General features: G+C 39.3%; 68 protein-coding genes, 1 rRNA gene and 1 pseudogene (1 of these 70 cut by a window edge). 20 read left to right on the top strand and 50 right to left on the bottom strand.

Going from position 1 to position 53227, the window contains the following annotated elements:
• The first annotated feature begins 69 nt into the window (after positions 1-69).
• A 5S ribosomal RNA gene (gene rrf / locus BBP83_RS12420) occupies positions 70-184 on the top strand.
• 313 nt (positions 185-497) lie between these two features.
• Here the strand turns inward: rrf and BBP83_RS12415 are convergent.
• The 3 genes from BBP83_RS12415 to BBP83_RS12405 all read right to left on the bottom strand — a co-directional run bounded on the left by BBP83_RS12415 (position 498) and on the right by BBP83_RS12405 (position 2935).
• A complete protein-coding gene (locus BBP83_RS12415; protein ID WP_068889013.1) occupies positions 498-1874 on the bottom strand; it encodes a dihydrolipoyl dehydrogenase in 1377 nt (458 codons plus the stop codon).
• Positions 1875-2184: 310 nt separating this feature from the next.
• On the bottom strand, positions 2185-2607 hold the full coding sequence (locus BBP83_RS12410; protein ID WP_068889012.1) for a protein tyrosine phosphatase family protein: 423 nt from the start codon (positions 2605-2607) through the stop codon (positions 2185-2187).
• A complete protein-coding gene (locus BBP83_RS12405; protein WP_068889011.1) occupies positions 2600-2935 on the bottom strand; it encodes a protein tyrosine phosphatase family protein in 336 nt (111 codons plus the stop codon). Before BBP83_RS12405 ends, BBP83_RS12410 begins: the two co-directional genes overlap by 8 nt.
• 123 nt (positions 2936-3058) lie before the next feature.
• On the opposite strand from BBP83_RS12405, the gene BBP83_RS12400 reads away from it, so the two are divergent.
• The 3 genes from BBP83_RS12400 (at position 3059) to BBP83_RS12390 (ending at position 4826) form a co-directional block, all read left to right on the top strand.
• Positions 3059-3955, top strand: a complete 897-nt coding sequence (locus tag BBP83_RS12400; RefSeq protein WP_068889010.1) for an alpha/beta hydrolase — start codon at positions 3059-3061, stop codon at positions 3953-3955.
• Entirely contained in the window at positions 3956-4387 is a 432-nt protein-coding gene (gene trxC / locus BBP83_RS12395; protein WP_068889009.1) for a thioredoxin TrxC, read from the top strand. It begins immediately after the preceding gene.
• A gap of 73 nt (positions 4388-4460) precedes the next feature.
• Complete coding sequence (locus BBP83_RS12390) at positions 4461-4826, top strand: acyl-CoA thioesterase (RefSeq protein WP_415502456.1); 366 nt, start codon at positions 4461-4463, stop codon at positions 4824-4826.
• Positions 4827-5162: 336 nt separating this feature from the next.
• Here the strand turns inward: BBP83_RS12390 and BBP83_RS12385 are convergent, their stop codons facing one another.
• Both BBP83_RS12385 and BBP83_RS12380 read right to left on the bottom strand, forming a co-directional pair.
• Entirely contained in the window at positions 5163-5669 is a 507-nt protein-coding gene (locus BBP83_RS12385; protein ID WP_068889006.1) for a DUF4442 domain-containing protein, read from the bottom strand.
• A gap of 29 nt (positions 5670-5698) precedes the next feature.
• Positions 5699-6187, bottom strand: coding sequence for a YajQ family cyclic di-GMP-binding protein (locus BBP83_RS12380; RefSeq protein ID WP_068889004.1), 489 nt, complete (start codon positions 6185-6187; stop codon positions 5699-5701).
• Positions 6188-6277: 90 nt separating this feature from the next.
• Between BBP83_RS12380 and BBP83_RS12375 the strand changes: the two genes are divergently transcribed.
• Positions 6278-6592, top strand: coding sequence for a rhodanese-like domain-containing protein (locus BBP83_RS12375; RefSeq protein ID WP_068889002.1), 315 nt, complete (start codon positions 6278-6280; stop codon positions 6590-6592).
• Positions 6593-6714: 122 nt separating this feature from the next.
• Here the strand turns inward: BBP83_RS12375 and mnmC are convergent, their stop codons facing one another.
• From mnmC to BBP83_RS12355, 4 genes are read right to left on the bottom strand one after another with little or no spacing between them, the layout of a single operon-like run.
• The gene (gene mnmC, locus BBP83_RS12370; protein ID WP_068889000.1) at positions 6715-8613 is read right to left on the bottom strand and encodes a bifunctional tRNA (5-methylaminomethyl-2-thiouridine)(34)-methyltransferase MnmC2/FAD-dependent 5-carboxymethylaminomethyl-2-thiouridine(34) oxidoreductase MnmC1; all 1899 of its coding nucleotides are present in this window, start codon (positions 8611-8613) and stop codon (positions 6715-6717) included.
• A 36-nt stretch (positions 8614-8649) separates the two neighbouring features.
• Positions 8650-9153, bottom strand: coding sequence for an SH3 domain-containing protein (locus BBP83_RS12365; protein WP_068888998.1), 504 nt, complete (start codon positions 9151-9153; stop codon positions 8650-8652).
• Positions 9154-9158: 5 nt separating this feature from the next.
• A complete protein-coding gene (locus BBP83_RS12360) occupies positions 9159-9461 on the bottom strand; it encodes a YciI family protein (RefSeq protein WP_068888996.1) in 303 nt (100 codons plus the stop codon).
• Positions 9462-9489: 28 nt separating this feature from the next.
• Positions 9490-10101: an inner membrane-spanning protein YciB gene (locus tag BBP83_RS12355; protein ID WP_068888994.1), complete on the bottom strand. Its 612-nt coding sequence runs from the start codon at positions 10099-10101 to the stop codon at positions 9490-9492.
• Between the two features lie 46 nt (positions 10102-10147).
• Here BBP83_RS12355 and BBP83_RS12350 point away from each other — a divergent pair, with 46 nt between their 5' ends.
• Complete coding sequence (locus BBP83_RS12350; protein WP_068888992.1) at positions 10148-10999, top strand: PHP domain-containing protein; 852 nt, start codon at positions 10148-10150, stop codon at positions 10997-10999.
• Positions 11000-11119: 120 nt separating this feature from the next.
• Here the strand turns inward: BBP83_RS12350 and BBP83_RS12345 are convergent, their stop codons facing one another.
• Both BBP83_RS12345 and radC read right to left on the bottom strand, forming a co-directional pair.
• The gene (locus tag BBP83_RS12345) at positions 11120-12031 is read right to left on the bottom strand and encodes a bestrophin family protein (protein ID WP_068888990.1); all 912 of its coding nucleotides are present in this window, start codon (positions 12029-12031) and stop codon (positions 11120-11122) included.
• 67 nt (positions 12032-12098) lie between these two features.
• Positions 12099-12800: a RadC family protein gene (gene radC / locus BBP83_RS12340; protein WP_068888988.1), complete on the bottom strand. Its 702-nt coding sequence runs from the start codon at positions 12798-12800 to the stop codon at positions 12099-12101.
• A 111-nt stretch (positions 12801-12911) separates the two neighbouring features.
• Between radC and coaBC the strand changes: the two genes are divergently transcribed.
• Complete coding sequence (coaBC, locus tag BBP83_RS12335; protein ID WP_068888987.1) at positions 12912-14186, top strand: bifunctional phosphopantothenoylcysteine decarboxylase/phosphopantothenate--cysteine ligase CoaBC; 1275 nt, start codon at positions 12912-12914, stop codon at positions 14184-14186.
• A gap of 165 nt (positions 14187-14351) precedes the next feature.
• On the top strand, positions 14352-14729 hold the full coding sequence (locus tag BBP83_RS12330) for a cytochrome b562 (RefSeq protein WP_068888984.1): 378 nt from the start codon (positions 14352-14354) through the stop codon (positions 14727-14729).
• A 144-nt stretch (positions 14730-14873) separates the two neighbouring features.
• Here the strand turns inward: BBP83_RS12330 and dusA are convergent, their stop codons facing one another.
• A complete protein-coding gene (gene dusA / locus BBP83_RS12325) occupies positions 14874-15911 on the bottom strand; it encodes a tRNA dihydrouridine(20/20a) synthase DusA (protein ID WP_068889034.1) in 1038 nt (345 codons plus the stop codon).
• A 101-nt stretch (positions 15912-16012) separates the two neighbouring features.
• Here dusA and BBP83_RS12320 point away from each other — a divergent pair, with 101 nt between their 5' ends.
• A complete protein-coding gene (locus BBP83_RS12320; RefSeq protein WP_068888983.1) occupies positions 16013-17164 on the top strand; it encodes a tyrosine-type recombinase/integrase in 1152 nt (383 codons plus the stop codon).
• Between the two features lie 96 nt (positions 17165-17260).
• Here BBP83_RS12320 and BBP83_RS12315 read toward each other — a convergent pair whose 3' ends face one another.
• The 8 genes and pseudogenes from BBP83_RS12315 to BBP83_RS12280 all read right to left on the bottom strand — a co-directional run bounded on the left by BBP83_RS12315 (position 17261) and on the right by BBP83_RS12280 (position 22263).
• Positions 17261-17479: a DUF551 domain-containing protein gene (locus BBP83_RS12315; RefSeq protein WP_068888981.1), complete on the bottom strand. Its 219-nt coding sequence runs from the start codon at positions 17477-17479 to the stop codon at positions 17261-17263.
• Positions 17480-17502: 23 nt separating this feature from the next.
• The gene (locus BBP83_RS12310; protein ID WP_068888979.1) at positions 17503-17781 is read right to left on the bottom strand and encodes a pyocin activator PrtN family protein; all 279 of its coding nucleotides are present in this window, start codon (positions 17779-17781) and stop codon (positions 17503-17505) included.
• Positions 17778-18131, bottom strand: a complete 354-nt coding sequence (locus tag BBP83_RS12305) for a hypothetical protein (RefSeq protein ID WP_068888977.1) — start codon at positions 18129-18131, stop codon at positions 17778-17780. Before BBP83_RS12305 ends, BBP83_RS12310 begins: the two co-directional genes overlap by 4 nt.
• 26 nt (positions 18132-18157) lie before the next feature.
• A pseudogene (ssb, locus tag BBP83_RS12300) lies at positions 18158-18496 on the bottom strand (single-stranded DNA-binding protein); the annotation flags it as partial.
• On the bottom strand, positions 18493-19023 hold the full coding sequence (locus BBP83_RS12295) for a hypothetical protein (RefSeq protein WP_245669748.1): 531 nt from the start codon (positions 19021-19023) through the stop codon (positions 18493-18495). The gene BBP83_RS12295 and the pseudogene ssb, both read right to left, overlap by 4 nt.
• The gene (locus BBP83_RS12290; protein WP_068888972.1) at positions 19020-21779 is read right to left on the bottom strand and encodes a toprim domain-containing protein; all 2760 of its coding nucleotides are present in this window, start codon (positions 21777-21779) and stop codon (positions 19020-19022) included. The genes BBP83_RS12295 and BBP83_RS12290 overlap by 4 nt, the downstream gene beginning before the upstream one ends.
• Positions 21779-22018, bottom strand: coding sequence for a hypothetical protein (locus BBP83_RS12285; RefSeq protein ID WP_068888970.1), 240 nt, complete (start codon positions 22016-22018; stop codon positions 21779-21781). Before BBP83_RS12285 ends, BBP83_RS12290 begins: the two co-directional genes overlap by 1 nt.
• A 56-nt stretch (positions 22019-22074) precedes the next feature.
• Positions 22075-22263: a hypothetical protein gene (locus tag BBP83_RS12280; protein ID WP_068888968.1), complete on the bottom strand. Its 189-nt coding sequence runs from the start codon at positions 22261-22263 to the stop codon at positions 22075-22077.
• A gap of 102 nt (positions 22264-22365) precedes the next feature.
• Here BBP83_RS12280 and BBP83_RS12275 point away from each other — a divergent pair, with 102 nt between their 5' ends.
• Positions 22366-22704, top strand: coding sequence for a helix-turn-helix domain-containing protein (locus BBP83_RS12275; protein ID WP_068888967.1), 339 nt, complete (start codon positions 22366-22368; stop codon positions 22702-22704).
• Positions 22705-22732: 28 nt separating this feature from the next.
• On the opposite strand, the gene BBP83_RS12270 is transcribed toward BBP83_RS12275, so the two are convergent.
• The 3 genes from BBP83_RS12270 to BBP83_RS15060 form a co-directional block, all read right to left on the bottom strand.
• Positions 22733-22933 carry a hypothetical protein gene (locus BBP83_RS12270; protein ID WP_068888965.1) on the bottom strand — a complete coding sequence of 67 codons (201 nt, stop codon included), beginning with the start codon at positions 22931-22933 and terminating at the stop codon, positions 22733-22735.
• Positions 22934-23084: 151 nt separating this feature from the next.
• Positions 23085-23951, bottom strand: coding sequence for a Rha family transcriptional regulator (locus tag BBP83_RS12265; RefSeq protein WP_068888963.1), 867 nt, complete (start codon positions 23949-23951; stop codon positions 23085-23087).
• A 108-nt stretch (positions 23952-24059) separates the two neighbouring features.
• Positions 24060-24257 carry a hypothetical protein gene (locus tag BBP83_RS15060; RefSeq protein WP_078055444.1) on the bottom strand — a complete coding sequence of 66 codons (198 nt, stop codon included), beginning with the start codon at positions 24255-24257 and terminating at the stop codon, positions 24060-24062.
• A gap of 315 nt (positions 24258-24572) precedes the next feature.
• Between BBP83_RS15060 and BBP83_RS12260 the strand changes: the two genes are divergently transcribed.
• The 3 genes from BBP83_RS12260 to BBP83_RS12250 are packed head-to-tail and all read left to right on the top strand — an operon-like array spanning position 24573 to position 25764.
• Positions 24573-24803 carry a hypothetical protein gene (locus BBP83_RS12260; RefSeq protein WP_068888961.1) on the top strand — a complete coding sequence of 77 codons (231 nt, stop codon included), beginning with the start codon at positions 24573-24575 and terminating at the stop codon, positions 24801-24803.
• Between the two features lie 42 nt (positions 24804-24845).
• Positions 24846-25496, top strand: a complete 651-nt coding sequence (locus BBP83_RS12255) for a hypothetical protein (RefSeq protein ID WP_068888959.1) — start codon at positions 24846-24848, stop codon at positions 25494-25496.
• A gap of 43 nt (positions 25497-25539) precedes the next feature.
• Entirely contained in the window at positions 25540-25764 is a 225-nt protein-coding gene (locus tag BBP83_RS12250) for a hypothetical protein (protein ID WP_068888957.1), read from the top strand.
• 196 nt (positions 25765-25960) lie between these two features.
• Here BBP83_RS12250 and BBP83_RS12245 read toward each other — a convergent pair whose 3' ends face one another.
• The 26 genes from BBP83_RS12245 to BBP83_RS12130 form a co-directional block, all read right to left on the bottom strand.
• Positions 25961-26149, bottom strand: coding sequence for a hypothetical protein (locus BBP83_RS12245; RefSeq protein ID WP_068888955.1), 189 nt, complete (start codon positions 26147-26149; stop codon positions 25961-25963).
• Between the two features lie 56 nt (positions 26150-26205).
• On the bottom strand, positions 26206-26406 hold the full coding sequence (locus BBP83_RS12240; RefSeq protein ID WP_068888953.1) for a TraR/DksA C4-type zinc finger protein: 201 nt from the start codon (positions 26404-26406) through the stop codon (positions 26206-26208).
• An 11-nt stretch (positions 26407-26417) separates the two neighbouring features.
• A complete protein-coding gene (locus tag BBP83_RS15055; RefSeq protein ID WP_078055443.1) occupies positions 26418-26687 on the bottom strand; it encodes an Ogr/Delta-like zinc finger protein in 270 nt (89 codons plus the stop codon).
• A gap of 133 nt (positions 26688-26820) precedes the next feature.
• On the bottom strand, positions 26821-28149 hold the full coding sequence (locus tag BBP83_RS12235) for a contractile injection system protein, VgrG/Pvc8 family (RefSeq protein ID WP_068888951.1): 1329 nt from the start codon (positions 28147-28149) through the stop codon (positions 26821-26823).
• Positions 28149-28589, bottom strand: coding sequence for a phage tail protein (locus tag BBP83_RS12230; protein ID WP_068888949.1), 441 nt, complete (start codon positions 28587-28589; stop codon positions 28149-28151). The genes BBP83_RS12235 and BBP83_RS12230 overlap by 1 nt, the downstream gene beginning before the upstream one ends.
• A 6-nt stretch (positions 28590-28595) precedes the next feature.
• A complete protein-coding gene (locus BBP83_RS12225) occupies positions 28596-31040 on the bottom strand; it encodes a phage tail tape measure protein (protein ID WP_068888947.1) in 2445 nt (814 codons plus the stop codon).
• 13 nt (positions 31041-31053) lie between these two features.
• Entirely contained in the window at positions 31054-31188 is a 135-nt protein-coding gene (locus BBP83_RS15050; protein WP_078055442.1) for a GpE family phage tail protein, read from the bottom strand.
• A gap of 5 nt (positions 31189-31193) precedes the next feature.
• Positions 31194-31535, bottom strand: a complete 342-nt coding sequence (locus tag BBP83_RS12220; RefSeq protein ID WP_068888945.1) for a phage tail assembly protein — start codon at positions 31533-31535, stop codon at positions 31194-31196.
• A 66-nt stretch (positions 31536-31601) separates the two neighbouring features.
• Positions 31602-32117, bottom strand: a complete 516-nt coding sequence (locus BBP83_RS12215; protein WP_068888943.1) for a phage major tail tube protein — start codon at positions 32115-32117, stop codon at positions 31602-31604.
• A gap of 11 nt (positions 32118-32128) precedes the next feature.
• A complete protein-coding gene (locus tag BBP83_RS12210) occupies positions 32129-33301 on the bottom strand; it encodes a phage tail sheath protein (RefSeq protein ID WP_068888941.1) in 1173 nt (390 codons plus the stop codon).
• Positions 33302-33395: 94 nt separating this feature from the next.
• Complete coding sequence (locus BBP83_RS12205) at positions 33396-33860, bottom strand: hypothetical protein (RefSeq protein ID WP_068888939.1); 465 nt, start codon at positions 33858-33860, stop codon at positions 33396-33398.
• The gene (locus tag BBP83_RS12200; RefSeq protein ID WP_068888937.1) at positions 33860-35830 is read right to left on the bottom strand and encodes a phage tail protein; all 1971 of its coding nucleotides are present in this window, start codon (positions 35828-35830) and stop codon (positions 33860-33862) included. The genes BBP83_RS12205 and BBP83_RS12200 overlap by 1 nt, the downstream gene beginning before the upstream one ends.
• Before the next feature lie 2 nt (positions 35831-35832).
• Positions 35833-36363: a phage tail protein I gene (locus BBP83_RS12195; protein WP_068888935.1), complete on the bottom strand. Its 531-nt coding sequence runs from the start codon at positions 36361-36363 to the stop codon at positions 35833-35835.
• Complete coding sequence (locus BBP83_RS12190) at positions 36360-37277, bottom strand: baseplate assembly protein (protein ID WP_068888933.1); 918 nt, start codon at positions 37275-37277, stop codon at positions 36360-36362. Before BBP83_RS12190 ends, BBP83_RS12195 begins: the two co-directional genes overlap by 4 nt.
• Positions 37274-37621, bottom strand: coding sequence for a GPW/gp25 family protein (locus tag BBP83_RS12185; RefSeq protein WP_068888931.1), 348 nt, complete (start codon positions 37619-37621; stop codon positions 37274-37276). Before BBP83_RS12185 ends, BBP83_RS12190 begins: the two co-directional genes overlap by 4 nt.
• The gene (locus BBP83_RS12180; RefSeq protein WP_068889030.1) at positions 37618-38154 is read right to left on the bottom strand and encodes a phage baseplate assembly protein V; all 537 of its coding nucleotides are present in this window, start codon (positions 38152-38154) and stop codon (positions 37618-37620) included. Before BBP83_RS12180 ends, BBP83_RS12185 begins: the two co-directional genes overlap by 4 nt.
• Before the next feature lie 77 nt (positions 38155-38231).
• Positions 38232-38681, bottom strand: a complete 450-nt coding sequence (locus tag BBP83_RS12175; protein ID WP_068888930.1) for a phage virion morphogenesis protein — start codon at positions 38679-38681, stop codon at positions 38232-38234.
• The gene (locus tag BBP83_RS12170; protein ID WP_068888928.1) at positions 38678-39205 is read right to left on the bottom strand and encodes a phage tail protein; all 528 of its coding nucleotides are present in this window, start codon (positions 39203-39205) and stop codon (positions 38678-38680) included. The genes BBP83_RS12175 and BBP83_RS12170 overlap by 4 nt, the downstream gene beginning before the upstream one ends.
• A complete protein-coding gene (locus BBP83_RS12165; protein ID WP_068888926.1) occupies positions 39202-40059 on the bottom strand; it encodes an N-acetylmuramidase domain-containing protein in 858 nt (285 codons plus the stop codon). The genes BBP83_RS12170 and BBP83_RS12165 overlap by 4 nt, the downstream gene beginning before the upstream one ends.
• Positions 40056-40352 carry a hypothetical protein gene (locus BBP83_RS12160; protein WP_068888924.1) on the bottom strand — a complete coding sequence of 99 codons (297 nt, stop codon included), beginning with the start codon at positions 40350-40352 and terminating at the stop codon, positions 40056-40058. Before BBP83_RS12160 ends, BBP83_RS12165 begins: the two co-directional genes overlap by 4 nt.
• The gene (locus BBP83_RS12155) at positions 40349-40741 is read right to left on the bottom strand and encodes a putative holin (protein ID WP_068888921.1); all 393 of its coding nucleotides are present in this window, start codon (positions 40739-40741) and stop codon (positions 40349-40351) included. Before BBP83_RS12155 ends, BBP83_RS12160 begins: the two co-directional genes overlap by 4 nt.
• A 7-nt stretch (positions 40742-40748) precedes the next feature.
• A complete protein-coding gene (locus BBP83_RS12150) occupies positions 40749-40958 on the bottom strand; it encodes a tail protein X (RefSeq protein WP_068888919.1) in 210 nt (69 codons plus the stop codon).
• Entirely contained in the window at positions 40959-41423 is a 465-nt protein-coding gene (locus tag BBP83_RS12145; protein ID WP_068888917.1) for a head completion/stabilization protein, read from the bottom strand.
• 103 nt (positions 41424-41526) lie between these two features.
• Positions 41527-42288: a phage terminase small subunit gene (gene gpM, locus BBP83_RS12140; protein WP_068888915.1), complete on the bottom strand. Its 762-nt coding sequence runs from the start codon at positions 42286-42288 to the stop codon at positions 41527-41529.
• 10 nt (positions 42289-42298) lie between these two features.
• Complete coding sequence (locus tag BBP83_RS12135) at positions 42299-43309, bottom strand: phage major capsid protein, P2 family (RefSeq protein WP_068888913.1); 1011 nt, start codon at positions 43307-43309, stop codon at positions 42299-42301.
• A 4-nt stretch (positions 43310-43313) separates the two neighbouring features.
• Entirely contained in the window at positions 43314-44138 is an 825-nt protein-coding gene (locus tag BBP83_RS12130) for a GPO family capsid scaffolding protein (protein WP_068888911.1), read from the bottom strand.
• A 159-nt stretch (positions 44139-44297) separates the two neighbouring features.
• Here BBP83_RS12130 and BBP83_RS12125 point away from each other — a divergent pair, with 159 nt between their 5' ends.
• From BBP83_RS12125 to BBP83_RS12095, 6 genes are all read left to right on the top strand, one after another.
• Positions 44298-46085, top strand: coding sequence for a terminase large subunit domain-containing protein (locus BBP83_RS12125; protein WP_068889028.1), 1788 nt, complete (start codon positions 44298-44300; stop codon positions 46083-46085).
• Positions 46085-47077, top strand: a complete 993-nt coding sequence (locus tag BBP83_RS12120) for a phage portal protein (RefSeq protein ID WP_068888909.1) — start codon at positions 46085-46087, stop codon at positions 47075-47077. Before BBP83_RS12125 ends, BBP83_RS12120 begins: the two co-directional genes overlap by 1 nt.
• 2 nt (positions 47078-47079) lie before the next feature.
• Complete coding sequence (locus BBP83_RS12115) at positions 47080-47586, top strand: hypothetical protein (RefSeq protein ID WP_068888907.1); 507 nt, start codon at positions 47080-47082, stop codon at positions 47584-47586.
• A gap of 728 nt (positions 47587-48314) precedes the next feature.
• Positions 48315-48542, top strand: a complete 228-nt coding sequence (locus BBP83_RS12110) for a hypothetical protein (RefSeq protein ID WP_068888905.1) — start codon at positions 48315-48317, stop codon at positions 48540-48542.
• 452 nt (positions 48543-48994) lie between these two features.
• The gene (locus BBP83_RS12105; RefSeq protein WP_068888903.1) at positions 48995-50380 is read left to right on the top strand and encodes a methylenetetrahydrofolate reductase C-terminal domain-containing protein; all 1386 of its coding nucleotides are present in this window, start codon (positions 48995-48997) and stop codon (positions 50378-50380) included.
• Positions 50381-50766: 386 nt separating this feature from the next.
• Positions 50767-51411: a hypothetical protein gene (locus BBP83_RS12095; protein ID WP_068888899.1), complete on the top strand. Its 645-nt coding sequence runs from the start codon at positions 50767-50769 to the stop codon at positions 51409-51411.
• Positions 51412-51449: 38 nt separating this feature from the next.
• Here the strand turns inward: BBP83_RS12095 and BBP83_RS12090 are convergent, their stop codons facing one another.
• Positions 51450-52634 carry an MFS transporter gene (locus tag BBP83_RS12090; protein ID WP_068888898.1) on the bottom strand — a complete coding sequence of 395 codons (1185 nt, stop codon included), beginning with the start codon at positions 52632-52634 and terminating at the stop codon, positions 51450-51452.
• Between the two features lie 240 nt (positions 52635-52874).
• Between BBP83_RS12090 and soxR the strand changes: the two genes are divergently transcribed.
• Positions 52875-53227: the 5' portion of a redox-sensitive transcriptional activator SoxR gene (gene soxR / locus BBP83_RS12085; protein WP_068888896.1), read on the top strand. It continues 160 nt past the right edge of the window; only the first 353 of its 513 coding nucleotides appear in the window; its start codon is at positions 52875-52877; its stop codon lies beyond the right edge, outside the window.

The following is a 53227-nucleotide window of genomic DNA, read 5'->3' as shown; positions in this document are numbered from 1 at the left end:
ACCAAAGCTAGGCACAACGAAGCGTAAGCAACGTAATTAAGACCATAGCGAGTAGTCATAAACAGTTGTGCTGGCGACAATAGCAAGAGTGAACCACCTGATCCCTTCCCGAACTCAGAAGTGAAACCTCTTTGCGCTGATGGTAGTGTGGGGTTACCCATGTGAGAGTAAGTCATCGCCAGCTCATTAATTCTAAAAACCCCCCTCAGTCACAAGACTGAGGGGGGTTTTTATGCAGGAAATAAATAAAAATAAAGGACTAATCAACTTCATTAAATGAAATGAGGACACATCTTAGTTAAAAATGTTCAGTTTGTATGAATAAGTGACTGAAAAATTGGGAATTGACTTCTCTTTCTGACCCTTATAGCGCGTAGCGGAGAGATATGCGCTATAAAGAAAACCCTCAGGATTGGAATAGAAATGATCAAGCCTGTTGAGAACAGCTTAATCATAAAAAAATAATTATCAAAGAATATTTAAAAGATAGAAAATACTTAAGAGTCAAGCTGACGACGCGCATGTTTTAATGCTGTTCTTAGCCCTTCTTCTAATGTTGGATGATAGAACGGTTTATCTAACAGGTCATCAACTGTAGGTGATTCATTGACCATCCATGCAAGCAAATGAGCGAGATGCTCTGCTTCATAGCAAAAGAGTTCAGCGCCTAGTATTTTTCTTGACGTTTTATCGATATAAACCTCAACAGCCCCTTGGTTTTTTGCATTTACAATTGCACGTCCTTGCTTTGAATAATCGACAAAACCTGTTACAAATTCTATTTTTTTATCTAAGAGTTGTTTCACATTCTTGCCAACAGAAGCCATTTCTGGTGAACTAAAAATAATCCCTAAAGGTGTTAATATTTTTACATTTTTAGGTTTTTTATGCTCTAAACAACTTTGAACGACAATACGTCCTTCATGTGTTGCTTCATGTTGAATCGGGGCGTTGGTGTGAGCATCTCCCACGATATAAATTGAATGATTTGAAAGTTGCTTTGTTGTTGGGTCTACTGGTAAATTTTTTAGATCTTGATATTGAGCATCAATATTTTCTAGCTTCAGTGTATTTAATAAAGATTTACGGCCAGTTGCTAGCAAAACATAATCTACATTAAGTAGGTGTTGCTGGTCATTTTCCTGATATTTTAATTCAACACCATTGAGCATTTTTTTGTATTCGGTTGGCAATGTTTCAAAATGAAGATTCAGTTCTTTGCTTAATTCATCTTGTGCCAGTTTTTGCATATTAGCACTTACTAGAGTACCCACTTTGCGACTACGGGCAAAAATATCGGTTTTTACGCCTAAACGATGCATAGCCTGAGCGAGTTCAATCGCAATGACGCCACTTCCAATGACCGCCAGTGCTTGAGGCAATTGTTCAAGCTCAAAGATTTGATCTGAGGTAATTAAGCGTGTGCCTAGTTCCGCTTTCATTTTTTCATCAATGGTTGGTGTTGAACCCACAGCTAAAATGAAGTGTTTGGCCTGATATTGTTTTTCATTGACTTGAATGGTATTGGCATTGATAAATTCTGCGCGACCCGAAATTTTGTGCTCAGCTTTCCATGCATCGACATCCTTTAAGGTGGCACGTGTAAAGCGGTCACGAAGTTGTTGGACATGTTGCATGACCTTAGATGTATCAATATTGACTTGTGCACTTAAACCTAAACCATCTAGATGGTGCATCTCATGAACACGATTCGCAGTTGAGATGAGTACCTTACTTGGCATGCAACCCACCCGTGCGCAGGTTGTATCCCAAGGACCATCATTAATAATGAGGAGGTTTTGGGTGTGTTTTACCGCTTCTTTATATGCAGAAATTCCTGCTGTTCCAGCGCCAATAATAATAATGTCGTACATAAGTATCCCCGCTCATTTTGAATCAAGCTAACATTAGCCAATATCTTTTAGGTAGATATTTACATAAAGTCACAACAAAATTGAGTCACTATTAATCAAGCTTAATCTGGAATTTAAAGAATAAAACTTTATCTATTAAATGATTATGTAACACCGTACTTGAAAATCAAAACAGCACTGAGACACTGTTTTATTGATTAAGGGAAGAAAGAGCTAAATGGATGTTCCAATACTGACACCAACAGTCGGACGGACATTCATTGAGCTACATCCTGTGAATACGAGCGTGCAGAGTAGAAGAAATAAAACTTTATTCATGTAATAAGCCCTGAGCTTTTGCTTGATTAAAAAGAGCAGAAGAGCGCGAACCACTTCTGCATATCATAAGGATGGGTTTGGGTAACTCATTATAATACTTAGCAAATTCAATAATGTCTGTAGGATAAGTTTTACCACTGGTTATTGGCTGATAAATAACGCTAACTTGAGATTTTTCAGCAATAGTACGTAGTTCATTGACCGTCACCACATTGCCAAGTTCCTGATCTGGACGATTGACAATAATGGATTTAAAACCTTGCTGCTTTAACAGCAAGGCAAACTTTTCCGCGGTCATTTGTCCAGCCACACTCAAATGATGATTGAGTGCTGTACTGTTAGTTTGCGCCATCATTGATGACGTACTGAACACGGCTAGACTGAGTAGACAGCTTTGTAAGAAAAGCTTAGTCATCCAGCAAATCCATTTGTTTTGCCAGCTGATATAAGTTGTTTGAACGATTGCCTGAACGACAGAACATTAAAATAGGTTTTGGCAATTCATTAAAATGATTGGCAAAAGCGCGTACATCTAATTCAGTAATTTGGCCTGCAACCACAGGTTGATAAACATAATCTACGTCAGCAACACGAGCCGCATCTTCAATTTGTGCGCTAGTAGGCTGTTCTGGGCCACCTTCCATATCTGGACGGTTATTAATAATCGATTTAAAGCCTTTTTCGGCTACTTGAACAACTTGTTCTGGACTAATTTGACCGGCAAAGCCCACATTTTCGCTCATTCTGTCACTCCATAATTGAGACAATAAGATTATTCTTTATGATAGCATTAAGCATTAATATGCGTTTGATGTATTGAATTTTTTATAAATGATTACAACCATAAAATAATACATGGAGTGCATATGCACGCTTATACGGTTGAGCCTCTATATGTAAAAAGTGGGCAGGATGTGATTGCTGCCGATTTTTATCGACCCAAAACAGAACATAAACCTGGCGTGATTATAATGGCTCATGGCCTAGCGTGTTTACGTCAGTTTAAATTGATTCAATTTGCAAAACGTTATGCACAGGCCGGCTATGCTGTGGTCTTATTCGACTATCGTTATTGGGGCGGAAGTACGGGACGACCAAGAGAGTTGGTTTCCCTACAAGCTCAGTTGGACGATTGGCATACCATGCTTATGCATGTTGCCCAGCGAAAGTCGATTGATAACCGTAAAATTGTATTGTGGGGGATTTCCTTAAGTGCAGGCTATGTATTGGAAATGGCTTCGGAAAATAAAAATATTCAAGCCGTGATGGCACATAATCCCTTTGTTGATGGTGCTGAAAGTGCAAAACAGTATCCCTTGCAGATGCTGTCTAAAGCCTTAAAAGTTTCGAGCCAAGATTATATGGGGGCGAAGGTTGGTATGTTGCCTCGAACATTGCCTATTGTGGCTGAAAATGAGTTATGTTTTGTTCCAACAGCCGATGCCTACCAAGGTTATCAATCGATTATTCATCCCGATTATTATTGGAGCGGTGAGATTCCAGCCAGAGTCTTTTTTAACTTCATTCGTTACCGTCCAATTCAAAATTTAAGACGTATCGCTGTTCCTGTTTTATATATTGCATCTAAAAATGACAGTTTAATTCCTTTAGAAATCAGCCGTGAAGCAGCGACCAATATTGCGCCTTATGTTGAATATCATGAATGGGAAATGCAACATTTTGATATTTATCATGGAAAATGGTTTGAAAAAGCAGTGTCGGTTCAATTAGAATTTTTAAATCAACACATTGGAGTTGGCTAAATGATTGTCGTTTGTCCAAGCTGTAACGCTAAAAATCGCGTACCTGAAGAAAAACTGGCAGAAAGTCCGACTTGTGGACAATGTCATCAAGCGTTAATTCCGCTTGCACCTATTGAGCTGAATGAACAAAATTTTAGTAGCTTTATCACCCACAGTGATTTACCTGTTTTGATTGATTTATGGGCAGAGTGGTGTGGGCCATGTAAAATGATGGCGCCACATTTTGCACAAGTCGCTAAACAGTATCCGAATGTGGTCTTTGCTAAAATTAATACCGAAGAAAACCCGCGTCTAAGTAGCGCGTTTAATGTTCGAAGTATCCCAACGCTAGTCTTCATGAATAAAACCACTGAAGTGGCTAGAGTAAGTGGTGCGCTACGATCTAGTGAGTTGCAACAATGGCTAGATCAACAATTGACTAGCCAAAAGTAAATAAGGGCTCGGAGTTAAAGTGTCAGATTCTCATGTAAAACCGGAGGGAACCCTTTCCCTCCAAACCATTGCCATGCCGGCAGATACCAACTGGAGTGGTGATGTCTTTGGTGGCTGGATTGTGTCACAAATGGACTTAGCAGGAGCTATTCACGCAGAACGCTTCAGTAAAGGGCGTTGTGCCACTATTTCCATTAACCAAATGACATTTTTGGTTCCTGTAAAAGTGGGCGATGTGATTAGTTGCTATACCAAAATTTTAAAAGTGGGTAATACCTCGATTCAAATGCAAATTGAAGTATGGGACAGTCATGACAGTTCCCGTGATCCAATTCGTGTTACTGAAGGCGTATTTACCTTTGTTGCCGTCGATGTGAAAGGTGCTAAACGCTACATTCCAGATGAAGTAAAAGAGAAATTTGCTGCAACAAGTGTTTAATCAATTGATGTGTGAATTAAGGGGCTAGTTTTAAACTGGCCTTTTGTTTTTATATAGAAATTTAAAATTTTAAAACATGATATTGCGAGTTTGATTTTAGCTGGAATAGTTGGCTGAATATCTCAATGTTTTACTATGTGCTACGCTTTTGTTGTTATCGGTAGGGTTTTAGTTATAGGTAGATAAAAGCGGGGATGGAGAGCAACAATCAGGATGTGATAATTATTTTTTCATCATCGGGCTTAAGCTTAATGTATTTACAAGGCCATACGATTTGGTGTGGAAGCTGTATTTAAAAAATAAAACTTACCTAACGGTAAGTTTTATTTACATTGATCACGTGCGAGTTTTTAACTGAGCTTTAGATAGCCAAGCCCACAGCATTTCACATTGAATCGGTGCTTCACCTGATTCATCTGTAACGGTGACAGCAACCAATGTTTCACCTTTTTCGGTATTTTGCATCATTTGCTGTTGCTCTGGCGTTAAAGTGGCAATCGCTTTGATTGCCCCTTTGGTTGGGCGTTTAAAGTCTAGTTTTAAGCTTTTAATGAGAACAATAGAGCTGTCGGGTACATTCATGGCGGTAACAAAGCCAGTTGCCGTTTCCGCAATGAGGGCCATGGCACAGGCATGGACTTGTCCAATATGGTTTTGCATAGCTTTATGATTCGCTAGCCGAACGGTCACGCTAGAAGCGCTCACAGCCTCATAACGAATCTTTGCAGTACCAACCATAGGGACAATGCGTCCAAAGGCCTTAGACCACAAGGTAGTGCGAATACCGTGTGGAAATTTCGTGGTGCTTTGAACCAATTTAGATAAGCGATTGCGCTGTGCCATGTATTCCTCTGCTTGGCAGGATGCCTGCCTTAATCTTTAAAGTTGTTAAATTGTAAAGGCACGCCAAATTGCTGTTCTTTTAAGAACGCCATAATTTGTTGCAATGTATCGCGTTTTTTATCCGTAACTCGGATTTTATCGCCTTGAATAGAAGATTGCACCTTGATGCCACTTTCTTTAATGGCCTTATTAATTTTTTTCGCAGTATCTGAGTCAAGTCCATCTTTGAGTTTAATGACTTGAATTATATTTTTACCCGAAGCAGTCATTTTTTGTGGATCAAGAGCTTGAATATCAACTTTACGTTTAAAGAAATGACCTTCTAGCATGCTATAAACTTGTTCGCACTGGAAATCACTTTCAGCTGAAATTTTAATTTCTTTGTTTTTTTCACTCAGTTCAATCGAAACGTCTTGACCGCGGAAGTCAAAGCGTGTCGCAATTTCTTTTTGCGTGTTTTGAACTGCATGATTTACTTCAAAAATCTCTAATTCTGAAACAATATCTAAAGATGGCATAGTTTAACCTTTACAAAGGGAAAGAATATCTGAGATGCTAGGGATGTTTTCTTCATTTGCCAAGTGTTGTTTATATCAAAGGAGTGCACAATGATCCGTAAGCAAGAAATTACAACATTTGAGTTCCCAGAAAATGCGATTATCTGGGATGTACGCGATTCAAATGCTTATTCTGAAGCACACGTTAAAGGTGCTGTTAATCAGCCAATCGGTGATCTTTCAGAAAGCAGCCTAACTCAGGTGTCAACGGATCAACCCATTTACATTTTATGTGGTGGCGGAAGTAAAGCACCGCGTGCTGCTGAAAAATTAGAGGGTCTCGACAGCTCACGCGAATATGTCATTCTGATGGGCGGTACACGTGCTGCTCGTGATGCAGGTTTACCTTTAGAGCAAGGTAAATAAGCTAAAGTAGGAAAAGCGCCGTAAGGCGCTTTTTTATTAATGATATTTATTTAAGCATTAAGATTAAGCACCTAAAATAATTCTGCAATAAAAATCAAAAAAGTTTGGATTGGTGCAACCATCTACAGTGTCGGCTTAAAATAAGGTTTTTTCGGTTTCACTTTCTTTTTAAATCTTTGTGTACTCAATTTTTTGAATAATGATGCAGAAATTGGACATGCTTCATTCAAAATTTGTGATGCCAGTACTTCACTGCACAGCGGTGCATATAAAAAACCTTTCGAGCCTAAGCCTGCAAGGGTATAAATTTCCTGATCATCCTGTAGTTTTCCTAGCACAGGGAAGTAGTCTGGACTTTGTGCGCGTAATGATGCACGCCCTTGCCATGTTTCAGGTGGTGCTAAGGATTGCGCATACTCTGGAAAGACATTGTGGATTAGTTGGTAGTTATGCACATGGTCTTCTAAAAGCACCTCATCATCTACCCGATTCGGGTGAAAAGATGCACCCAGGATTAAATGCTCTGCATCGAGTTGCATGCAATAACCACCATAGCTATAGGCTTTTTGGGGACTTAAGCTATTTTCTGCATTTTTGACCCAACTCACTTGCCCACGAATTGGTTTTAAGGATGGATATTGCGGTGTAAATTGACCACTGTTATGGGATGCACAAATAATGACGTGATGATATTTTCCCTGCAATTGATCTGTACTAAACAGTTGAACGCAGTCTGTACTTTGAATGCGAGTGATGTCGGCTTGTTGATACCGAATCAGCGGATGTTGCAAAATTTGATCACACAGCTGATGTGGCGATACAGCACCAGCATAGCTGAGGTTCAGATTAGAAAACTGGGTTTTTAGCCCAATTGCCGATGCAGATTCTGCATACAGAACATGGTCTGGATATTGATCGGCTAAAGAAAGTTTTTCTTCTGCGTCTTTCAATGCCATTTGATGAATTTGAATCGCTCGAAATGCTTCAAACTTGGCATAATATTGGTTTGCATACTGCCACGTTGCGGTCATTAAATGTTCAGGATTTTGCTGAATGGAACAAAGTTGTGGGTTTAAGACAGCCATAGGATTGCCCGATGCCCCTGCAAGAGGTGCTACTTTGTCATAGAGCGTGATTTGATGGCCACGTTGAGCCAATGCCCATGCACAATTTAAACCTGCGATTCCTACGCCAATAATTGCAATTTGACGTTGTTGAAAGATGGACTGCGGTTTGATATCTGTTTTTTGTTGTAGCGGACGATCTGCAATCAAGGGTTCAGTTGGCTTTTCTTCCAACCAAATCCCTTTGAGCATTTCACGTTTATGCATAAAACCGCGTGGACGAAAAATAGTGATGCCATGTTGTCTTAAACCACGTTTGAGTACACCTGCAACACTAAAGGAGGTGAACGTCGTGCCGACCGCTGAGAGTTGTACAAGGTTCTTTAAAACATTTTCTTCCCAAATTTCTGGGTTACACGCAGGTGAAAAACCATCTAAGAACCACGCATTTACCTTATGACTTTTTTCCATCATAGGAAATACGTCATGCGCGTCGCCTAACCATAAATCTAAAGAAAAGCGCTCATCAGGAAATGACAAGCGGTGACAACCTGCGATTGGAAGCGGATAATTCTCAATGAGTTTCTGGGCCAAAGGTTGCAATTCTGGCCATACATTTAGTGCGCGAATTAAATCGGTTTTAGACAGTGGGAATTTTTCCACAGAAATCACATGCAAACGACTGTGATTGTCAGGGCGCACCTGTTGCCAAAGTTGCCAAAGGGCTAAGGTGTTGAGACCCGTACCAAAACCTGTTTCGCCCACACTGAAATATTCAAAATTTTGAAGTTGAGCCAGCCGTTCAGGCAAATCATTACCGTTTAAAAAAACATGGCGAGTTTCGAGCAAGCCATTGTCTTTAGAAAAATAACTATCACCAAATTGTTTAGAGATAGGAATCTCTATGCCATCAATAACTTGCCAATCAAGTTCAGCAGTTCGAATTACATCAACCACAGCTCAGCCTTTTACATAAAATTGAAGCAGTTCGTTTTACCATTGACGACGGCGTTTGGTATAGAGGTAACTGGCAATAAGAAAGCCCATAAATACCCCTACAGCAATGGTAGCCGCGCCATAGAGAAACATTTGTGCACTGCGTTCGCTTTGTAAGACCTGAACTTGTACACCGAGACTGTCATTTTTGAGTTGCAACTCTTGATTGTGTGCCAAAGCATCTAAATTGGCTTTTTCCAGTTGTTGCAAACGTGAATGTTGGTCTTTGACTAAAGCTTTAACTTTGGCTTCTTGCAGCGCTTTATTTTTGACCAATTGTTCAGCGGTCAGCGTTTTGTCTTCTGCAAGAAGGGCATTAGGATTCGCCGACACAGTTTCAGGTAAGATTCTTGGTTTGTTGGCTGGAAGGGTTTGTGGTGGAGGTATTGCAGTCGTTGCTTGCGCAGCAGGGGCTACAGCGGGAGCTGGAACAGTTTCAACTGCCCAAGCGGAAGAACAAAGTAATGATAGGCCCAGAAAGCTGGAAACAACGGCGCGCATGTCACTTATCCTTTTGGAAACGCTTTGTTGAAAGGTTTTACATCAATATGGCTGTAAACACCTTCTTTAAGGAATGGTTCATCTTGTAACCATGCATCTAAAGCTTCACGGCTGTCAAAATCGACAATAATGGTACTGCCATAAAAACCCGCTTGAGGATTACTTGGGTCTTTTGGCATTGCACCCGCAACCACCAAACGACCTTCATCATCTAATTTTTGTAAACGTGCTACATGTTGAGGACGTATGGCAAGGCGTTTTTCTACTGTACCTTCATTATCTGTACAGGTTACAACGAATAATGGCATGTTATTTCTCGAGTTTTTACCAAAAATTTTATTCAGACGTCTTAAAGTATTTGCGCAATACAATAAACTGAATAATGATAAAGGAAAACATCACAATCATGTCACCAAATGCAGTGAATTCACCCCAATATTTTCCGCCTGCATAAAGATATGCAAAGAAAATATGTAAGCAGGACATGACGACAAACATGGCAGCCCAAGCATAGTTGAGTTTGATCCAGCCACGATCGGTTAAATCTAGTACAGGCCCAAATAAACGTTTAATGAGCGGTTTTCGTTCTTTACCGAACCAAGGCGAGAGCAGAAAAGCACCCGCAAAGACTAAATTAAGTAAAACTGCTTTTAAACGGATATAAAAATCATCGCTGAGCATTAAGGTAATGCCACCAAAAATGACGGTCATAAACAACACAATCCATTGCTGTTTGTCTAAACGAAACTTTTGGATAAAAAATAATGCACCGTAAACCACCAGCATAGAGATAATCAGGCCCGTGGTGGCGACCAGAATATTATTGTTATCGATACCGCCTGCGGAGCCGATCAATTGTAATAGTGGGTGCTCAGTATCTTTTGGGTCTACAGTTTTATATAAATAAAAGAAAATAATGAGGGGCACAAAGTCTAAAAGTGCTTTCATGTTAGAGTATCTGGTATCTGATCAAATAAATGACATAGTATAAGTGATGCACGGCGTAGATTTACATACACACAGTAATATTTCTGATGGAACTTTGTCTCCAGAACAGCTAGTGCGTGCGGCCAATGAAGTTGGCATTCATACCCTTGCGCTAACTGATCACGATACAATGGATGGCTTAATTCAAGCTGAAGAGATTGCCAAAGAATTAGGCATACAGCTGATTTCAGGTGTAGAAATTTCCAGTCAATGGTCGCGACCCGCAACCAATAAGACTTATGGGGTGCATATTGTTGCGTTAAACATGCAAAACCCTGCACCACTTTTGGTGCTTTTAGAGCAACAAAAACAAATCCGAGCAATTCGCGCTAAACAAATTTGCGATTTATTGATCCCGCTTATTGGTGAAGATATTTATGCAGATGTTATTGCGAAAGTTGACAATATCCCTGACCGCGTGACCCGTACCCATATTGCTAGAAGCTTGATGGAAAAAGGCTATGTCAGTCGTGTGCAACAGGCCTTTGATAAATATATTAAAGAAGGCAAAAAAGCCTATGTTAAGTTTGATGGTTTAGGACTAGAAGACACCATTCGTGTGATTCATGAAAGTGGAGGTTATGCTGTTTTGGCTCATCCGACACGGTATGATTTATCTGCGACCAATGTGCGTTATTTAATTGAAATTTTTGCGCAGTTTGGTGGTGATGCGATAGAGCTTCCACCTGTCATTGAACAGCTTGGCACCCGCCAGATGGTTGATCGGATGATTGCAGAATTTAATTTAAAAATATCGGTTGGTAGTGATTTTCATGGTGACAATATGCCATGGATTAAATTAGGTAATATTCCACGGATTAAAGACGGACAGGTGGGAATTTGGGAGAGTTTTGTTTAGTTATTGGTATTCGTTATACCTCTTTCTAACACGCACTTTTGCTCCACTTTCAAGCAGTGCTTTGAGGCTTGTTTAGGAAAGGAAACTCCTCCCTTTTTAAAGGGAGGTTAGATGGGCTTTTTAAAGCAAATTATTATCTTGCGCTTGAATTGGAGGCGGAGTCGGCTTACCTAATGTGCCGAGTAATTCAATTTCGATGGTGCGTACCATTGAATCTAGTGGTAAATCATTACTTTGTGTCCCAAAAGGTTCTTCAAGTTCTGAGCTGAGCGCATCTAGACCTAAAAAGGTATAGGCCAATACGCCAACCAACAAGGGTGTAAAAATACCTAAAGTTGAACCTAAACTAAACGGTAAAATGAGACAGAAAAAATATACAGTACGGTTCAATAGCACGGAGTAGGCAAAGGGCAGTGGTGTGGTTGCAATGCGGTCACAGCCTGTTTGTACCATACTTAGATCCATCACGTGATCATTCATTTGCGTATAAATAATATCGGATATTTCACCATCTTTAAGCGCTTGCATCAGTTCCCATTGAATAAGGCTTAAAGTGTATTGTGGCGCATTGGCCTGCTGATAAAGCTGTGTCAAAGCCTGTTGGCTCATGCCACTGGTTTTTACCAATTCAGTCGGATTCGCTGTTTGATGGCGCAGACGGTCGCGTAAGACATTCGCAAAAACAATCACATGTTGAATAACGCGTTCACGGCGACCTTGGCTGAGCATCCGGCAGTCACGGTCAAAATGCCGTGAATTGGCAATTAAAATACCCCATAATTTACGTGCGTCCCACCAACGCTCATAACAGGCACTATTTTTAAAGCCCAGAAAAATAGACAAAACCACCCCAATGACGGTGAACCCAACAAAGGGCAGTTCAGGGAACTTAAAATAGCCGATATAGGATAAAACCCCAATAATGGCAGAGATCAACATGACCACACCCAAGGGCGGTAAAATTTTGGGAAGAATAGTCCCCCGCCATGAAAAGAGCACTTTGAAAATATTGGGTTGATCACGCACAATCATGTGATTAAGATTCTTCTACAATTGTGCTCGATCTTCATATGCCCTTAACCCTTTGTCAATACAAGTTTTATGTAGATTGAACTGAATGAATTAAACGGTGCTCAGCAAATGAAAAACAACCTTCAGCAGAAATAATACAATGATCAATTAAACGGATATCGATCAGGCTACAGGCCTGTTGAATTTGTTGGGTCAGGTCTAGGTCTGCTTGAGAGGGTTCAGGTTTTCCAAAAGGATGATTATGTGCAATCACAATTGCCGTCGCATGTTGTGTAATGGCGTAGCGAAGCAATTGATTGATGGAGATTTCACAACTATTGGTTGAACCAAAGAAGAGTTTCTTAAAATTAATTTTTCTTAAATGGGCATCCAGACAAAGAACGCCAAAGACTTCCTGAGATTCAGCTAAAAATTCAAATCTTAAGAAATCCATTAGTTGTTTGGATGTGTCTAGCTGTAACGTCGTTTGTTTTAGATGTTGGGTGACATAGCGTCGCCCTAATTCTTTGACTGCCATCAATTGAGCGTATTTGGTTGGGCCAATACCATGAAATTGGCTTAAATCTTCTAATTGCGCATCCAATATAGGATTTAAATGACCAAAATGTTGAATCAGTAGTCGTGCCAATTCAACGGCGGAATGTTGCTGTGAACCTGAGCGTAAAAAGATGGCTAAAAGCTCTGCATCCGATAAGCTTTGCGCCCCTTGTTGTAGAAGGCGTTCACGAGGGCGTTCTTGTTCAGGCCAGTTTTTGATTGAAAAATTCATTATTTTTAGACTTTTTTATTATGAGTGTTGGTGTTTTTCCAAGTTGAATCTTGGGTCATGCCATATTTAATGCTATTGTGAGCGCCACTGCAACAGATAGGTAGCCTGTTCGTGAACTTCGATTTAAGTGTAATTCCAAACAAAAACATTATCTTGGGTGTTACTGGCGGTATTGCAGCATACAAGAGCGCCATTTTAGTCCGTCGTCTAAAAGATGCCGGCTTTAATGTTCGCGTGGTGATGACTGAAGGGGCGCAAGCCTTTATTACCCCATTAACGTTTCAAGCGCTTTCAGGTAATCCTGTGCATACGCAGTTGCTTGATCCAGAAGCTGAAGCAGGCATGGGTCATATAGAATTAGCGCGTTGGGCTGATCTACTTTTGGTTGCGCCCGCAAGTTGCGATACCTTAGCCAAATTTGCTGCGGGTTTAGCCGACGACTTATTGTCTACATTATATTTAGCAACCAAAGCACCTGTATGGGTTGCACCCGCTATGAATCAACAAATGTGGGCAGCCAAGGCGACGCAACGTAATTTGAATACATTGGTTGAAGATGGCGTACATGTCATTTTGCCCGATGCAGGTGTGCAAGCTTGTGGTGATGTTGGTTTGGGGCGTATGCCTGAACCTGAAGATTTAGCCTTACAAGTGACAGGGTATTTTCATCGTGCACAACGCGCAATAGCTGAGAAATTTGGTTTATTGGCTGGCAAGCATGTGGTAATTACTGCGGGGCCGACGCGTGAAGCGATTGATCCTGTTCGTTATATTTCAAATCACAGTACGGGGAAAATGGGCTTTGCTTTAGCGGCTTCTTGCTATGCGGCGGGTGCACAAGTAACTTTAATTGCTGGCCCTGTTAGCCTAGATACCCCAAATGGTGTGCGCCGTATTAATGTACAATCTGCGGTACAAATGCTCGATCAAAGTATGAGTTTGCTTGATCAAGGCTGTGACGTTTTTATTGCGACAGCCGCTGTGGCAGATTACCGTGTGGCCGAAGTAGCAGAGCATAAAATTAAGAAAGCAGGCGATGAGCTAAACGTTTCCTTAATCAAAAACCCCGATATTGTGGCGACAATCGCGCAACAAGAAAAGCGTCCATTTATGGTTGGATTTGCTGCTGAAACACGTAATGTTGAAGAATACGCTGCTGGAAAACTGGTGGCAAAAAAATTAGACATGATTGCCTGCAATGACGTTTCACGTGCCGATATTGGTTTTGCATCGGACGAAAATGCCATGATTGTATTTTTTGCAGAGCAGTACCACATGCAAAAACGAGATTTAGAAAAAGCCTCGAAGCAGGAAATTGCACAACAATTGGTCGAAGCCATGCATGATGCTTTACATTATGAAGCAAAAGACTTTGATCACGATTAAACCTTTTTAATTTTAAAGACTTGAGTCTTTAACCAAAATGCAACGACTTCGTTGCATTTTTTTATGGATTTTCATCTATTTTAAAGACTTAGAATTCAACATTCTAAAAACAATAATACCGTCACTCAAGCCATAGGTTTAAACGATCTTTACAAGGACATCCACATGATCAAAAAAGCTTTAGCCACCGCCATGTTTTCTGCACTGGTTTCATTCAGTAGTCTAAGTTTTGCCGAGACACTTGAACATAATATGCAGGCGCTTGGCAAAAATTTTAAAGCCTTTAATAAAGCTGAGAATCCGAAAGATGCGCAGAAAGCACTGGATCAGATGAAATTGGCTGCTTTGGATGCTAAAAAAGTAAAACTGAAAACCAAAGATCTTAAAGCACCAAGTTCAGATACATTATTTGATCAATTGGTGATAGAAATTGATAAAACCAGTGCTTTGGTTAAGGCTGGACAGCTTGATCGAGCCAAACTTCAAAGTAAAAATATTGCTGCCGTGAAAGACCAAGGACATAGTATTTACAATAAGCAATAATTTTGTACATTGGCGGAATTTAAGTGCGTAAAAAAAAGGCATTATCTAGTTTTTGTTGATTTTAATGTACATCAAAATTCCATGTTTCAAAAATAAAAAACCAGTCCATGGAGAGACTGGTTTTTTATTTTTAGCGATAACGACTTAAACTTGATTTTCTTGAAGATAGTCTTCAGTGCGTTGCATCGCTTCTTGAATATTTTGAATGGCATTTTCAATATCGGTTAAAGTTTTGGCATTACCGCCACTTAGCGCCTGACGCCATTTACGTGCACCAGGCAGATTTTGAAATAAACCTAAAATATGGCGGGTGATAATTGAAAGTGGCGCGCCTTCAGCCATACGCTGTGAAATATAAGGCAACATTTGCGCCATAATTTCAAAACGGTCAGGGGCATTAAGTTGCCATAATTGGCCCAGCTCTGCCAGTAAATAGGGGTTGTGATAAGCCTCACGACCAATCATCACGCCATCGACCTGTTGTAAATGTGCTTGGGTTTCTGCAAAAGTTTTTACGCCCCCATTAAGTTCAATGAGCAAATTCGGGCGGTCTTGTTTTAAACGATAGACATCTTCATAACGTAAAGGTGGCACGTCACGGTTTTCTTTAGGAGAGAGACCTTTGAGTAAAGCAATCCGTGCATGCACAATAAAATTGTCACAACCTGTTTTGGCCACAGTATCGACAAAATGCAACATTTCTTCATAGGTTTGCATGTCATCAATGCCAATACGATGCTTGACGGTTACAGGAATATCGACAGCATTGCGCATTTCGGTAATACATTCGGCAACCAAGTCAGGTTCTGCCATTAGGCATGCGCCAATTTTATTGTTTTGTACGCGGTCACTTGGGCAACCGACGTTTAAATTGACTTCGTTATAGCCCCAGTCTTGTGCCATTTTGCTACAGGTAGCTAAATCTTTTGGATTAGAACCGCCAAGTTGCAACACAATAGGGTGTTCTTCTTGGTTAAAATCTAAATGGCGTTTGGCATCACCGTGAATAATTGCACCAGTCGTAACCATTTCTGTGTACATGATGATATTAGGATTAAACAGGCGTGCAAAAAATCGGTAATCTTTAGTGGTCCAATCCATCATCGGTGCAACGGAAATACGAGGTTTTATTGAGTTTTCAATAAGTTGAGGATTTTTCAAAGGTTTCTCTACATTTTGCATATTGCATTTACTCGCATTTTTACTCATATTCCCCCATATTTATGTATTTCGGTGCACCATATTTGCACCGTGAAATGGGTTTTTGGTCAGGGTGCAAATTTATGGGTACAGTTACAGAAAGAATTCTGTCCACTGGTGTGAAAAAATACAGGGCACAGGTGCGTGTTAAGCGTCAGGATTTGCCGAATTTTACAGAGTCTAAGACCTTTAGTACACGAAAATTGGCTGAAGTATGGATTAAGAAACGTGAATATGAATTAGAAACAAACCCTGAATTGATGATTTCTGCAAATATTTCAAAGGGTATGGCACTTGCTGAAGCATTAGAAAAATATTTAAAAGAAAATGTGGATTTTGGCCGTTCCAAGCGTATGGGAATGCGGTATTTAACAAACTGGCCGATTGGAAGGGTAAAAATCAGTGAATTGACTAGAAAAGATTTTACGGACCATACATATTTAAGACGTTCAGGCTATCCAGAGATTGCAGCAGATCCGATTGAATCCAGCACTGCTTTACAGGATTTACAGTACTTAAAAGTCGTTTTAACCCATGCTGATTTAGTTTGGGGAGAAAAAGTAAATCTTTTTGAACTGGAACAGGCGATGAAAGGTCTACGAAATGCACGTGTGATCACTAAGTCCAAGAAACGTGACCGTTTGGCGACATCAAATGAACTGCAATTGCTGACCAACTATTTTTATAGACGATGGAAAACAAGTAAAACGTCTATGCCTTTGCATTTGATTATGTGGTTGGCCATCTATACCTGCAGGCGTGAAGATGAATTGACTCGTTTATTTTTAGATGAATACGACCGTCATCATCATGAGTGGAAAGTTTTTGATTTAAAAAATCCTAATGGTAGTGCAGGGAATCATAAATCCTTTTTAGTGACAGAAAAGGCTGAATTGGTTGTTCAGGAAATTATGAAATCTGATGTGCGTGACCGTATGCTTCGTTTAGATTCTGCAAATCCATCCGTACTTCTACCATTGAATGCAAAATCTTTTGCTGCACGTTGGCGTGAAGCGATAAAAATGACAGGCATTGACGATTTACGGTTTCATGATTTGCGTCATGAAGGTATTACCAGATTGGCTGAAGATGGCTTGACCATTCCCCAGATGCAACAAGTAAGTTTGCATGAATCTTGGGAAAGTTTGAGGCGTTATGTGAATTTGAAAAACCGTCGTGAACGTTTAGACTTTAAAGATGCAATGCAGATTGCAAAAGCAGGTTATGAAAGTTAGAAAATGATTGTGTGATAAGTAACATATTATTTTGTAATGGTTATTTGCTTTTATATTTTGGTTAGAAATGGGTTAGAAATAGGATAGAAAAAGCCCCTATAGGGGCTTTATTAATGGTAACCAGTGAGTTATTTCATGTTTAAAAAAGCTTCCGATCCATATACCTTCACCAATATATTTGGCAATTTTGAAATTTGAATCTTGATCTGGTTGTAAATGTGCATGTGGTCTGTAAATTAAGACCTTTTCACCTATTGGTGGCAAATAGTCTTTTAAACTGATCATTTGATACATATTTTGTGGATTATTTTCCATCTTTTTACCCTCAATGCACGCGGTTAGGCGTGCATATTTTTCCAATCTTGTTTAGATGTCTGACTTTGTTTGTTTAACCAAAGTGCAACGTCAGCAATGGCCACCATATAAGGTGCTTTATTCGATTCTTCAGCCTTGAACGTCGGGAAGGGCAAGTCTTGAATGGCTGCACGCTTCTTTGCGGTTTCAATTTTTAGATGCGGTAAAAAGTCCTTTACGATCACGTCCAGTGTGACCACTGGAGACTGATATTTCATGGCCAATAAAAAACTTGAATCAAATTGATTCAGAGCAGCGTTCATGGAGTCACCTTAAAGAAAAACTTTTTTAAATAAGGTACAGGTGTATTAATTTCATCAAAATTAAAATGATCCATTTGAACTGTAAAAAATGCAGATGTTGAATTTTTTAGAATGTCTTTAATCCAATCTTCAATATGTAAAAAATGATCTTTTGGTTGATCTGAGGTACAAGAAATAAAATGTTTTATAACTTTTTTTCGATGCATTCCTGACAGTGCGAATTTACTGATTGTTTGTAATTCCGCTTCCTTCAATGGAAGGTAAAATTTTTCGCGATTAAATGTTTCAACCGTCAAAAAATACCCTTCATGTAATTTGCTTGTATCTAATACTTGATTAATAGTTTTCATCATATTTCCCCTTAACAACCATTTGCTTGTGGTGCTGAATCCAGCATTTGCATTTGTTCTGCATGAACTTCCGTGGTGTAGCGTTCCTGACCGCTTTGATCTGTCCATGAACGTGTGCGAAGTTTGCCTTCGATATAAACCTTTGCACCTTTTTTCAGGTACTGCTGGGCAATTTCACCTAAGCGATTTTTGATGGCGATGCGGTGCCATTCGGTTTGTTCCTTTCGTTCACCGGTATTTTTATCGGTCCAGACTTCCGATGTTGCAATTGAAAAATTGCAGATTGAACCACCATTTGGGAAGCTATTGCTTTGAGGATCGGCACCAAGTGAGCCAACTAAAATAACCTTGTTTACCCCCCTCATTGTTTTTTCTCCAGTTCATGCGCTTCTTTAGCGGAAAAATATTCTGATCCTAATATTTCAGTAGCATTTTTCATATCAATTGTGGTTTTGATATAAAACGCACTTTGGAACTCAAATAAGCTGAACGAATCAAAGAAAAAACTTGATCTATCTAGACCTAACGTTGCATAAAATGAATTCTTATCCACTCTCGTTCCGTTAGGAAAATACTTAGAGTGGAGCTGATCCCATTTTTTATTTTCAGCATCAAATTCTTCTTTAAGATTTTTTTTCAATGGTTTAACACGTAGCCATGAATGACCATATTCACGACTTGGTTTTGTCCAAATTTCACGATTAATTTTTGAATTGTCTTTAAATTTTATTCCACAAAACCAAATAGAATCTGAGCCTTGAAGAATAATTGGCTCTGCATCATATTCATTTGCAAACAATTCGGCATTTGCTCGTAACTCAAGGTGTTCTGAAACCAATTTTTTGTAGGCATCCAAACTTTTTTCATTTATAACTTTATAAAATTTCATCATTTCTTTGCACCTAAATTTGGATTTGTGAAGATCCAGCACTTCACATTTCGGCTTGGTTTACCTGAGGTTTCACGGATTTTGGTAACTGCTGCCACGTCATCTGCAGGGAAGCGGTCGGAATAAACCTGTCTGTTGCTTTCAACGAATTTGTATTTGCGACTGATGCGAAGCAGTTTTTTCATTTCGTTGATTTCTGGCAGCTGCTGATAGTTACGTGCAGCCACTTTGTAGACTTCATTTAGGTTGATGGCCACCGTTTGGGCATCTTCATTGTGGTGATTTAAACCAAAGTCTGGTGAACGGTTTCCTTGAAGGTATTCGTACACGTCCCAGAATTTTTCAACGTCAGGATGATCACCATTCAGCTGTTCAACACGTTCACGTGCCATGTTTTGAAGCATTTCTTGTGCTTCAATCACTTCTTCTAGGTCAATTGGCAATACGTGCTGTGCCATTGCATTGATGAGTGCCGCAACCTGTGCATGACATAGGGCAATACGTGTATGAGTAATCCCGATTTGGTGGTATTCAGTTTCAATATTTTGCAAACTGTTTTTATACGTTTCCAAAATTTTGTCTTCATTACGCAGGCAATGCGTCATAAAAGTGCAGGCATCTTCAAGTTCCATACGGTCCAAATCATCGACAATACGTTTTGTTTCCAATGTCTGACCTTTACGGTCGAAATAAAGGTGCAAGGTACGTGTCAGAATTGCTTCAGATGCTTGAATTGCTGAGTTCTGTGAAATCAGGATGGCACCACGAAACGGTGGTTCATAAGTTTCATTCCCTGCGGTTTTAAGACCTTTAGAGCGAATTGCACGACCATTGAATGCGTCTTTTAATTCATCCCAAGAGAATTTGGACTTTTGCACTGTATTTCCGTTCACGTCATTACGGTCACCTTCGATGAGTACGACCGGTAAATTGGCAATCTGTGCAAAGTTACGGTAGACAGCGACGTTTGTAGATTTGTTTGCGTCAAAGCCTTCATAGTCTTTACGACCAGAGAGTTTCCACATCAGTTCGATTAAACGTGATTTACCTGCACCGGCTTCACCGACAATTTCCATGAAAGGATATGAACTGTGTTCAGCACGAATTTGTTCAGCAAAATATGAGCCCATCCACCATGCTAGGGCGATAATTCCTTTTGCACCACGTACACGGTAAAAGTCTTTCCACCAGTTTGGATTGAACTCTTGCTTGGGATTTATGGTAATTGCAGGGGAGTTTGCCAAGGTTTTGATCTCTTTGCGTTTTACTTTAAAAAAGTCATGTTCGTTAATGGGGATAACTTGCCCTTTATGCACAGCGAATTTTTCAAAAATGTAAGTTTCATATTCACGGCTATAACCAATGTAATCAATGGTTTTGACTTCACGTAAACGTTCGGTCGTACGCTTGATGAATGTTTCTAGTTGCTGATCTGTTCCTGTCCACATTGCACCAGACATAACAGACATCACACGCGGTTTAAACTTAGATCTGCTAGACATTTGATCTGCCGTAAACGTGGTTTTTGTTTCAGACCATGGGCTTTGCAATTTGAAGTAGTACCAGGACTCATCTGTAATTTCGTTGCGTTGGAAATACAGCGGATCTACTTGGGCATTACAAATTTCTTTAGCAGCAGAGCAATTCTGTAAAGCACTTGAACGGATTTCTTTATCTGTCAGAATTTTTCCACCGTCTTCAGCAGCTTCGATATTGCGTTTTTCTAAGTGTTCACATGCTTTGTTGAATTTGTCGTAATCCAGTTCCCACCAATACAAACGAAACTTGTGATTGTAGAAAAAGCTATGACGACGACTTTCGTGAAAGTTGTAAATTAAAAGACCGGCTTCTTCTGCTGTTTCAGCAATGAGCAATTCACCATAATGTTTATATTTTGGAAATTGATCAGGATTGAGTTTGTCCCACTGAAATAGGTCATTCCAATCGAGTTTCTTACCACCATTTGATGGTGGCTGTGCTGCAGTAGATGACCAACCTTCAGCGCGTGAACGTTCATGCCATTTAACTGTGTAGCCTTTACCTGCAGAGTCATTATCGAATGCCCAGCGTAAACGAGGTTTGTCAATTTTGAGTTCATGACAACGGTCAGCAATGGCTTTGAGCTTTTGAGCAGGGTAGTTCACACATGACAGGCAAGACATGGCTTTGATGCCTGACTGACTGACTGCAATCGCATCAAAGATACCTTCAGTGATCCAGATCGCTTCGCCTTTTTCTCCTAGACGACAAATTTCATCTAATTCATGCACTGACCATGCTTGGCCAGCATTTTTAAAACCATAGTTAAAACGTGCTTTCTTATTGCCAAAACGTTCAGGACGATCAATTAAGCGTTCCCAATAATTGTTTTCATCAAGCTTAAAACGCACCGTTGCACTAGATTGTTTTGTATCTTTGTCTGTGTAGAACTGCTGTGTATATTTACCAATCAAATTGCTGAGATCAAAACCACGACCTTCAGATAAGAATGCATCAGCAGCAGCATTCGGATTTGTATCAGTTTGTGGGTGATATTCAGACCAGTCTTTAAACAAGTCTTCACAAATATCTTTAACGTGTTCTTCATAACCACATTTAACAATTCGGCCACATTTCACAAGACGTGGATTGTGTGCATGGGTATAGAGTTCTTTTTTACTGCATTGTGGGCAGATACCTTCACGGAACCATTCGCCAACTATTTTAAATTTAAAAGTATTTTCAAGGCGTTCAATTATACGGTGCTTCAATTCAGACATTAATTTACACCTTGATATTTTGTTTCTACGATTTTTAACCAGTCATTTGCATCAGAAAGTGTCATCAGTTTCTGATCGCAAAGTGCTTCGATGTAGCCTTTTAATTTGAGTGCGGCAATAAAGCGAGGATTGCCACGAAGTTGAACCATTTGTTCAATACGAACGAGCAAAGCTGAAGTGCCATTTCGATTTTCAACTTGAGCTTTACGCTTTTGACATAACTCTTGGAGTGTTAACATTCTGTTTACTCTTGCATGAAATTGTAAACTTCTAAGCATTTTCAGATGCTTAGGTGTTATTTTTCGCGGTGAAAAAATGGGTTTTCAGGGTCTGAAATTTTGGCCAATTCATTTGTAACGGCTTGGCGAATAACACTAGAAATAGTCGTGCGGTTTTTAGCTGCATGGATACGCATATAGTCCTTTTCGGACTGAGTAAAATGCGCTCCAGTCATTTGATTTCGACTTTCTTGGACTGTAGACATGTGAGTTACCTTTTTTTAAAGTTTCGATATATCAACAGTGTTAAACTGTTAAAGTCATCATATTACGAAATATCGAAAGATACAAGGCTATTTGGGGTAAAAATGTCGATAAATGGAAAGTTGCTGGAAAGAGGTAATCGACTAAAGGCTGAAAGAAAGCGTTTAAAGCTGACACAGCCCGCGATGGGAGAGCTTTTAGGGGTAGCAGTCGGATCTATTGTCCGTTATGAAAAGCAGGGAGATCCACTGAATCAAAACCAATTGGAAGCATTACATGCATCAGGTTTTGACACGTTTTATATTACTTTTGGTCAGCGTCTAGCTAACCTGACTGAAGATGAATACCAGGTGCTTGAGGCTTTTAGGTCTACAAAAGAAGAAGCCAAACTTGGATTCATTGGCATGGCCAAAGCCTACGCACAAACAAATGCCGCTTCTTAAAGCGGCATTTTTATAGGATGACTTTAGGTTAGTGCAAAGTGACCTCAACCTTTTTGACAATACCTTCAACCTGCATCTTTAGGGAGTTAAAGAACGCATTCATTTCTTCTGGTGAAATGGTTTCACCGTTTGCTACAGTAAGTTTGCTATACAGGCTTAAACAATCTTTTAATTGAGTCAGCTCAACTAAAATTTCTTCTTGATTGTCTGTTGTAATTGTTTCCGTCATTTTCCCTCCAAATTTATCTCTATATTTTAGATAAACTTCTTCACTAATACATCGCTTATACATCGGTGTGGCGTCAAATTATGACGCACCCTAATCAAATAGTGTGCGACTTAGTGAAAAAGTGTATAAAAATCTAAGCACTATTTTGAACTTAACTAAAACTCAAGCTTCGTAAAGGTACAGGTTTAAAGAGCCAACACTTTATGGTCTTTGCCAAAAGCGCACTATGGATAGATTTATTGTGTTGCATAAATACTGGGTGAGGATTTTGGCTCTGCATGAGTATTGAGAAAAGTTGGGACTTCATCGGCAAGCCGTCTATGCACTGGTAAATTTGGGAAATATTGAGTGCCAGGAGATTTGGATTTCGACTGTGGTTAAGTTTGTACAGGCCGTAACTGTTCACACTGGCCCAAAAGTCATTCAACATTTTACTGTCGATGATGTTCTTGGTTTCTAGTGATAAACAGGCGATAGGTAAAACGTCACGGCAGAGGGTGGCTTTATTGTGCCAAATGACTTCTGCATCTTGCATAAAACCACTTTGGTCATGGTGGATCTGGCTTACAGTGTAGATGGGGCCACCTGATTTGAGCTGAACCACTGCACCGACATGGATGCTTTCATTCTGGCCATGCAGGTTGTAGAGCATGGCTGCCATTTGGTTAAAGGTATTGATGTAGGCAATCTTGGTTTGAGCCGCTTCTTCACCTGTAAAACCCATGACTAAAAACATAAAGCCGTCTTTGGTCATTTCAAAGTATTTTGATTCACGCTGAACGACACCAGCTTGAATGGTTTGTACGTGAGCCGAAAAGTTGGCTGACGTAAACTCTTGGGTAATATTTGCCGTGCCCTCAAAATTGAGGTCACGTGTTTTAGGCTCAAAAAAGCTTTCAATTTTGCGTACAACATTGTCATGTCGTTTCTTGAAAATCTTAGCCACTTTTAGACTGGTAGTTTTGACCTGTTGGTCTTGAATAAAAACTGCATCATCTATGTGAACAAGTGTATTCATGGCTGTACTCCCCAATAAAAAGAATCGGGGCGATAGTACTGACTTGAATATGCACACAGAGGTGCTTTAGAGGTGTTTTTGAGGTGTGAAAAAGTTTTAGGCATGACTTTAGATTCCCCAAAATAATAATGAGAAGACTACAGAACAGGCTGAAAAGAAGACGGTGGTGTCTAAAATGTTTTTTAGAATTTGTTTGCGTTTAATTTTACGCTGGCGTTGTTGATACGCTGGAAGGTCGTAAATAGGGGAGTGTTCTTTTACGTTATTTTGAGTGCATGAATGCGTAGAAGCAAATGAGTTATTCATGGCTTTTCCTGTGACAAGTAGTTAAAACCTGACACCAAGCAATTTCCACAAAGATTGGTGACAGACTGAACAGGGGTGGAAATTTACCGTATCACAGGAACGGCTGCCCAGAAGGGCACCCTATTCAGCCTGCCATAGTGCAGCAGAAGCTGAATTTTACGCAAAAAAATAGCCGCATGGGCGACTTTTATTTACGCCTGTGATGTTTTTTCAGGTTTCCACGCCTGACCACAGATTTTGCTGTAGTGGTAAAACTGTAACAGTGTTAAAGTGTTAAAGTCAATTGACTTTATAAAAATTATTTTTGAGGTAAAAATGCAACCAATATCTAAGAAAAATTTACTTGAGTTGATTAATGCTGAATTAAAAAAACATCCTGATCATGATGGAAAAACATTAGTTAAAGATGTCGAACAAAATTGTGATAATTCTTTTGAATATAAATTTGATGTTGTATTAAGCGATATGTATCAGATGATTTATTCGGGTGAAATGACTGGTTATATTGCTCCAATTTTTGATGAGAATTTTTTGTTAATTGGTTAGAATTTATAATAAAAATACGGTTTGAAATTTAGAGGGTGTTTTGTGAAGTACTTATTATTAGCCTTGAGTTTATTGTCTGTTGTTGGGTGTTCCAATGAGTCAAATACTAGTACTAATTCAGGGCAAGTTGAGGCTGAAAAAGTCGAGTTTAATATTAGATCAGAAGACAATAAACGAGATATTAAGCGTGTTGTTGAGGTAGATCTGCCAAAACGCATTGATGAAAATCAGATTAAAATTATTGCCGATGAAATTAAGTTTGGCGATAAAAAAGAATATGAGAGGACATTTGTTGTCTTTTTTATTCCTGAGATGGAAAAGGCTTGGGCAACTGTTAGTTTTGATCCTGACTTTAAACTGACCATGCTTGGTAGCTCAGAGCAAAATCATGAAGCATTGAAAGCGAAAGACGTTACTATTACGGGCAAAAAACTTGGTGAATGGAATGCTAATTGGGGTTTTGAATACAAAGTTATTTATGAGGAAAAAGACGGTAAAGTTTTAAGACATCAAATATTTACAGATGGTGAACAGAAACCTCAAGAAATTCAAATCATCGACATTAAAGGCCAAAGAGCTTATCAAGATTCTACGGGTAAAGAACATGGCGAATATTACATCATTAATAAAGATGGTGATTTAGAGTTCTGGAGCGAAAACGGAAATTATTATACAGCTAAAAAAATTAGCTAATAAAAATCAGTTAATGACGTAAAATTTAATAAGGAAAAGTACTATGAAGCATAAAATTGAAAAGATCACTAAGGATGGTTTAGTTCATATTAATTGTACGATATGTGGAACAGAAGATACATTTGAAACCTTTGATGATACTAATAAATTTAAAACTCAAACACTTGCTAATGATTGGGAGCTAGGAATGCAATCAAACCTTACATGCTTAACTTGCAACCGAACAACTCCATTTTATAACTGGAGTGTGAAGGACCATTTTTATTAATAAAAAAGCCCCGAAAGGGGCTTATTTATTGGAGCTGAAAACGCGTCACGCCACGTACAGCATATTGAATATTTTGCTGTCATCCTGTTGTTATTGTAGCTGTTTTTTTATATCCAGCCAACAGTATATAAAAAAAGTGCAGAGGACATACTAACGCCTGAAACAATCCCAATAAGAAAGGGGTAAAGCCACATATTTAAACCTTTATTTTATGATCTGTTAATTTTCGATCATGTTGGGTAACAGTGATATTTGTACGTTTTGAACTACTTAAAATCAGAGCCTCAATTCTCTTGGTTACTCTATCAAATATGTAAAGCCCAAAAATAAACAAAGAAGAAATAACCGTGATACCAATAAGAATAGCGATAGTTTGATGCGACATTTGGAGATTCCTGTATTAGCTTTGTGAAGTACATTCAGAGCATAGTTTTGAACTGCTTAACGATACTGTCGAGCACGTTGTTCTGCTATGGATTTGCAATCTACGCATAAAGTGACTGCACCTAATGCCTGGCGTTCTTGTGGAATTTCGTTACCACATTCTTCACATTCTGAAAGTGATGGAATGCTGTAGTCACGAGGAATTACTTTGACTTGGTTGAGCTGATTTAATTGTGCTTCATCAAACTTTTTAGACACTCGTTATATCCTCAATGATGTGCGTACGATTTTTTATCTGGACGAGCGTAATCGCACAGAATTTTTTTTCGGATAACTACACGAGGAAGATTGATTTTTATATTTGGGATAGAGGGTGGAGATATTTCAGATTCAATAGATAAAAAACCTTGTCCTGTAAAACCACATGCTAAGTTTTTACACTGCAGATAAATGCGTTTGACGATTGGTGATTCTTGCTCACTAGATCTAATGATTAAAGAACTTTCACAGTGGGGGCAGGGATTCTTAATAAGTGCCATGTAATTTATTCTCAAGAGATTTTATACAACAAATATACAATAAAAATTAACATATATCGAAAGTTTGTATTGATAATGTTTCGATATATAGTTATTTTATTTAAACCCTTTCCATCCTGACTTCACCCCAAAGTCAGGATTTTTTTGCCTTGTCAATTTTTGCCTGTTCACGCTTAATGGCATTGTTTGCAGTCTTTTTCGATTTATAAACATGTGTCAGTTTTAGTGGTTTGCTTTGATCACCTGATGTGATCTTTATCGATTTTCTGCCTTCACTGTAATATGCAATGACACCGGTATAATCGGCATAGTTTTTACCAGTACGCTTTCTTGATTTGGATTTTTTCTTTTCCGCTTCTTTTTCTTCTTCCGTTTTTTCCTCTTTGCCTTCAAACAAGGTTGATACATCATCCGCATCTGGAAGCTGAACTTCTAATTCAATAGAAGTGGTCAAGCCACTATCACCAAGTGAATGTGTAATATTTGTACCCAGCCAAATAATGTCATCAATTTCAGGCTTTAAGCCTGCAAATATAAACTCTTGTTCTGGCAACAATGCTGGATCTCCCATAGCGAGAGAGTAAGTCAGTTTTTGTGCAGAACGTTTGCACCGGTTGTACTCAGCATTGGCTGCTAGTTCTGCAGTTGTCTTGTCGCGGTGAACGTAACGAATTTCTTTAGGATTATCTTCACTGTCACCAACTGTCACATATAATTTTTTTGATTTGTTCCCAGCATAGTAAAAAGCTTTTACGCCTGTCACATTGTCCGTGCCAGTTCCATTGGTATAGTTATGCTGGTCACCTTGCGCTCTGGTAAGAATAGCCTGTGGCAAAGCCAAGCCTGAACCAGTTTGGCTTGCGCCACGCGGTAAGAGGATTAGATGACCATTTTTGATGGTGGCAATAGCATCGTGTTCATCGGCAATACGGGTAATGAGATTGGCATCAGATTCATTTTGTGCAATATAAGCAATCGATTTTGTAGCAAACTTTTCATGAATAATCACTTTTAGATCATATTCAGCCCCCACCTTTTCAAATATTTCTTTGATGCTGTTCTTGCTCCAGCTACGTTCGCGCTTTTGTTTTAAACCTTCAGATACATCATTGGCCATTGCTGAAATGGAAAGTACATCAGGTGCCCCACGGTGGGAGGTTGAATCGACTTTGTATTTACCTTTGTCGATTAATCCTATATTTGACCAGCCTAGCCATACCTGAATAATTGCCCCTTTAGGGGGGATAGTAAGTTGACCATCTGAGTCATCAAGTTCAATGTCTACAGAATCTACAATAAGGCCACGATTATCTTTAATACTTAATGACATTAAACGTGAAGACAAAACAGGAGAAATATCGACACCGTCTACTTCTACACGAAAAATAGGGTAAGCGTATTCAGTCGATTTTTTAAATGAATCTAATGTAGTTCCAACAGCATTCATAACTTTATTCAGCATTATAAAATCCTATTTAATGTTCCTATGCCCATACCAACCAATGTGCCTAAAATACTTGGTTGCCAGTCCCGAATGATGGTTAGCTTTAATGTGAATTCAGTTTTACGTGCTGCACCATCCTTAAAGAAAAAAGTCTTCCCTTCATCTAAATCATTGATAGTCACTAGCCCATAAATTTTCCCTGTCCCTTCTATTAAGGTAAAGGCTTTGCCTGTATCGCCCATCTGTCTAAGCACATCTAATATGAAACGGTTTCCTGTCAACTCATGGTAAATCACACCTTTGAGTGTAATTACATCTTCACCTTTTCCTACAAATTGATAGGCAGGGGAGTCCCCGACACGGCTGTTTGAAGGGTGTCTCCAGTTGGTCACGCGTTGCAATTCTTGATAAGACGCGGTTTGCAATGAAAAGACGAATAAACCAAGTGCCATCATCATGTGCTGTTATTCCGTATCGGTTAAAAATTTACGTTTGGCATTCTGTTCTTCCTGTGCCACACGACGCAGTTCTTGACGTAAAGCTTCTGCTGTACCTTTAACCACAGAACCATCTTTGACGTGAATATGAATTTCAATGTTGTCACTGCTGACAAATGATTTTGCGCCACTACCTATTTTTGAAATGGGTTTTACTTGCTGAGTTTTAACAGCAGTACTAATTACACCATGTGTAGCGGTTTGGGTTGCTGAAATAGGAAGTCCATTATTCTGTGCAATACCGTTGGCCATACCTTGCATTGTGTAGCCACCAATACCCATGAATACACGTGAAGGGGAATGGATACCCAGAATGCCACGTGCTTTGTCAATCACGTCTGTGACCGCACCAGAGATGGCATCCTTGACTGCATTCACTTTGGATAAAATACCGTTCTTCAGACCTTCCAAAATCATGGCGCCAAAGCCTGTGAACTTAGCTGGAAGATCGATACCGAACCATGACAGCACTTTTGCAAATGCCATATAGAACAGACCGATTGGACTCCAGTTGATAATGAGTGCTGAAATACCAGCAATGCCACCATTGAATGCAGTCTTGATTGTGTTCCAGATACCAGAAAAGAAACCTGAAATAGGCGCCCAATTTTTATAAATCAAGAATGCTGCACCCGCGATGGCAAGTACGATCCATGTAATCGGGTTTGTGAGCAAAGCCATGCTCATTCCCTTTGCTGCCAATGCCACGACTCCAAAACCTTTGGCCACCATCATCATTGGGCCAAAGATGGCGATCATGCCGAGTGATAGAGCTGAAACCCCTGCGATAATGGCAATAGCACCTACTGCTACTTTTACGAGTGTAGATGACAAATTAGGGTTTGCTTGAGCCCAAGCCTGTGCGAATTTTAAAACGGTTGCAAATCCACCTGCAGCAGAATTAATGCCAGGTAATAATTGATTGCCTATGGTGATACCTAAGGCAGCAGCAGCATTCTTTGAAAGCTCAATATTATTTGCGGTTGTTGCAGCTCGGGCTGCATATTCTTTTTCCATACTGCCAGCATATTTACTTTTATCGGCTACCTTTCCTAAGTTGGCTTCTAATGCTTGCATGTTAGTCAGTAAAGGGGCAATAGATCCAAGCGACTCAGAGCCAAACAATTCTTTTAACATCGCGGCTTGTTTGTACTTATCCATTTTTGAAATGGCTTTTAATACAGCTAAGGTTGTACCTTCAGCATCTGTTTGCATAGCTTGTGCAACTTTCTTTGAGTCCATGCCAAGCTCTTTATAGGCATTATGTTGTCCTTTGGTCGCAGATTCTCCAGCAACCAAGGCAAGCATCATGTTCTTAATACCAGTTGCTGCAATTTCTTCCTCAACACCCATACCACGGATAGTGGCTCCCAAAGCTGCAATAGATCCAGATGCGAAGCCCCCGACTTCACCTAGTGGGCCAATTCGTTGAACAATATTCATAATGCCTTTGGCGGCAGCTGGAGTGTTATTACCCAAGTAGTTAATTTTGTCTGCAAGGGTGGTGACTTGATCCTGTGACATCTTAAAAGCTGTTCGCATTTCAGCCATAGATTGGCCTGATTCAGCTGCCGTAATATCAAAAGCGACGCCCATTTTTACTGCTGTTTCAGCAAATTGGGTTAATTCCTTTTTGGCGATACCTGATTGGCCACCAGCTGCATAAATTGCAGCAATATCTTTGGCTGCCATAGGTAAGCGTGTACTCATGCTTATGATGTCATTTTCCATCTGTTTGAACTGTTGCGGGGTATCAAAGTCCACCACCTTTTTCACGTCAGCCATTGCTGATTCAAAATCAATAGAAAGCTTTGCTGGTACAGATAATGCTACAGCCCCAGCACCTGCAACCATTAAACCTTTTTGTGCAAGTTCAGAGGTCTTGACCATCCTTGACTGCATTTTTTCATAATTTTTTTGGGCAACTTCATGTTTACCCAAAGTTTCTTTTTGCTTATTTAATGCCATGGTCGTTAGGTGAATCTTGTTCTTTAGATTAGATTCACTTTCACCCAAATTATGCACTTGTATGCCCGCAGTGTTTAAATCGCGGGTGACAGTCGTTATTTCTACAGATTTGCTTTTTAACGCGGCTTTAGTACGACGAATGCCTTGCTCAAGCCCCATAAGTTTTTTAGTCTGTTCTTCACTTAAAGGGCCTAATTTTGCCTGGTCTTTTAATAATTTATGTTCAGCGCGATACTGTTCTAATGTTTCAGTAGTTTTAGTGATGCTGTCTTGAAGACCTCTAAAACTATCTACTTTTCGCTGGGTTGCTTGTAAGCCTTTTAATTCTGAGTCAGCCTTTTTGTACGCTGCTGATAGTGATTTAGAGCCACCAACGATGGTCTTCATTGGACCAGTGAGTTTATCGACAGCTCCAAAGAGTACTTCTAATTTTAAATTTGCCATTGGTGGACTCGTTTTAGGTGACTTGGTTACGTTTCAGTGCTAGTTCATGCCATTTGCTTAATTCCATAATGTCCATGTCGTCGTACGCGTTCGGTGGCCAGTGGAAGATACAAGCGATATTGGCTATCGCTTCATCTACGTCATTCACTGGTTTTATTGCTGTTCCTCTTTGATCGCTTGTTGCATCGCTTTCGGGTACAAAAAAGTGACTAAGTGCCCTCCAAGATTTGCAAAATCAACAGGATCTAAGTCATAAACTTGTTGTGATGTCAGTTCCGGAGTCGTTACCCGAGGTAAAACTTTTACCAGGGCATTTACGTCGTGGTTATAAATGGCCTGTAGGCTGACGCCACTTAAAGCACGTACATTGGGCTTACGAATTTTGATTTCAGTAATAGAAGCGCCACCAAATTGAATAGGTTGTTCCAACACAACAGTTTCTTCATTTGGGTTTTGAATTAGTTGTGTGTTTAATTCTTGATTTTCAGTGTTCATGTTTTGTATTCCTAAAAAGTATGAAAAAAACCTTGCACAGCACGGGGCTATGCAAGGGTAGGAAAATTAAAGGCCAATGGCTTTGCGTTGTTCAGCAAGACGGTCTTTTCCGTCAATAAATTCGATGAAAGCAAGTGTGTCTATTTCAACTTCTTTTTTGCCGTTGACTGTGAGCTTGTAATAAGTACAGTTGGTCACGACTTTATGTTCGGTGTCTTCGCCTGGTTCAGCATCACCCATGTCAATTTCTTCATGACGACCGCGTACTACGACTTCAACAGCATCTACTTCACCCGTGTCATCACGCTGAAAGGCTCCAGCAAAACGCAGATAAGTGCCATCAATTTTGGCGATACCAAACTGGCGAAGCGAAAGTAGGTCAAAACCTCCAAGTGTGTATTCAAGGACTAAGCCATCGTCAGACATACCCATGTCTACTTTTACTGAGCCATTCATACCGCCACCGCGATAATCTTCGGTTTTACGTGCTAACTTTGGGAGAGTTACGGATTTTGACTTCCCTTGATAGCTATTACCTTCGTTAAAAAGGTTCAGGTTTTTGAGTTTGCTAGGTAATCCCATGCTTCAGCTCCTTAGGCTGTAATTTTAGAGGCGAAGTCCGTTAGGTATCGGTCTGTAATACGCTGACGGAAGTTGAGATCCTCAAGAGGTGGAACAGGGGTGTAGTCATAGTCGACATATAACTTGCCTGCCTTGAGCGTATCTTTTGAATTTAATTCTGGGTCATACCAAGCATCACCACCCATCAAGTAACCAAGGCGTGTCCATTCACGTTGTTTCGCTGTAATACCTTCAATCATGTCGTTGACAAGAGAACCATGCATAGGTTTGTCGATGGCCCACATATGAGCCTCTGCCACAGTATCTGCCATGATTTGAGCTGTTCGTGTGTAGTTCTCAAAAGCAAAGAGAGGATCATCAGAGCAAGTGCGTGATCCCCAAAAGCGAAAACCTTCACTTTGAATCAAAGTCGTAACTTCATTGCTGTTGAGATAGCCAGCATCTGTGGCAGGGTCTTGAAGATCCCATGTGACATCAGCATCAATTCCTGTAACACCACTTACAGCAACGTTTGAAAGGGTTTTATGCCAACCCAATTCATTGTCGATTTTGGCGCGTAAGCCCATTGCAACTGCGACTGCAGGAACGGTTTCAGATTGAGCTGTGGTCGTATTAAATGCGACGAAATTTGGCCAGATGACCATGACTTCACGTGCGGCAATCGCATCACGATAAGCCACAGCTTCTTCTTTAGTTTTACATCCCCAAGCATAGACATAGGCAAATGCGCGAAGCTTTTTGGCAATGATTGCAAGTTCTGTTGCGACGGTGGCTGTATCTAAGCCGGGTGCGCCAATAATTCGAGGTTGAACCCCTAATTTTGATTTTGCTAAAAGTAATGCCTTTGCACCGGTGTATTTTCCTTCAGCATTTACGGTGCCAATGACGTTGGCAGATTGAGCCTCCTCATCTTCTGCGGTAGCAACACGTACAACGACGCAAATAGAATTGGATTGATTTGCCATTGCTTGAAGCGCTGTTTTTAACGTGCCTTGTGTACCAGCTTTAGCTACAGCCGCTTGTGTGTTTGTGACTAACACTGGTGTATTCAATGGGAACTTTGTTTCATCTGCATCTTCTGCAGTAGCAACTAAGCCTTGAATTGCACTTGAGATTGAACGGATTGGACGTAAACCTTCGTTAACTTCGGTTACACGTAGTCCGTGGTGATATGAATCTGCCATAAAATAGCCTGTTTATTGAAAGGTTTTATTTCAACAAACAGGCTTACATGACATTGATAAAAAGTTGAGTTGGAAGACTTGTAATATCGGGGTTTTACAATGTCAAAGCATAAAGCCACATCGCATCGACCTGATCATCATCCAGATTCAAAATTGATTGCATAGCAATAACACTTTCATCGGTACGCACAAAATTCGTTGCTTCTTTAAATCCAAGCAACGTCAATTCACGTGTAAATTCATCCTCAATTGTTAAAATTTGAGCTTCAATGTTAGATGATTTATAGCCGTTTTCTAAAAGACAGCGTAAGAATTGATAGCGTGTAAGCGTTGGATATTGAGAACGTTTGTATTGAAGTTGTTCTTCTTCAGTTCGTATATCGATCCATTCTGTGCCATTCCATTCTGTATGAAAAATAGATGGTTTAGGGGTTTCATGTTTAAGAATTTCGGCATTTGTCATGAGTCGATATTTAGATAAATCAATCCAATTACTGACTATCACACTATCTTCAAAATATCGAATATCTGAAAAATCGTTATTTATAAACTTTTGCATTATCGCAACTCCGACCATTTTCTAATTGTATTTCCTGTGGTCACTTGATATGTCGAGGATGGTGCTACAGTAAACGTTATAGGGTATGTACTCTCATAAAAATCATCAACATCAATAACTACAAGACTATCAATTTTTACTAAAAAAGGTGTTGATAAACTCCTGTCCCTAATAGTCAATATAACTGTTATTGCTTTTTCTGTTGTATTTGTATATGTAGTCCCTGAAACCCTACTAGACGTTACATCTTGCCATGTCTGACCGACCCCAAAAGCCTGATCATTCAAAACTTTACCTTGTGCAGCGGTTAAAGCTTGCGTGGATGATGTGCTTGTCAGAGTGTTATTGAGTGCTGTTTTATCAAGTTTATTAGCTTGCAGTAATTTCCCTTGCTCTGCTGAGAGTAATTTTGCAGATCCTCCAGTAGTAAGATCATCAACAATAGGGATTTGTTGTTCTGAAACACCAGTAATCAGACCTTTAGCATTTACTGTGATCGTTGGGATTTTAAGATTTGAACCATATGTATTGGCTACAACACCTGAATTTGCCAAAGTTAAAATACAGGATGAATTACCTGAGCCATCGTAATTTACTGAACCTGTAGCAGCACCAGAGAAGCTAATTGTGCGAGCTGTTTGTAATTTTGTTGCAGTAGCGGAATTACCGTTCAAGCTACCATCAATTGTGCCTTCCACACGCAAATTACCTGAAACTGTTCCGCCAGTAAGTGGTAATTTAGAATCATCCCGCGTCCCAAATATTCTCCACTCTGACCATGATGCAGTACTACCATTCATGTTCCATGTTTGACGCATTGCCATGGATGCATTATTAATCCCTTCACCTTGATGTGAATAAAAGATTTGGTGGCAAGTTCCACCGACTCTAATTACAACTAAAATGCCATATCCGTATAGACCTGCAACACTTAAATCTACAACCGTATACTTACCATCTAAAACGGCTGCATCTACACCATTAAGAGTATTAATCTGTCCACGGAACATAAGCGGGGCATCAATACTAATATCTTGTTCGCCATTAAACTCGACATTGTTAATTTTTCGTGGTGTTTGGAGTTTTGTTGCTGACGCAACATTACTGTCTAATGTTGCTGTATAAGTCCATGGTCCATATACAGCGCCAGTACCCGCAGATCGTATAGCAACCTTGCCAGTAACATAGCCATACGCAATTTGCAATTTTCCAGCTGGTTCAAATGTTTGTTTTGTCTCTACATAAATGTGTTGATCTGAAAATAACGGTTCATTTATTAAATCAAGAGATGAGGAGATCAAGCAGCGGGTCCCAATTGGACATTCATCAAATGATTTGAAAAATTGGGTTGTAAATGCATCTTGATAAAAATCTACATCATGTCCAAAGGCATCTTTAAATGAACCACCTCTATTAACTTTTAGTTCTGAGAGAAGCTTTGCTTGCTTGGCAGAAACAGGTTTAGTTGCATCATCCGTTGTTAGGTTATCGACTATTTCATTTCGACGGATATAATTTTCATTAACCCATGCCTGACTCGCATAGATCAGTGATTCATCTAACAAAATTTCTACAACATTGCCATCACGGACATTTTGTGTGAATTTAAGTCGGTATTCGCTTACACCGGTTAGATCAGCAACTTTTTCAAAAGGCGCATGGGAACCATGAGAAATTAGTTTTCCATTTGCAATAATTCCCATTTCACGAATAGTGAATCCACCGACATTGGATGGAATAATGGTTTCAATGACAATCCAGTTCGCATTTGTCGGATGGCGTTCATACTTGGTGACTGGCTGACGATGTACTTCGCGCACTAATGTCGTTCGTATTTTTGATGGTGTAGGTACTGCACCATTGCCATCCCCAAAAGCAATATGAGTAATGGCCAGTTTAGTATTCGATGCAATCGCAGTGGCAATTTCTGCATCACCTATATTTGTTGTGACGTTAAAGTAATCTGCCATATTTAATCTCTAGGAAGACTGCAGAATGTATTCGCAGTTTGATGAACTAAAATGTTGTGAATAGTAAGAGTAGGATTAGAGGTAATGGTTAAATTACCTAAATGTCTGGATACCGACTTTGCGTCTGAAACAAGGCGATTAACTTCATTAAATACTTCTTGGCTAAGTGATTTACCAATTAAATCCAACTCGAGATTGAAAGTACCTGGTGTAAGATTTGGTTCAGCTTTAAACCATTCAATTAATTTGACCTCGTAACCAAAGGGTTCTAATGCACGTTTAACTGCAGCTGCTGTACCTTTAATTTTGTGTTGTTCTTTTGATTTTTTAATGACATAACGTTTTAAAGTGTCTTGCCAATTCTCATCCCAATAGTCGACTGATTTTTGATAAGCAATAAATGGTAAAAACTGGGCAGGTACTTGATCTATATCTTTGATGATGCGAATCGAAGGTAAGTCAAATGCATTTTTACCATTTTTAGTTAAATTTTTTTCTAGAAAAGTTGAATTCGGTGGTAAAAGTGATTTCACTCTACACCTCCAATTTTGATAGAAGTTGATGTGCAATATGGATGGTGATAGACATCAATTTCTATATCAGTCATTGGTGTATCAATAATGACTTGGTTAATTCCTTCGACATGTAATGCAGCATATAAAGCTGAAAGACGAATGCTCTGGCCATTTTTTCGAGCATTTTTAATATAGTTTTGAATACGGATATTGGCAGCTTCAAGTAATAGAGAGTCTTCTGCATTTTTCCCAACAAATAAACGTGCATTAATTTGGTAGGGGATCGCAATACTTGATTTAACGATTGGTCGATCACAGACGGGACGAACGTGTTCTGGATCTAAAGCATTTTGCACAATGTTAATCAGTTCTTCACTAGCTTCACCATTATTTGCATCAATTTGAGAAATAATAATGTCGAGCAAATATGGTTGATCAATATGTGAATACACTTTGATTCCATCCACTCGTCCATCAGAACTTAATGAAAAAAATTTATAAGCATTACTAGAGCCTGCAGTATTCATACCATCAAAGGATAATAAGCAACGTTCTTTCAAACGCTCATCTGATTCATAAATTGCAGGGAGAGAAGGAACAACTGAATTATCTTCTGGTGTAATGAGTAAACGAATAAGCCCATATTCAGTTAATGCTAGGTGATCTAAATCAGGCCCTTCTGCATAAGCAAGTAATAACGAACGTGCATCGACATTACATTTATTTCTGTAGAGTAATTCTAGATATACATTTTCTTGAATAATTTTTACAACTGGATCTGATTCACGATTAAGTGTAGTACGCCATTGTTCCTGTTCAGATTCAGGATAGAGCGCAATAAAATTTTCTTTGCGCTCATGAAAGATTGTTTCATAGTCCAGTTCTTGAATTAAGTTTGGGGTGGGCAGTTGTGAGAAATTAACGGTACTCATGCGATGGCCCCGAAGTTTAATGGAATACTGAGAGATTCTTTTTGGTTATTGTTGGCAAGGGTTAGTCCAAGTTCTATGACGAATTTTCCCTGTTCAACAAATTCAATAGCGATGGATTCAAGGTTAATCCTGTCTTCCCATTGAATTAATGCTGTAGCAGTAGCTGCAAATAACTGCATACGATTTACATCATTGAAAGGCGTAGAAATTAACTGTGGTAATAATGATCCGTAGTTCCGTCGCATTAGCCGGCTACCAATCGGCGTGGTTAAAATATCTTGAATAGCCTGACTGATATGCTCTACTTCATCTTGAAGATGAAAACCTGTAGTACGTGACATCATGGAATTGGGGCTCCTGATTGACCAGAACCAGGTTGAACTTTGTCTGTTTTATGCTTTTTAAGGCTAATACTTCCAGCTATAACATCAGCGTCAGTTGTAATGTTTTCGGTACAGTGAAGGGTTCCTATGATTTTCACATTCGCAATAATATTTGCAGTTCCACCTTCCGGTAAACGTGCTGATAATTCATGCGTAGATACGTCATACGCAATGACACAACCATCAGAAAACATTCTGATTTTTTTATTTAAATCATCGGAAGGAGCAGGGTGTTTTTCATTGTAGAAGCCATACATTGCGAAGCTTGTAGGGCCTATTTCTCCGCATGGAGACCAGACAATACATTCTTCTTCTTCAGATGGCATATCCCATGTCGCATCAGAACCTGAGCGAACATTGAGACAACGGATTTCGGGTGTCTGCATATCGCCAAGATCGACGATGACACTAGGAATAGGTTTAGACGGATTAATGGTCTTGATTGTTCCATAACGAACAATGTTTTCAAGACGACGGGCAAGATCTGCATTCATGCCAACACTTTGCGTCAATGGTGTTGGCATTTCAGCTTGATAGACTTGTAATATCGGGGTTTTACAATTGGAAATGCTTAAATATTAATATGCTTTAAGAATGAATCTTCAATCTGTTTAATTTCTTGATTCGTTAAGCCTAGTAGCTCACGTGTGGGATAAACTACATCAGGCGCTCCACGCTCTGCACGATCTCTTAGACCTTTTTGATGGACGTTGGCAATTCTAGAAATTCTACCAATAAAACCAATCGCAACGGCATCAGCATTACTTAAAAGTTTTAGATGCGTATTGGATTTAAGTCTTGTAAACATCTTACGCTTAATTCGACCTTTCTTTTCACGTAGCCGTTTTCGTCGTGGTGTATAACTTGAACCATCTGTATTTTTTTGTTCAGTAATCCGTTTTTTTTGGCTATTCCTTAGATCTCGGCCAATTTTTTTCGCTAGTTTACTTCTTTCAGCCGATGACAGCCGTTGCAATAACGGCTGTAAATGGTCGGCTAACTTTTCAAAGTTCTGGCTCATGGACTTTTACCTGGTGGTGGCATGTCTAAAGACCAACCTTCTTTATCAACAGTGGTCCATGAAGCAAGTTTATTACCATCCGCATCTAGAACAGTGAATTCTGTAGGTGGCCCAAATTCTGTATATTGCGGTTCAGGTGGATAGCTTAAATTGTATTGACCGTTCTCAGCCCGTGTTGAAATGACGCGTTCAGTTAATGGAACTTTGATATTCAAATCATATTTGGTGTTATCAATCAGTTCAGCTTCAAAAATGATTTCATTTTTATCATTCTTAATGTTTGCCATAAGTTCTGATTGGTTAGTCGCAAGCCAGGTAAAGAGGGCAAAGGCCACTAAATCAACATCACCCGCATAGTCAGTGATTGTCATATCGAGTGTATATGCCATTTCAAAACTATAGCCGCCTGATAACGTACTACGTAATTTTCCATTTTCTACGAATATATCTAATCTATCCTGATTTGAAACTAAATCAGGAATAGATTTCAGCAAGTATTCTCTTAGGGCTTGAGGTTTTTTCATGCTGCTTGAGGACTCTTATAATTAGGATCGAGGCGATTCATAACTCGTAAAAACTTGCTGTCATAGCCCAGTTTTTTGTAGTTTCTACCGTTATATAGGCTAAAAACAACATGCCAGTTTTCTTCACGTAATGCATCGATGAGTTTCCAAGATTTGTCATCAATAACGCCTGATTTAGTTTCGCAATAACGAAGAAAGGCTTCAAACTGTAAACCTTCATTTTGTTCATGTTGGCTTACAAACTCTTGTGCAGATACATAACCAAGAGTTTTCCAGTTTTCACCCATAAGCTGGAAACGGCCCCAACTTGCAGACTGTAAAGCACATTCAACATCAATCTGTTTAGCAATGCTTAGACGGGTATATTCAGCTGATCCACCTAGATAGCCACCGGTTTTGTTATTTACGATGCTTGGATAGTTGGCCATAAACTCATTGGCTTTAGTTTTTCCAAACTTTTGAATTAAATAAAAATACATACGATGGCGTTCAAATAAAATTTTAGGGCGGCCATTATCTAAAAATCCTGCACCTTGAGTTTCAACTTCAGCAATTGCTTTAATGACATTCACTGAAACACCTAAGCGCTTTGCACCTGCAACTAAATCACTTTCCTTTAAAAGTTTACTGGTGTCATCACCGCGCAAAGTTTTTAAGGTACTGTCTCCAGCGAGTCCATCAACTTTTAAATTTTGCAATTTCTGAAATTGCATGACAGCAAATTCGGTACTTTCACCAAAATCACCATCGACACTGAGGGGCTTTTTATTTTTGCCTGACATTCCGTTTTTCACTAATAACTTTTGTAGCTCAACGACAGCAGAACCTTTAGCCCCAAATTTTAAAATAATCATGTTGTATGACTCCGTAACATTGAAACGACATCGCCTTTGTTGCGAAAAATGAATAGGACAAGAAAAATTGAAAAAATTGCATCCCATACAGTGACAGGATCTTTAATAAAAATAATGTGCAGGCTTTGTGCAAGGAAAGCCCCAATTAGAACCACTGCAAACAAGCGAAATGAACAAGATTGTTCGTGCAAATGATCAAAACATAAAATACGAAAAGCGCATGCCACATAGCACAGCACGGCAATAACTGAAAAAATGAGCTGTGCAACAGGGGAAGTAAGTAAATACGTCATTTTTTATTCTCCTTTCCAAATGTATTGGACAGGGCAGAAAAGAATTTAGAAGTCGTGTTAAATATTTCGGTCAATGTGGATTTATTCACCCATGACATGACTTTGACCAAAATTGGTAAAGCAAACATGCTAGTGAAGCAGGCAATGACCGTATGACTATTTACATTCGTTCGGCTAGAAATTTCAGGTGCCAGGGCATAACCCAAAGCAACTGATAACATCAGGGAGAAAATACGTTTAGCGGTATTTAGTGAAACTTGGGTATAAGCTAAAAAAGCCGCACCAATGACGGCACCGAATAAAGCATCACCATTTACGAATGGGAGGAGTGATAGCAATCCAGCGGAAGCAGTAATTGCAACTGTTGTTGATGAAGTTGGTTCAGGCATATTTTTCTCAATCCCAAAGCTGAATACTTTGTGTTTTATTCTGTTGTGTTTGAATTTCGGGTAAAAAAATCTTCGTCCCCATTGGGAGTAAAGGGCCTAAATTTGCTATATGGGCATTTTGTTCAAGGACGGCTTCTACTACACCAGAACTTCGGCCATAGTTACGCCAGCAGATCGCATCAACAGTGTCATTCTGAATTGCATATATAGTTTTCACTTAAATCAACTCCACATTTACCCGACGAAGTTTTTTTAAATCACGAATGGCATATCGTAAGTCACGACGATAATCATCAATGGTAGGGGACAGTTCATCTGCTTTTTGACTGCCATTACTGGTGGTGTCATAAGCGCGATATTTTTCATTGAGTTCTGCACCAACAGACGCTGCTACAGCCCGCAGATACAGGACTTCTGCTATAGGTTTCTCAACACCATTTGTTTTAATTTTTTTTGGATTTAATTCAGCGAGTGAGGTTGCTTTTGAAGTGAGTGATTCAAGCTGATCATTTACTTCTATGACAGCTGCTTCAATAGCAGGGATTAGACGTTGATTGGTGACACTGCTATCAAAGCGTAATGATTCACGAATTTCTTTTGAAGATACGCCAGGGAAAAAATCATCACTGGTGATGACAATGTTTTCACTGTCACGGTTGCCGTTTGCAATTAATCCAGTCATTGTCATACTCAAATAGTTGAGGGGTGGAGAACTGAATTAGTAATTAAACATTAAGATGTCACTACATCATCAGTTCTGCCCCTCGGTTGGCGCGGGGCACTCGTTACGTCGGATGAAAAGCTAAATTGCCTTGATCATCGACGACCTGTGAACCATCTGCATTTAGCATTGGTTCAGGTAGATTTTTTAATTGTTCTTCAGCTTGCTTTTTGAATAATCGTTCAGCTTTTTGAAGGTCTTGTTTACCACCGCAGTTTTCATGTTTTTCAACGGCTGCTTTGAGATATGCGACAGCCAAAGTTGCTAATTCACGATGAAGATAAGCACGACCAATCGCCAAAAGAATCTTGGCGCGTACTTCATCTGGCATATCAAAATCGGTGGTGATGTGATGGGCCTTTTCTAAAACTTCTAACTGGAAATCATCACCGGCTTTATGTGCCACTCGTGCAGCATTGCCAATTTCTTCTGCAATGATTGTTGCTGTGTTTCGGCTATATGAATCAGGCATTTTTAAATTATGCTTCAACGCATATTCAGCAAGTTTTAAACCTACATCAAATAATGCACTGTCAAAGCACCAAATCATGATTGTTGTAATCACTTCATCTTGATCGACTTTGAAGCCTGATTCGATTACACCGTTAACATAGGGCATATGCTTTGGAATAAGTTGTTCTGCTTTAACTTTGGCACGCTCAGTTTGAGATTGAATTGAACGTAAAACATGCGTGTCATTTTTTAATTCAGTCAATTGCAATTGATAGACGCTTGCGTCTGGACGTACACCACCAAATTCGTCAGCCTTAGCAGCTTCTAAAGCTGCTTTGACTGCTAGGCGATGTCGTCGAGCTGGACTCAACATAAATCACCCTTTATAGAATTTCGATGTTTTCTACGAAAGCTACTTTTTTGTAGTTTTCGATGACATAAGCATCATTTGAAGATTGATATTCTTCGACCTGATCCATTTCAGAGCGATCAATAATTTGACGACGCTTACCTGATTCTTGGAAATAAATTGATAGGTTATCAAATGAAGTAACCAACAATGCATTGTCAGGGAAGAAAGGCACACGGACTGCAGGCAGACCACCCATTTGCTTCTGAGCTACTAATACTTGACCTGCCAAAGTATCGGTATTATCAGAGGCATCATTCACCAGCGGGAAGTTTTTATCATTGAGCAATTGGCGACCACAAATAACCACTAGGTCAGTATCGTCTTGATGAACTTCATCAATTAAATCGCCAACAATATCGACAACCAGAGCATCTAAATTATTATAATCACCACCTGTACCAATTTTAACTTTTCCTGAAGCAACAACTACTTCTTTCATGTGATGTGCTGGTGCTTTGGTACGTATTTTTTCTAACCAGCCAATATTCACATCTTGAAGGAGTGGATTTGATGCACGATCTGTTTGAATAGCAGCAGTTTTACCATTCCAACCAATCATGATCATATCTAAAGCAATGGCACGATCAACAAAAGCTTTCCATTTTGCGTAGAAGTCTTCGTGTTTTGCCCATGCATCCATTTTTTCATAACGTAATGCAACGTCAAAATCCGTTTTTTTACATGCATATGCATTTGATTCTAAACCTGTTGGATCAACGGGTTTACGTGCAGTACCGCCTTTAGTATTTGAACGACCTGCAATGGTTGAACCTTGAGTTAGACCAATCGCTTCGCCTTCACCTTCAGTCACAGGTTCCATGTTAATTTTTTTTAAGAATTCAGATGATTCTTGAACACCTGCAATCATTTTTTGTGCAATTGATGGCTCAACAGCAAATTTTGCTGCAGTAGATTCAACACCATTAATAGCAGAAATTTTTGAGAGAACTTTGTTGAATTTAAAGCGTGTTGTTTTATTCATGTGTTTAGCACTCAATATTTTCTGAATAGTTGCCAGTGTTTTCAGGCGCAGGCGGTGTTTTTGGACTCGGCTCTTCACCTAGTTTAGTTTGAAGTTCTTTAAAGGCTGTTTTTAACTCACCATGCTCTTTTTGAAGATTTGAATAGTTTGTTTTTAAAACTTTAACTTCAGTCAATGTGGCACCAAAGGTTTTTGCAATTTCTTCAATAGAATCTGCAACTTCTTTGAATTGACCTTTATTTTTATTGTCCTGTTCTTCTTGTTTTGGTTGTAGCCAACCCATAACTTTTGAAAATAATCCAACTGCATCAGGGACAGCTTCTTCAAATTCAAGATTTGCTTCCGTTGCTGCAGTGAATAAATTGTCTTTATGTTGTTTGCGATTTGAAAATGGATTTGCTTCAGGATTTTGTACAGCAAATTCCATCATCTGAGTACCTAGTGAAGCGGGGGTATCAGTGAAAGCAATACCAACCATATATGCTTCATTGGTATCTGAAAAACTTGGATTCACTTCAATTGAGTTGAATAACTTTTGCTTTTTATCATGCAATTCAATCAAGTTGTCGAATGCTTCAAGTTGAGCATATAAACACCATTTTTTTTGACCGGCAATTTCATCTTCTTGCGCTTTTAACGCCAAAACTTTTGCATAATTACCGAATTCTGAGTTTGGAGAAAGTCCACGAATATGCTCAATATTTGCTAATGCGGTATAAGTATTTTGGCTGTAATTCTTGGCCATTTGTTGAATCCAAGCTGCTTCAATGATGCGTCCATCAGTAGTGGCACCAGCTACAGCAACTCGGAAAAATTTGGATTTCTTCATTGGTGAATTCCGTCTATTTAGTCGATAGATCAAATCTATTCAAAGTGGCTATCAGGATCGGAATTACAGCGTGAACATTCAATCTCATAGGCTTGTAATATCGGGGTTTTACAAGGGGCGCAGAATGAATAAATGTTATGGCATTGGCTTAATGGGCCAATGGATAAAGCACTCAACACCCCGACAAATTTAACTTTCGATAACCGCCTTCTAGCAAAATTTTTGTATTGGATGGGGTGGCGAATCAGTTCGATTGCAGAATACTTAAAAGAAAACGATAAAAATGTGCATGCCTGGAAAGCACGTGATGAATGGGATAAAGAGGCGCCAGAAGGTAGGGTTGCTCAGGCTTTAGAAGCTAAATTAGTCAAATTAATTATTAAAGATATTTATACCCCTAGTGATCGTGCTGATTTGGACCTTCTCATGCGCCAAATGGAGCGTATGGCACGAATTAAAAAATACACTGACGGTGGCAATGAAACAGACCTAAATCCAAAGCTTCAAAATAGAAATGCTGGACCACGTAAGCCAAAACAACCAAATGCATTGACTGAAGAACAGATTGAAAAACTTCTTGAAGATTTTGATGAAGGCTTATTTGAATATCAAAAGGTCTGGTATCGCGCACGTGAACAGCGTAACCGTGCATTATTAAAATCACGTCAGATCGGTGCCACTTTCTACTTTGCACGTGAAGCCTTAATCAAAGCTGTGACCACTGGTCGAAATCAGATTTTTCTATCTGCTTCAAAAGCACAGGCACATGGTTTTAAAACCTACATTAAAAACTTTGTGATGCAGTCTATTGAAGTGGATCTGCAAGGCGATCCAATTTCAATCACATTGCCGTGTGGCAATACAGTGCAATTGATTTTCTTGGGAACGAATGCAAAAACAGCCCAGTCCTATCATGGTGATTTGTACTTTGATGAATTCTTTTGGGTGCATGGCTTTGCAACATTAAAAAAAGTCGCATCGGCGATGGCTGCTCAAAAACAATATACAAAAACCTACTTTTCAACGCCATCGAGTAAAACGCATGAAGCCTATAAGTTCTGGACGGGTGAAGCCTTCAATAAAGGTAAATCCAAAGAAAACAGAATTGAAATTGATACGGCACATGACCATTTAAAAAATGGTGCATTGTGTGGCGACAAGATGTGGCGACACATTGTTAATATTTATGATGCTGAACGTCAAGGCTGTGATCTATTTGATATTGAAGAACTGATTGCTGAAAACAGTAGTGAAGAATTTGCAAATTTATATATGTGTGAATTTGTCGATGATGGCCACAGTGTTTTTCCACTCAGTATCATTCAGCCCTGTATGGTCGATTCATGGGAAGTTTGGTCAAATGATTTTAAGGCTTTAGCCAATCGTCCATTTGGTAACAAACCTGTTTGGGTCGGTTACGATCCAGCAGAAAATGGTGATAGCGCAGGTCTTGTGGTTATTGCTCCACCTGAACTTGATTATCCTAAATTTCGCTTACTTGAACACCATCAGTTCAAAGGCATGGATTTTGCCAGTCAAGCCCAATACATCAAAAAAATAACGACTAAATATAACGTCAAGTACATTGGACTTGATACCACTGGTATGGGTACTGGTGTTGCTCAATTGGTCCGTGACTTTTTTCCAAATTTAACGACCTTCAATTATAACGTTGACATCAAAACTCAATTGGTCATGAAAGGTATGGATGTGATCAATAAAGGTCGATTCGAATTTGATGCAGGTTCAACTGAAGTGGCCATGTCATTAATGGCTATTCGTAAAACATTAACTGCATCGCAACGGCAAATGACTTTTGAAGCTTCACGCGCTGAAAATATTGGTCATGCCGATCTCGCTTTTGCACTCTTACATGCGTTCTTCAATGAGCCTTTAAGTCTTGATGACAACTCAAAATCTAAAAAATCCTCTATGGAGATTTACTAATGTCCGACAGCAAAGTACAGGCATTTACGTTCGGTGATGCAGAACCAGTGATGAATGGTCGTGATTTATCACAATTCTATGAGACATGGTTATGTGGTAATTATTACGAACCACATATCAGTATGAATGCTTTGGCCAAATCATTTAAAGCCATGCCGTACTTGTCGACTGCTGTGTTTTATAAAAAGAATCAACTGGTTTCGTCATTTAAGCCCAATCCATTAATTAGTTCATCTGAATTTGAACGTATTGCATTTGATTATTTAGTTTTTGGTAATGGTTACTTACAACGAATCGACAATCGTTTAAATGAGCCACATCACTATGATGGACTCATGGCGAAGTACACCAGACGCATGAAAAATCCTCATGAATTTCTGCAGTTGATCAACGGATTTGAAGAACATATTTTTAAGTCTGGTACGGTTTGTCATATCAAAGCAATTGATGTCGATCAAGAAATTTACGGTACTCCAGAATATATCGCTGCACTTCAGTCTGTTTGGTTAAATGAATCAGCAACTTTATTTCGTCGCAAATATTACAACAACGGATCTCATGCTGGATTTATTTTGTATATGACCGATTCAAATATTGATGACGACGATGTGAATGGCATTAAACAAGCGATGAAAGACTCACGTGGGCCAGGCAACTTTCGAAATTTATTCCTTCATGCACCTGGTGGAAAAAAGGATGGTCTGCAACTGATTCCGATTAGTGAATTGGCTGCCAAAGATGAATTCTTAAATATTAAAAATGTCACACGCGATGACGTTCTTGCATCGCAACGAACCCCACCACAATTACTCGGAATCATTCCATCCAATGCCGGTGGCTTCGGATCTATTAGTGAAGCGCGTGAAGCATATTGGTATTCCGAAATTGTTCCACTTCAAAACTTATTCGCAAATACCGTAAACGAATGGGCAGGTGATCAGATCATCCGCTTCAAAGAGTTTCATCAACTTCAATTCAAACAGGAAAAATAAAAATGAATATTGCTTTGGCAATCAAACATTGGAAATTCATTGTGATGGCAGTATTAGCCATTGCCTTGGCTTTTTCAGTCACCAGCTGTGCAAGTAAGTCACATCAAATTGATTTACTCGGATCACAGAAAACTTTAGCTGAAACTCAACGTGACTTGATTGCATCACAACATGCCAATGAAGTGCATGAAGTCGAGCAGGCATGGTCGCAAGATCTCTTGGAGTCAGAACGAAATGCAAATAAAAATTTACAAGTTGCGATGGTTGCTGCCAGTAACAGTGCTTTGGCTGTTGACAGGCTGTCAAAGCAAGTCAGTGATAGCGACCAACGTTTGTCCACAGGTTCCCATGAAGCCGTCATTGAATATGGAAAGACCTGCAACTTCGTACTCAAAACAATGGCAGAACGTGGTGGAACAATCGCAGCAGCAGCTGACCAACACGCAATTGATGCAGAACGATTAGATCAGGCATGGCCAGAGCAAGTGAAGCCAGATAAACCAAGTTGATCTGACCAAACCAGATATAAATTATAAAAAACCTCCATGATGGAGGTTTTTTTGTGCCTGAACGGTTTTGAACCGAAACCAGTTCAAGGCGGGCGGTTGACCCCCCACCTCACCTGCACAGTAAATGTGTCGAGTATTCAACAGATTTATGACCATGCCCTTAGACCTTCTAAGCCATAGCAGTGGTGGTATAGGACGCAGAGGAATGGATAGAAATCAGTTCTACAGTATTCAACAGCGATTCAACATATTGCTACAAGTTACTATTCATCGAAATTTAATTCAGACTAATAAATAACGGTTAGAAAAGGTTAGAAACAGTAAAAAGAAGGTATTTTCATATTTAAGTATCTGATATTTAATAATTAAAATTCTAACCATATAAAGGTTAGATGTGGTTAGAAAAAAGTTATAAAAGTTAAAATATTTATATAAAACAATAATATAAAAGGTTAGGAGTTCTAACCATTTTTAGAGGTTAGAACGAACCACAATCTAACCAGTTTCTAACCTTTTAAAAATAGTAATTAATCTATATATATTATATATTTAAATACTGTTTTATAAATTTCTAACTTTTCTAACCTCTTTTTTTTCTCACCTGAAATTTTAAAAAATATTAAAATCACATGGGGAGAACTTCACCAGACTTTGACCATTACTGTCATCTATATGTGTGTGATCTCTACAATCTGATATATTTTCTGTACTGTTACTGGAGATTTGTCATGCATACCGAAGAATTATTTGAACTGTTTTTTAAACTATTAGATCCAGACATGCATCCTCCAAAGCTTTATCAGCGTGGTGACTTAAAAATGTTTTGGCGTGAGCGTTTTTCGGAAGCATTAAGTTTGCAAGAACCACATGGTGCAATGATGGGGTATGTAGAGTTGCCAAAAATATTTTTGAAGACTTATAGAGCTGTTCAGGAAAAAATGGAGTCCTCTAAATAATAGGACCGATAGTTGTTTTGCACCGTATTTGCACCGTGGCTTTTATTGTTTTAATAAGCTACTGATTATAATTGAAAAATATGAAATGTTGTCTAGTCCATCATCGGCGCTACACTGATGCGTGGCTGAAGTTTATTTTCAATGGAATTAAGAAGAGTCATTAAAAATTACCTTGATTAGAACACGAGAATCGAAAGAAGCGGGCGATAGTTGCTTTGACATTGCGATTTGAAGGGAGGGAGAAAAGCCACTTCAAAAATTGGAGGCTATACTATCATAAAACAACCAAATGCAATTTAGATTTCTGATCCAGTCGTTTAGATAGGCTAAAGCATTTTCTAAAAGTATAAAGCCAATCTAGCTATTTTTCTTTTTCCCCGAATCTTTTATAATTTAGCTTGCCTTGCTTTTGGCAAGTCTTATTTCTTCTCTTGTATTATCTCCTATTTTTTATGTCTTTATTTATTGATAGTTTAAAAGCTCAGAACTTTTGCGTTTTGGTGGAATATCTGTGCACGATGAAAGTTGCTTTGCCAGTGCGATCATCCTTGGCAGGGTATCCTGTGTATATGACATGGGCAGATCGAGTGCAAACGGATGAAGATCCTAGCCCCCTAGATGTGGCTCAAAATGCTCCAGAAGGGACTGAGCAAGTATTGCACTATTCGGGCAAAGGTCGAGATATTGCCAATTTTGAGCAGTTCTTAAAACAAGCCAAAGCATTAGGATTGCGTAATTTATTGTTACTGTCAGGGGATAAATTAAAGAACCATAATGATGGACATTTACAACCTGAGTTAAGAAGCCGTTATTTGGAATCGGTGAATATGGTTATGGCCGCGCGCCGTGATCCATCCTTGAATATTGGTGTGGCATTTAATCCGTTTAAATATGCAGAAGCAGAACGGGACGCACAATATTTTAAATTACAGAAAAAAATTCAGGCGGGTGCAGATTACATTATTACCCAATTGGGGTTTGATTTAGATGCACTGAAACAAGCGAAAAAGTTTTTAGAAAGTGTACATATCCAACGACCTATTTTAGCTTGTGTTATGCCTCTCACTTTAGCGCGTGCAAATTTTATGGTGAAACATAAGGTTGCGGGCATTGTTATTACACCGCATATGCTTAATGTTCTTGCGGAAGAAAAAGAAACAGGATTCACAGAGCGAGTTTACTTACGCTGTGCATTACAAATTCTAATCTGTAAGCAGTTAGGTTTTGCAGGAATTCATCTTTCAGCGTGTCATAAAGCTGAAGAGCAAATGCGCTTAGAACGTTATCTTGAAGAATATGGTCATTTAGAATTAGACGCACTTGAATTGCTATGGAATTCTTTTTGGCAAGTCAAAACGGGTAAAGAATTTATGCCAACCCTGACTTCTTACTCACGTCAGCCCACATCCAGTCAAATCATTAAGTATCAACACTTACATTTTATGCATGATGCTTTTTTTGAATCTAAAATTGCAAAAGGTGTTGGAAAGTTAATTTTTAAAGCACAATTTTGGGAACAAGCGACGGTAGCAAAAGCGCTATTGAAAACCGAATTTGTTAGTAAGCATGGGGTGGTCGGCTGTGAAAGTTGTGGGCAGTGTCGCCTAGGCGATACGCTGTATATCTGTCCTGAAACTTGTCCCAAAGGTTTAGCCAACGGGCCTTGTGGAGGAACAACTTTAGACCGCTGTGAGTTTGGTGATCGGGAGTGTATTCATTCAGTCAAAGCACGTTTAGCCAAAGCGGTTGATCAGACCATTGTTTTAAAAGAAAAGTTGATTCCAACTGTGCCGATAGAAATACGGGGAACCAGTTCTTGGAAAAATTGGTACGTTTAATCGGTTGGTTTATTTGAAGCGAGGTTTAGGTATGGGACTTTGCTTCAAAACGTATTTAAAACTGATTTTTTTGCAAATATTTATACATGATGATTTTTAACATTTTAGGCGGGAAGCTCAACCAGATCGGAATTAAGACAAGACTGCATCATCTAAATGCTAATACATCGTACAGTTCATACAGATGGCGTGATATTTCCAGAACTGCAAAGTCAATGAACCTCATCATAGAAATTGCAGAACTGCTGATTAAAACCAAAGGGTTAAGTATTGCCACTCTTTATAGTTTATTCGGTGCATTCACCCGTCTATAGTTTATGGTTGAGCATTCATCTGAAATTAGTTATGTTGGTTAAAGAACAATAAAACAGAGTAGAGTGTGAAAAATGCTACTGTTAGAAGAAATATTTAAGAGTCGGAAGAATGAATTTTCTGAAATATATAATTTAAGGATTCATCGTGGACTGAGTTGGCTGAAAAAAGCCAATGAACTAGATGATGATTTAGAACTGCAATTTATGAGCCTTTGGGTGGCTTTGAATGCCATTCATGCACAAGATTCTACGCAGGTTGAAAATGAACAGAATTTGTCTCAGTTTATTCAGTCAATTTTTCAAAAAGATATAGGGGCTAAAATTAATCATCTTTTATGGGGCAAATTGCATCAGCCTATTTTACAGTTATTCAATAATTGCTATGTGTATCAAGAGTTTTGGGATTATCAAAATCAAAAAATTACGGCATTGGTGTGCCAACAGGGCTTAGAACGTAAAAAGCATAAGTTGCACACTGCATTAGAAAATAAATTATCAGTCGATATTTTGCAGGGTGTATTTCATGGCCTGTATACATTGCATCATCAGTTAGTGCAGGGCGGTGCTACGTACAATAGTGCTGTGAATCGCAAACAGTTACAGGACAGTTGTCGAATTTTAAGTAGCTTAATGCCCGTTTTTATTTTGCTGTTATTAGAAAATGCGCAAAGCATGGACTCAAAAAAACCGTTTTATCCTTTAGTACAAGTCTGTTAATACTGAAAAGGAAAATAGCCCAAATCTGGGCTATTTTTTTAAGCATGTTTTAGTTGATAGCGATGATCGATTAAGGTAAAAAAGCCAGCCAAACTGACTAAAATAATTCCTGTAACGCAGCTTGCGAACCAACTGCCATGATGCCATGCATATACACCTAGTGCAGAACCACAAGCGCCCCCAATAAAATAGATGGTCATATAAATGGCATTAATACGTGAGCGTGCAGTGGGATTCAGTTGAAAAATCACACTTTGGTTGCAACTGTGTACCATTGCAAGTCCAAGACTGATGAGACCATAGCCAAAGGTGTAGCTGATTAAGGAATGTCCGCCCATATATAAGAGCAACCAACTGACAGCTAAGATGGCGCAACCTACCCAAGTCAATTGGGTGTTATAACCATGGCTTGCCCATTTGCCAATCCACTGCGTAGACAGTGCACCAAAAACACCAACTAAAGTGAGTACCCCGACCCAAACATCGGCCAAAGAAAAAGGCGGTGCAGTCAATAACATGGCGATGGTTGAAAATAGAATACTCATGGTGGCAAATGCACATCCACCAATGATAGAGCGATAGACCAAACGTCGTTCTTGAGTCAGTAATTGCACCATCGAGTGAAAAATGCTGCCATAATTCATACGAGTCGTACTAACGGCGGGAAGCTTACGCATTAAAATACTGGCAATAATGAGCATTAATATAGCGCTAAAGATATAAATCACTTTCCAATGAATAAGATTAGAAAATAACCCCGACAAACTGGTCGAGAGCAAAATACCGACCAATAAACCACTCATCAAAAAACCCACCACTTGGCCAATTTTTTCTGGACGTACAGCAACAGTCACTAGTGGAATAAGCACTTGGGCTGCCACAGAAAATAATCCTGTAATTATTGTTCCAATCCAAAGCATGGTCAAATTGACCGAAAGTGCACAAATACTTAAACCAATTGCAGCCCCCAACATGAGCAAAGGAATAAATTTGGTTTTATTGACAATATCCCCCAAGGGAACAATAAATAGCAGACCAAGGGCATACGAAATTTGTGCAAAAGTGACCGTCAGTGCCACTTGGGACTGCGGTACATTAAAAGAATGTTGAATTGAATTAATCAGTGGTTGGCAATAATAGTTTGCACCAGCGCATAAACCACAGGCAATGGCCATTAACCAAAGTAATGATTTATCTGAACTGATATCGATAGAAGACTTCATATTTATCCTTGCTACGACATTATGGGCAATAAGCCGTCGCTTCTATTTCAATTTTAATGCCTGCCAATGCAAGGCAAGGTGACTATACCCAAAGGGCTTAGGATTATACAGGGTATTGGGATTCAATATTTGTATAGGTGAGGAGCAGAGTTGATACTTGATTGCGCAACATATTTTTCCTGCATCGATTCAAATTTTTGCTAGTATCAAAGCTCAAGTTAACTTGAGGTCAAGAGAAAAATGCAGGAAACAGATCATCTTTGGTTAAATATTGGCGAATTGGCCAAACGCAGTGGTGTAAGTGTGGCAGCACTTCGTTTTTATGAAGAAAAACAACTGATTTGGAGTACTCGAACTGCGGGAAACCAACGGCGTTATCAACGTGCGATGCTCCGCCGCGTCGCTATTATTAAAATCGCGCAACAGGTTGGCATTCGTTTACAACAAGTACATGACGCGTTTGAGGCGCTTCCAAAACAGAAAATTGCCAGTAAAGCGGACTGGCAAGAAATGTCTCGGCGTTGGCAACAACAGCTAGACCAGCACATTATTCATTTACTGCAAATGCGTCAGCAGTTAGATCAATGTATCGG

Source organism: Acinetobacter celticus (assembly GCF_001707755.1).
Lineage (GTDB): Bacteria > Pseudomonadota > Gammaproteobacteria > Pseudomonadales > Moraxellaceae > Acinetobacter > Acinetobacter celticus.
This window is presented reverse-complemented; position numbering and strand designations above follow the sequence as displayed.

Excerpts from the sequence above, each read along its gene's own strand:
- BBP83_RS12415 (WP_068889013.1), bottom strand. The coding sequence starts at position 1,874 with ATGTACGACATTATTATTATTGGCGCTGGAACAGCAGGAATTTCTGCA.
- BBP83_RS12410 (WP_068889012.1), bottom strand. The coding sequence starts at position 2,607 with ATGACTAAGCTTTTCTTACAAAGCTGTCTACTCAGTCTAGCCGTGTTC.
- BBP83_RS12405 (WP_068889011.1), bottom strand. The coding sequence starts at position 2,935 with ATGAGCGAAAATGTGGGCTTTGCCGGTCAAATTAGTCCAGAACAAGTT.
- BBP83_RS12400 (WP_068889010.1), top strand. The coding sequence starts at position 3,059 with ATGCACGCTTATACGGTTGAGCCTCTATATGTAAAAAGTGGGCAGGAT.
- trxC (WP_068889009.1), top strand. The coding sequence starts at position 3,956 with ATGATTGTCGTTTGTCCAAGCTGTAACGCTAAAAATCGCGTACCTGAA.
- BBP83_RS12390 (WP_415502456.1), top strand. The coding sequence starts at position 4,461 with ATGCCGGCAGATACCAACTGGAGTGGTGATGTCTTTGGTGGCTGGATT.
- BBP83_RS12385 (WP_068889006.1), bottom strand. The coding sequence starts at position 5,669 with ATGGCACAGCGCAATCGCTTATCTAAATTGGTTCAAAGCACCACGAAA.
- BBP83_RS12380 (WP_068889004.1), bottom strand. The coding sequence starts at position 6,187 with ATGCCATCTTTAGATATTGTTTCAGAATTAGAGATTTTTGAAGTAAAT.
- BBP83_RS12375 (WP_068889002.1), top strand. The coding sequence starts at position 6,278 with ATGATCCGTAAGCAAGAAATTACAACATTTGAGTTCCCAGAAAATGCG.
- BBP83_RS12365 (WP_068888998.1), bottom strand. The coding sequence starts at position 9,153 with ATGCGCGCCGTTGTTTCCAGCTTTCTGGGCCTATCATTACTTTGTTCT.
- BBP83_RS12360 (WP_068888996.1), bottom strand. The coding sequence starts at position 9,461 with ATGCCATTATTCGTTGTAACCTGTACAGATAATGAAGGTACAGTAGAA.
- BBP83_RS12355 (WP_068888994.1), bottom strand. The coding sequence starts at position 10,101 with ATGAAAGCACTTTTAGACTTTGTGCCCCTCATTATTTTCTTTTATTTA.
- BBP83_RS12350 (WP_068888992.1), top strand. The coding sequence starts at position 10,148 with ATGCACGGCGTAGATTTACATACACACAGTAATATTTCTGATGGAACT.
- BBP83_RS12345 (WP_068888990.1), bottom strand. The coding sequence starts at position 12,031 with ATGATTGTGCGTGATCAACCCAATATTTTCAAAGTGCTCTTTTCATGG.
- radC (WP_068888988.1), bottom strand. The coding sequence starts at position 12,800 with ATGAATTTTTCAATCAAAAACTGGCCTGAACAAGAACGCCCTCGTGAA.
- BBP83_RS12330 (WP_068888984.1), top strand. The coding sequence starts at position 14,352 with ATGATCAAAAAAGCTTTAGCCACCGCCATGTTTTCTGCACTGGTTTCA.
- dusA (WP_068889034.1), bottom strand. The coding sequence starts at position 15,911 with ATGCAAAATGTAGAGAAACCTTTGAAAAATCCTCAACTTATTGAAAAC.
- BBP83_RS12320 (WP_068888983.1), top strand. The coding sequence starts at position 16,013 with ATGGGTACAGTTACAGAAAGAATTCTGTCCACTGGTGTGAAAAAATAC.
- BBP83_RS12315 (WP_068888981.1), bottom strand. The coding sequence starts at position 17,479 with ATGGAAAATAATCCACAAAATATGTATCAAATGATCAGTTTAAAAGAC.
- BBP83_RS12310 (WP_068888979.1), bottom strand. The coding sequence starts at position 17,781 with ATGAACGCTGCTCTGAATCAATTTGATTCAAGTTTTTTATTGGCCATG.
- BBP83_RS12305 (WP_068888977.1), bottom strand. The coding sequence starts at position 18,131 with ATGAAAACTATTAATCAAGTATTAGATACAAGCAAATTACATGAAGGG.
- BBP83_RS12295 (WP_245669748.1), bottom strand. The coding sequence starts at position 19,023 with ATGATGAAATTTTATAAAGTTATAAATGAAAAAAGTTTGGATGCCTAC.
- BBP83_RS12290 (WP_068888972.1), bottom strand. The coding sequence starts at position 21,779 with ATGTCTGAATTGAAGCACCGTATAATTGAACGCCTTGAAAATACTTTT.
- BBP83_RS12285 (WP_068888970.1), bottom strand. The coding sequence starts at position 22,018 with ATGTTAACACTCCAAGAGTTATGTCAAAAGCGTAAAGCTCAAGTTGAA.
- BBP83_RS12280 (WP_068888968.1), bottom strand. The coding sequence starts at position 22,263 with ATGTCTACAGTCCAAGAAAGTCGAAATCAAATGACTGGAGCGCATTTT.
- BBP83_RS12275 (WP_068888967.1), top strand. The coding sequence starts at position 22,366 with ATGTCGATAAATGGAAAGTTGCTGGAAAGAGGTAATCGACTAAAGGCT.
- BBP83_RS12270 (WP_068888965.1), bottom strand. The coding sequence starts at position 22,933 with ATGACGGAAACAATTACAACAGACAATCAAGAAGAAATTTTAGTTGAG.
- BBP83_RS12265 (WP_068888963.1), bottom strand. The coding sequence starts at position 23,951 with ATGAATACACTTGTTCACATAGATGATGCAGTTTTTATTCAAGACCAA.
- BBP83_RS15060 (WP_078055444.1), bottom strand. The coding sequence starts at position 24,257 with ATGAATAACTCATTTGCTTCTACGCATTCATGCACTCAAAATAACGTA.
- BBP83_RS12260 (WP_068888961.1), top strand. The coding sequence starts at position 24,573 with ATGCAACCAATATCTAAGAAAAATTTACTTGAGTTGATTAATGCTGAA.
- BBP83_RS12250 (WP_068888957.1), top strand. The coding sequence starts at position 25,540 with ATGAAGCATAAAATTGAAAAGATCACTAAGGATGGTTTAGTTCATATT.
- BBP83_RS12245 (WP_068888955.1), bottom strand. The coding sequence starts at position 26,149 with ATGTCGCATCAAACTATCGCTATTCTTATTGGTATCACGGTTATTTCT.
- BBP83_RS15055 (WP_078055443.1), bottom strand. The coding sequence starts at position 26,687 with ATGGCACTTATTAAGAATCCCTGCCCCCACTGTGAAAGTTCTTTAATC.
- BBP83_RS12235 (WP_068888951.1), bottom strand. The coding sequence starts at position 28,149 with ATGCTGAATAAAGTTATGAATGCTGTTGGAACTACATTAGATTCATTT.
- BBP83_RS12230 (WP_068888949.1), bottom strand. The coding sequence starts at position 28,589 with ATGATGATGGCACTTGGTTTATTCGTCTTTTCATTGCAAACCGCGTCT.
- BBP83_RS12225 (WP_068888947.1), bottom strand. The coding sequence starts at position 31,040 with ATGGCAAATTTAAAATTAGAAGTACTCTTTGGAGCTGTCGATAAACTC.
- BBP83_RS12220 (WP_068888945.1), bottom strand. The coding sequence starts at position 31,535 with ATGAACACTGAAAATCAAGAATTAAACACACAACTAATTCAAAACCCA.
- BBP83_RS12215 (WP_068888943.1), bottom strand. The coding sequence starts at position 32,117 with ATGGGATTACCTAGCAAACTCAAAAACCTGAACCTTTTTAACGAAGGT.
- BBP83_RS12210 (WP_068888941.1), bottom strand. The coding sequence starts at position 33,301 with ATGGCAGATTCATATCACCACGGACTACGTGTAACCGAAGTTAACGAA.
- BBP83_RS12205 (WP_068888939.1), bottom strand. The coding sequence starts at position 33,860 with ATGCAAAAGTTTATAAATAACGATTTTTCAGATATTCGATATTTTGAA.
- BBP83_RS12200 (WP_068888937.1), bottom strand. The coding sequence starts at position 35,830 with ATGGCAGATTACTTTAACGTCACAACAAATATAGGTGATGCAGAAATT.
- BBP83_RS12190 (WP_068888933.1), bottom strand. The coding sequence starts at position 37,277 with ATGAGTACCGTTAATTTCTCACAACTGCCCACCCCAAACTTAATTCAA.
- BBP83_RS12185 (WP_068888931.1), bottom strand. The coding sequence starts at position 37,621 with ATGATGTCACGTACTACAGGTTTTCATCTTCAAGATGAAGTAGAGCAT.
- BBP83_RS12180 (WP_068889030.1), bottom strand. The coding sequence starts at position 38,154 with ATGAATGCAGATCTTGCCCGTCGTCTTGAAAACATTGTTCGTTATGGA.
- BBP83_RS12175 (WP_068888930.1), bottom strand. The coding sequence starts at position 38,681 with ATGAGCCAGAACTTTGAAAAGTTAGCCGACCATTTACAGCCGTTATTG.
- BBP83_RS12170 (WP_068888928.1), bottom strand. The coding sequence starts at position 39,205 with ATGAAAAAACCTCAAGCCCTAAGAGAATACTTGCTGAAATCTATTCCT.
- BBP83_RS12165 (WP_068888926.1), bottom strand. The coding sequence starts at position 40,059 with ATGATTATTTTAAAATTTGGGGCTAAAGGTTCTGCTGTCGTTGAGCTA.
- BBP83_RS12160 (WP_068888924.1), bottom strand. The coding sequence starts at position 40,352 with ATGACGTATTTACTTACTTCCCCTGTTGCACAGCTCATTTTTTCAGTT.
- BBP83_RS12155 (WP_068888921.1), bottom strand. The coding sequence starts at position 40,741 with ATGCCTGAACCAACTTCATCAACAACAGTTGCAATTACTGCTTCCGCT.
- BBP83_RS12145 (WP_068888917.1), bottom strand. The coding sequence starts at position 41,423 with ATGACTGGATTAATTGCAAACGGCAACCGTGACAGTGAAAACATTGTC.
- gpM (WP_068888915.1), bottom strand. The coding sequence starts at position 42,288 with ATGTTGAGTCCAGCTCGACGACATCGCCTAGCAGTCAAAGCAGCTTTA.
- BBP83_RS12135 (WP_068888913.1), bottom strand. The coding sequence starts at position 43,309 with ATGAATAAAACAACACGCTTTAAATTCAACAAAGTTCTCTCAAAAATT.
- BBP83_RS12130 (WP_068888911.1), bottom strand. The coding sequence starts at position 44,138 with ATGAAGAAATCCAAATTTTTCCGAGTTGCTGTAGCTGGTGCCACTACT.
- BBP83_RS12125 (WP_068889028.1), top strand. The coding sequence starts at position 44,298 with ATGGATAAAGCACTCAACACCCCGACAAATTTAACTTTCGATAACCGC.
- BBP83_RS12120 (WP_068888909.1), top strand. The coding sequence starts at position 46,085 with ATGTCCGACAGCAAAGTACAGGCATTTACGTTCGGTGATGCAGAACCA.
- BBP83_RS12115 (WP_068888907.1), top strand. The coding sequence starts at position 47,080 with ATGAATATTGCTTTGGCAATCAAACATTGGAAATTCATTGTGATGGCA.
- BBP83_RS12110 (WP_068888905.1), top strand. The coding sequence starts at position 48,315 with ATGCATACCGAAGAATTATTTGAACTGTTTTTTAAACTATTAGATCCA.
- BBP83_RS12105 (WP_068888903.1), top strand. The coding sequence starts at position 48,995 with ATGTCTTTATTTATTGATAGTTTAAAAGCTCAGAACTTTTGCGTTTTG.
- BBP83_RS12095 (WP_068888899.1), top strand. The coding sequence starts at position 50,767 with ATGCTACTGTTAGAAGAAATATTTAAGAGTCGGAAGAATGAATTTTCT.
- BBP83_RS12090 (WP_068888898.1), bottom strand. The coding sequence starts at position 52,634 with ATGAAGTCTTCTATCGATATCAGTTCAGATAAATCATTACTTTGGTTA.